The sequence below is a fragment of the Ruegeria sp. BHSC043 genome, assembly GCF_059612985.1.
This window is the reverse complement of sequence record NZ_JBXWRS010000019.1, coordinates 1-40737: the sequence shown is the minus strand read 5'-3', so window position 1 is coordinate 40737 and position 40737 is coordinate 1. Positions and strand designations below refer to the sequence as shown.

General features: G+C 63.7%; 34 protein-coding genes and 3 pseudogenes. 19 read left to right on the top strand and 18 right to left on the bottom strand.

Annotation, left to right across the window (positions count from 1 at the left end; genetic code table 11):
- The 4 genes and pseudogenes from AC2FMM_RS17080 to AC2FMM_RS17065 form a co-directional block, all read left to right on the top strand.
- Positions 1-1319, top strand: a pseudogene (locus AC2FMM_RS17080) (hypothetical protein); the annotation flags it as partial.
- Positions 1320-1429: 110 nt separating this feature from the next.
- The gene (locus AC2FMM_RS17075; protein WP_496711774.1) at positions 1430-3202 is read left to right on the top strand and encodes an adenylate/guanylate cyclase domain-containing protein; all 1773 of its coding nucleotides are present in this window, start codon (positions 1430-1432) and stop codon (positions 3200-3202) included.
- Positions 3203-3367: 165 nt separating this feature from the next.
- Positions 3368-4840 carry a phosphatase PAP2 family protein gene (locus AC2FMM_RS17070; RefSeq protein WP_496797218.1) on the top strand — a complete coding sequence of 491 codons (1473 nt, stop codon included), beginning with the start codon at positions 3368-3370 and terminating at the stop codon, positions 4838-4840.
- 52 nt (positions 4841-4892) lie between these two features.
- A complete protein-coding gene (locus AC2FMM_RS17065; RefSeq protein WP_496797217.1) occupies positions 4893-6230 on the top strand; it encodes a hypothetical protein in 1338 nt (445 codons plus the stop codon).
- Between the two features lie 37 nt (positions 6231-6267).
- On the opposite strand, the gene AC2FMM_RS17060 is transcribed toward AC2FMM_RS17065, so the two are convergent.
- The 11 genes from AC2FMM_RS17060 to AC2FMM_RS17010 form a co-directional block, all read right to left on the bottom strand.
- A complete protein-coding gene (locus AC2FMM_RS17060) occupies positions 6268-7350 on the bottom strand; it encodes a peptidoglycan-binding domain-containing protein (protein WP_496797216.1) in 1083 nt (360 codons plus the stop codon).
- 199 nt (positions 7351-7549) lie between these two features.
- On the bottom strand, positions 7550-9046 hold the full coding sequence (locus AC2FMM_RS17055; protein ID WP_496797220.1) for a mannitol dehydrogenase family protein: 1497 nt from the start codon (positions 9044-9046) through the stop codon (positions 7550-7552).
- Complete coding sequence (locus AC2FMM_RS17050; RefSeq protein WP_496742661.1) at positions 9046-9819, bottom strand: L-iditol 2-dehydrogenase; 774 nt, start codon at positions 9817-9819, stop codon at positions 9046-9048. Before AC2FMM_RS17050 ends, AC2FMM_RS17055 begins: the two co-directional genes overlap by 1 nt.
- Positions 9816-10820 carry an ABC transporter ATP-binding protein gene (locus AC2FMM_RS17045; RefSeq protein ID WP_496797215.1) on the bottom strand — a complete coding sequence of 335 codons (1005 nt, stop codon included), beginning with the start codon at positions 10818-10820 and terminating at the stop codon, positions 9816-9818. The genes AC2FMM_RS17050 and AC2FMM_RS17045 overlap by 4 nt, the downstream gene beginning before the upstream one ends.
- A 10-nt stretch (positions 10821-10830) precedes the next feature.
- Positions 10831-11661, bottom strand: coding sequence for a carbohydrate ABC transporter permease (locus AC2FMM_RS17040; protein WP_093963212.1), 831 nt, complete (start codon positions 11659-11661; stop codon positions 10831-10833).
- Positions 11662-11674: 13 nt separating this feature from the next.
- On the bottom strand, positions 11675-12541 hold the full coding sequence (locus tag AC2FMM_RS17035) for a carbohydrate ABC transporter permease (protein ID WP_149775359.1): 867 nt from the start codon (positions 12539-12541) through the stop codon (positions 11675-11677).
- Between the two features lie 107 nt (positions 12542-12648).
- Entirely contained in the window at positions 12649-13950 is a 1302-nt protein-coding gene (locus AC2FMM_RS17030; protein ID WP_496797214.1) for an ABC transporter substrate-binding protein, read from the bottom strand.
- Positions 13951-14047: 97 nt separating this feature from the next.
- Positions 14048-15079 carry a LacI family DNA-binding transcriptional regulator gene (locus AC2FMM_RS17025; RefSeq protein ID WP_496797213.1) on the bottom strand — a complete coding sequence of 344 codons (1032 nt, stop codon included), beginning with the start codon at positions 15077-15079 and terminating at the stop codon, positions 14048-14050.
- A gap of 112 nt (positions 15080-15191) precedes the next feature.
- Positions 15192-15365 (bottom strand): hypothetical protein, encoded by a 174-nt coding sequence (locus tag AC2FMM_RS17020; RefSeq protein ID WP_496797212.1) that lies wholly within the window; start codon positions 15363-15365, stop codon positions 15192-15194.
- Positions 15331-15495: a hypothetical protein gene (locus AC2FMM_RS17015; RefSeq protein WP_496797211.1), complete on the bottom strand. Its 165-nt coding sequence runs from the start codon at positions 15493-15495 to the stop codon at positions 15331-15333. The genes AC2FMM_RS17020 and AC2FMM_RS17015 overlap by 35 nt, the downstream gene beginning before the upstream one ends.
- A complete protein-coding gene (locus AC2FMM_RS17010; protein ID WP_496797210.1) occupies positions 15496-15906 on the bottom strand; it encodes an FAD:protein FMN transferase in 411 nt (136 codons plus the stop codon).
- Positions 15907-15909: 3 nt separating this feature from the next.
- Between AC2FMM_RS17010 and AC2FMM_RS17005 the strand changes: the two genes are divergently transcribed.
- The 4 genes from AC2FMM_RS17005 to AC2FMM_RS16990 all read left to right on the top strand — a co-directional run bounded on the left by AC2FMM_RS17005 (position 15910) and on the right by AC2FMM_RS16990 (position 20031).
- On the top strand, positions 15910-16059 hold the full coding sequence (locus AC2FMM_RS17005) for a hypothetical protein (protein ID WP_496797209.1): 150 nt from the start codon (positions 15910-15912) through the stop codon (positions 16057-16059).
- 217 nt (positions 16060-16276) lie between these two features.
- The gene (locus AC2FMM_RS17000) at positions 16277-17194 is read left to right on the top strand and encodes a dihydrodipicolinate synthase family protein (protein WP_496797208.1); all 918 of its coding nucleotides are present in this window, start codon (positions 16277-16279) and stop codon (positions 17192-17194) included.
- Between the two features lie 3 nt (positions 17195-17197).
- Entirely contained in the window at positions 17198-18694 is a 1497-nt protein-coding gene (locus AC2FMM_RS16995) for an aldehyde dehydrogenase (protein ID WP_496797207.1), read from the top strand.
- Positions 18691-20031 (top strand): NAD(P)/FAD-dependent oxidoreductase, encoded by a 1341-nt coding sequence (locus tag AC2FMM_RS16990; RefSeq protein WP_496797206.1) that lies wholly within the window; start codon positions 18691-18693, stop codon positions 20029-20031. The genes AC2FMM_RS16995 and AC2FMM_RS16990 overlap by 4 nt, the downstream gene beginning before the upstream one ends.
- Before the next feature lie 42 nt (positions 20032-20073).
- Here AC2FMM_RS16990 and AC2FMM_RS16985 read toward each other — a convergent pair whose 3' ends face one another.
- Positions 20074-21624: a trimethylamine methyltransferase family protein gene (locus AC2FMM_RS16985; RefSeq protein WP_496797205.1), complete on the bottom strand. Its 1551-nt coding sequence runs from the start codon at positions 21622-21624 to the stop codon at positions 20074-20076.
- A 161-nt stretch (positions 21625-21785) separates the two neighbouring features.
- Here AC2FMM_RS16985 and AC2FMM_RS16980 point away from each other — a divergent pair, with 161 nt between their 5' ends.
- Positions 21786-23411, top strand: a complete 1626-nt coding sequence (locus AC2FMM_RS16980; protein WP_496682403.1) for a GMC family oxidoreductase — start codon at positions 21786-21788, stop codon at positions 23409-23411.
- 90 nt (positions 23412-23501) lie between these two features.
- Positions 23502-24011, top strand: coding sequence for a cation efflux transmembrane domain-containing protein (locus AC2FMM_RS16975; protein WP_496797204.1), 510 nt, complete (start codon positions 23502-23504; stop codon positions 24009-24011).
- A gap of 40 nt (positions 24012-24051) precedes the next feature.
- Here AC2FMM_RS16975 and AC2FMM_RS16970 read toward each other — a convergent pair whose 3' ends face one another.
- The 5 genes and pseudogenes from AC2FMM_RS16970 to AC2FMM_RS16950 all read right to left on the bottom strand — a co-directional run bounded on the left by AC2FMM_RS16970 (position 24052) and on the right by AC2FMM_RS16950 (position 29063).
- Complete coding sequence (locus AC2FMM_RS16970) at positions 24052-24717, bottom strand: D-lyxose/D-mannose family sugar isomerase (RefSeq protein WP_496797203.1); 666 nt, start codon at positions 24715-24717, stop codon at positions 24052-24054.
- 18 nt (positions 24718-24735) lie between these two features.
- Entirely contained in the window at positions 24736-25662 is a 927-nt protein-coding gene (locus tag AC2FMM_RS16965) for a carbohydrate kinase family protein (protein WP_496682396.1), read from the bottom strand.
- A gap of 39 nt (positions 25663-25701) precedes the next feature.
- On the bottom strand, positions 25702-26682 hold the full coding sequence (locus AC2FMM_RS16960; protein WP_496797219.1) for a glucokinase: 981 nt from the start codon (positions 26680-26682) through the stop codon (positions 25702-25704).
- A 48-nt stretch (positions 26683-26730) separates the two neighbouring features.
- Positions 26731-28029 (bottom strand): annotated as a pseudogene (locus tag AC2FMM_RS16955) (GH1 family beta-glucosidase); the annotation flags it as partial.
- Positions 28030-28031: 2 nt separating this feature from the next.
- On the bottom strand, positions 28032-29063 hold the full coding sequence (locus AC2FMM_RS16950; protein ID WP_496682393.1) for a LacI family DNA-binding transcriptional regulator: 1032 nt from the start codon (positions 29061-29063) through the stop codon (positions 28032-28034).
- A 225-nt stretch (positions 29064-29288) separates the two neighbouring features.
- Between AC2FMM_RS16950 and AC2FMM_RS16945 the strand changes: the two genes are divergently transcribed.
- From AC2FMM_RS16945 to AC2FMM_RS16905, 9 genes are all read left to right on the top strand, one after another.
- Positions 29289-30557: an ABC transporter substrate-binding protein gene (locus AC2FMM_RS16945; RefSeq protein ID WP_496797202.1), complete on the top strand. Its 1269-nt coding sequence runs from the start codon at positions 29289-29291 to the stop codon at positions 30555-30557.
- A gap of 65 nt (positions 30558-30622) precedes the next feature.
- A complete protein-coding gene (locus tag AC2FMM_RS16940; RefSeq protein ID WP_496682388.1) occupies positions 30623-31630 on the top strand; it encodes a carbohydrate ABC transporter permease in 1008 nt (335 codons plus the stop codon).
- A gap of 10 nt (positions 31631-31640) precedes the next feature.
- Positions 31641-32789, top strand: coding sequence for a carbohydrate ABC transporter permease (locus AC2FMM_RS16935; protein ID WP_496682385.1), 1149 nt, complete (start codon positions 31641-31643; stop codon positions 32787-32789).
- Positions 32790-32798: 9 nt separating this feature from the next.
- On the top strand, positions 32799-34454 hold the full coding sequence (locus AC2FMM_RS16930; protein ID WP_496797201.1) for an alpha-glucosidase: 1656 nt from the start codon (positions 32799-32801) through the stop codon (positions 34452-34454).
- A gap of 3 nt (positions 34455-34457) precedes the next feature.
- Positions 34458-35546 (top strand): ABC transporter ATP-binding protein, encoded by a 1089-nt coding sequence (locus AC2FMM_RS16925; protein WP_496797200.1) that lies wholly within the window; start codon positions 34458-34460, stop codon positions 35544-35546.
- Positions 35547-35886: 340 nt separating this feature from the next.
- Positions 35887-37011, top strand: a complete 1125-nt coding sequence (locus tag AC2FMM_RS16920; RefSeq protein WP_496797199.1) for an extracellular solute-binding protein — start codon at positions 35887-35889, stop codon at positions 37009-37011.
- A gap of 118 nt (positions 37012-37129) precedes the next feature.
- Positions 37130-38242: an ABC transporter ATP-binding protein gene (locus AC2FMM_RS16915; RefSeq protein WP_496797198.1), complete on the top strand. Its 1113-nt coding sequence runs from the start codon at positions 37130-37132 to the stop codon at positions 38240-38242.
- A gap of 13 nt (positions 38243-38255) precedes the next feature.
- Positions 38256-39176: an ABC transporter permease gene (locus AC2FMM_RS16910; protein ID WP_496682376.1), complete on the top strand. Its 921-nt coding sequence runs from the start codon at positions 38256-38258 to the stop codon at positions 39174-39176.
- On the top strand, positions 39173-40435 hold the full coding sequence (locus AC2FMM_RS16905; protein WP_496682373.1) for an ABC transporter permease: 1263 nt from the start codon (positions 39173-39175) through the stop codon (positions 40433-40435). Before AC2FMM_RS16910 ends, AC2FMM_RS16905 begins: the two co-directional genes overlap by 4 nt.
- Positions 40436-40468: 33 nt before the next feature.
- Here the strand turns inward: AC2FMM_RS16905 and AC2FMM_RS16900 are convergent.
- Positions 40469-40737, bottom strand: a pseudogene (locus AC2FMM_RS16900) (beta-galactosidase); the annotation flags it as partial.

Below are 40737 nucleotides of genomic sequence, written 5' to 3'. Positions count from 1 at the left end.
GCAAGCCGGTGATCCACATGAACCTTGCGCTGGCCGAGCTGACGAAATGGGACAGGCCCGACCCTCCAGGCTGGGCGCAACCCTTAAGCATCGCGACCAGCGGACGGTGGATCGGGCATGAATTCGGGCATTATCTGCTGGCGGCCCGGTTGGGTCAGCTGGAATTCGATTTTGCCCACAGCGCCGGCGATGCCATCGCCGCCATCATGTCCGACCCGGGCTCTGCCCTGGCAGCCCCCCCCGGAAACGGAGTCGCCGCCAGTTTCCGCGGCATCACCTATCCGTTCGTCTTTGCGACTCGCCGCCATGACCGCATCGCGGAAATGGGCTGGGCCTGGTACGGCTCTTTGAACCGATCCGTGATCGAAAACCCTGCGGCGGATCCGTGCGACACCAAGGGTTATCTGACTGAACAGATCCTGTCGACGACCCTATTCCGCCTGTACCGCGCGCTGGGGGGCGACACGGTTCAGGCGGATGGCCGGGCCGACATCTATCAGCGTCGACGGGCGGCGCGCATGGCGCTGTTCCTGCTGTTCCGGGCAACGGCCGGATTTGCACAACCACCGTCGCGGGCCGAGATGCTCGAACTGGGCCTGGAAGAGGCCGGGTGGATGACCCTGCCGCCACTGCCGCTGGGGCCTCCGGGCGGCACGCCCGACCCGTGGCAGGGTGGCACGGCGCACAAGGTTGTGCGTTGGGCCTTCGAGGCGCAGGGCATGTTCCCGCCCGATCCGGAACAGATGCACAATGCGCCCGGCGATCCACCACCCGAGGACATCTATGTTTCGGACCGCCGCCCGTTGACCGAGGACACCCTGGCCGGCCCGGTTCAGTATGGGCCGGGCGCCTATGTGCCGGTCTCATTGGACTGGCGGGCCGATGCCCGGTGGTTGTCGGACTCCGCCAACCTGCGGGTCGGCAATCGGGGCACCGCGCAGGCCCAGAATGTCGGGCTGCGGGTCTGGGTCGGATCGGTTCCCGTCGGGCCGGATCCGTGGGACCTGCTGGCCCCGATCACATGGAACGCCGCAGCTATCGACTTGCCCTTGGGCAATCTGGCCGCGGGTGGCTCCATCGACCTGTTGTCGCTGCCCCAGGTCCAGAACCTTGTGACCGGCACGGCGGTCGCGGCAGGGACGCTGGGTCTCATCCTGTTCGAGGTCACCTGCCCGAACGATCGAGCCAACACCGATCCGCTGGCGCAGCTGCCGCCCAGGGCCGAGGACTCGGGCGCCGGACTGCCCGGCACTCCGCGGGCGCTGGCCGATCTGGTGGCCAATGACAACAATCTGGGCCTTGTGGTTGTCCGGCCATAGCCGGAGCTCAATTTAGCGTAGATTTAAACAATATTAAGTCTGGAATGTTTGCCAACGTGGCGTTGGGCCATTAGACTGAGAACGTAACCAGTGGGGGCGGTGGTTTCGCAATGTCCAAAATCAGCGCGAAATCCCTTGATGTGTCCAACCTACGTCTGGCGGCTTTTGCCTTCGCTGATGTCGAAGGCTATACGCGCCATATGGAGGCCGACAGCATCAAGGCCGCCAGAGACTGGGGCAGGTTGCGCGAAGACGTTCTGCTGAACCGGATTTCGGACTATGGCGGGCGGCTGGTCTCGCACTCCGGCGATGCCATCTTGGTTGAGTTCAACAGCGCCACCAATGCGGTTCGGTGGGCCCTGGACAAACAGCACCAGGTTCGGAACCGGCCGGTTGATGAAACCCCCATGCATGTCCGAATCGGCATCAATCTGGACGAGGTCGTCGATGACGGGCGGTCTCTGCAATCCGACGGCGTCGTCATTGCGTCCCGCATTCAGGATCTGGCCGCGGGCGGCGACGTGGTGCTGACCCAGCAAGTGCGCGACATCGTGCGAAACCGGATCTCGGTTCGGTTCCACGAGATCGGGGCGCCGATACTGAAGAATATCGAACGTCCGGTGCGGGTGTTCATCGCCCAGCGGAGTTCCGAGGCGCGCGCGATCCTGCGGCCACACGCGCAATGGGAGGCGCGGCCGTCGCTGGCCGTCCTGCCGTTTCGCGACCTGCAAGGCCGTGACGAAGACAGGTATTTCGGCGAGGGCATGACCGAGGACATCATCACCGGAGTGTCACGCAGCCGCGCGATTTTCGTGGTGGCGCGCACCTCGACCCTGCAGATGTCGAAGGAATCCGTGCCCTCGCGCGAGGTGGCCGCGGCGCTGGGGGTCAAATACCTGTTGACCGGATCGATCCGGCGCAGCGGAAACCTGCTGCGCATCCATGCCGAGCTGGTGGACGTGGTGCGCAACCGGGCCGTCTGGGCCGACAATTTCGATGGCGACGCCTCGGACATCTTCACCTTTCAGGACCGCATCGTGTCCAGCATCGTCGCCACGGTCGAACCCAGCGTTCAGCGGGCCGAGGCGGCAAATCTGGTCACCCGCCCGACCGAAAGCCTCGATGCCTATGACTGCGTGTTGCGGGGCCTGCCCGAACTCTACCGGTTCCAGGGCCAGAGCTATGAGACGGCCATGTCCCTGTTCCGGCGGGCGGTCGAACTGGACCCGGGCTATGCGCAGGCGCATTCCTATCTGGCCTGGTGCCTAAATTTCTGGATCGCCGAGGGCAAAAGCCCGAATGTCGAGCGCGATAGCGCCGCCGCCGTGTTCCATGCCCGCAAGGGTGTCGAGCTGGACCCCGAGGACGCGCTGAACCTGTCGATCCGCGGCCATATCCTCAGCCTGCTGGAACGCCGCCCGCACGAGGCGATAGACATCATGGATCAGGCGCTGTCGCTCAATCCCAATCTGCCGCTGGCCTGGGGGATCAGCGCGACGGCCCATGCCTATCTGGGCAACGGCGCCATCGCGCGCGAGCACATGCTGAACGTCTGGCGGCTGACCCCGTTCGGGCCGCTGAATTTCTTTTTCTGGACGGCGGCGGGGCTGGCCGAGTTCGTGGACGGCAACTATCCCGAAGCGATCCGTGCCCTGCAACGCGCGCGCCGCACCAGGCCGCGATTCATGGCGGCGCTGCGCATTCTGGCGGCTTCCTACGCGCTGGACGGGCAGGTCGAACAGGCCCGCGTGACCGCCGAAAAGCTTCTCGAGAAAGATCCAGGTTTTTCAATTTCGCGTTTTATGGCATGGTACCCCCTGAAGACCCCGGACACGCGGGAACGGCTGGTGCTTGGTCTGAGCACTGCAGGTCTGCCGAACTGACGCGTTTCACCGCCGCTGCGCGCCTTGTGGCCGCAGTGACCCGCACGCAGGCACATGCGGCAATGGCGAAACCGCCGGAACTCATAATGATCTCGAGCATATTTCGATGAAAAGGCGGCGCTGGCGTCTTTTTGAACAAGGTCCATTTCAAACGAGGACATTGACATGACGGATTTCGGAACAAACGCCTCGGCTCGATCGTCCGGGCTTGGCACTGGAAGTCAGGGGCTGGGTCTGGGTCTCGGCGCATCGCGCGGATTGGGGCTTGGACTGGGCCTTGGCAACGGTTTGGGTCTCGGTAACGGTCTGGGACTGGGATTGGGCCTCGGCAATGGTCTTGGGTTGGGGAATGGGCTTGGACTGGGCCTCGGCAATGGCCTTGGATTGGGGAATGGCCTTGGATTGGGGCTTGGCCTCGGTCTCGGCAACGGGCTGGGCCTGGGCAATGGTTTGGGCCTGGGCAACGGGCTGGGGCTTGGAACAGACCCGGTCATTCCCGTCGGTGCGGATGGCGGCATCGGTCTGGTCCGCAGCTATTATGCGACCCCGATCGAGCTGGCGTTGCTGCCTTGGGCGCTTAATTTCACGCCCGACAACGCGGGCGTGTCGCCGTTCCCGCTCGAATATATGATCAATCCCTATCAGGCAGACCCGGCCGGCATCGACTATCCCAAGGTTCTGGAATGGACCACGCAGGACTGGGATCCAGCCCTGCGGTTCTGGGCGCTTCCCTTCGATGAACACCTGACCGAGTGGTTGCGCGCCGCCGACCGCAGCGAACCGGCAACCCTGGCTGCGCTGGAATTCGCCGGCCAATGGCGGGAATGGCTGCCACGGCCCGGGTTCGATCCGGTGGGGCCGTATCTGGAAGCGGGTGACCTTGAATGGCGCTATGTCGTGGATGTCAACAAGACCGTGGCGCAGAACGAAACGGATGCCTCGGACGCGTTCCGATTCATTCAGGGCGAGCTGGAAACCCTAAAGATCTACATGGAGGACGACCGCAGCAGCTATCTGGTGGAATCCGATGTTCAGGCCGACGGTCTGCCCAACTACATCATCCATTTCATCGGTGCCAATTCCTTCGATCACCCTTACACCTTGAAGCTGATCGACGCGGGGCTGGCCTTGGGCAACGTGGCCTACATGTCGTACAAGGCCTATTACAAACGGGTGCGGCCCTCGGTGCTGCGGCCGGGGCTGACAGTTCCGTTCGGCCCGCCTGCGCATCCGGCGTTTCCGTCCGGCCATTCCTTCCTTGCGCATCTGATCGCGCTGCTGCTGCTGGAAATCCCCGGGCTGTACCAGCGGTTCGGCGTGTCGCGCGATGGTGCGCCATCGGGTGGCGGGCTGTTGCAAAAGCCGGTGTCGGCCGACTTGGCCGGGACGGCGCCGATCAAGTCGCCCTTGTTGCAGATCGCCCACCGCATCGCGGTCAACCGCGAGCGCATCGGCGTGCACTATCCGACGGATTCGCAGGCCAGCCGGCACCTGGCCGCAGGTCTTTGGACCCGGATGCTGAAGCCCAGAAACCAGGTCTCGAACGCCGGAGGGCCGGATTACCGCATTCATTGCCCGACGCTTCTGGCGTTGATCGAAAACGCCAAGACCGAGTGGCCGACCCCCTGGCCCGGCTGATCTGCGGGCAGGCGCAAACCACGTGTGACGATTATTAACGAGGATTCAGTTCATGAAGATTTCACGTATTTTCCACAGATTTGGGCGCCTGGCTGGCGCGGTCTTGCTGATGGGTCAACTTGGGGCGCAGCCTGTTTTTGCGCAGGTTCTGTCGTCCGGCGAAGGGCGCGCCAGCAGCGTCGATCTGGTCGAGGCGGCCCGGACCCTGTCGATGCAGGACGCCTATGCGCGGGCTTTGTTCCTGTATGTCCGGTCCAACCCGGCGATGATGAACGATCAGCAATTCTATGTCGGACTGGTGTCCTATCTGGTATCGACACAGATCGGGCAAGACTGCCGAAAAGCCTTTGCCAACGAGTTCGAACGCCGGGACTACTATACCCGTGCCTTTCAGGTTCAACCGCAGGTGCAACAGATCATCGCCGGCAAGACCATCCCGCAGCGCTTCGAGGTGAGCTACCGCGTGACGACAAACGAATACGATTTCCAAGCCAGCTCTTTGCCGTTCGGGAATATACGCAGCATCGGCCAGCGGCTCGATCGCATGATCGGTTCGGACAACGCCCAAAGCTGCGCCCACCAGATGTTGCAGGGAACCAACGTCGATGTCCGGGCCTTTCCCTGGCACTTTACGGTCATCGACGAATCCGGCCAATCGCAGGCACCGCAATTTCCTTTCGTCCAGTCCTTGCAACTCAGCCCCGCCGATGCCCGCACCTTGTTCCAGCAATTCGGCCGGCAGCTCTATTCGATCGTGGCCTATCAGGTGCTGGCGGCCTCTGACGGCTCGCACAGGGTGCAGGTGATCCCAACCGATGCCCAGCTTTTCGGGTTGTCGGACACCGCCGTTGTGCGGGTCCAGACCTATGCGCATCCCACGCTCAGCCAACCGAACTATCTGGATATCGCCAGCCAGTTGACGGTACGGACCGAGCGGCCCCCGCAGCAGCAAGGATACAACGCTTATTCCTACGTTCCGCATCTGGATGTCACGGTGACGCTGCAGCAGGACGGTTTCCGTGCGGTGGCCACGGGCGTCGCGCAGAGCCCGGGAACCGGGGTCACTGCGGGTGGGACCCGGACGCTTACCGGGTCGGCTGCGGTCGGGGCGTCGAGCTTCATCATGCGCATGTCCGCGCCGCAGTTGACCGGGCAGGTGCAGGGCCTGCCGGATGTACCCGGAGCGCAGCGTTTCCTGACGGTGTTTGGTGAAATCGATTTCAACAATGTCACCACCAGCAGCGCCCCCATCCTGGGCCAGGCGATGGTGCTGCAGGTTTCGGCCGACGGAACGCTGTCGGAAACGCAGCCTTTCCCGATAACCGGAGAATTCACGCCGCTTCAGGCTTCGGCTCAGGCCGAGCCGGAAACGCCGTCGGCCAGCGAATGAGCGGGCAGGGGCCGCGTTTCCGCACGGCCCGGCCGTTTCAGTCCAGCGCCGTGGCCTGGTTTGCCACCTCGGTCTGCGGTTGCGGGTTTCCCGAATAGATGTCCAGACTGCTGGGCGCGGACTGTTGCGTCACCTGCTGTGACGCAGGGGCCGTCGGGGTTCCGCTGGCAAACAGGGTGCCGCCCTGCGGAGCCGCGGGTTGCGGGGCCGGCTGTTGTTGCTGCGGGGCCGCCGGTGCGAACAGGTTCTGCTGCTGCGCCTGACCGGGCTGGGTTGGGACCTGCCCGGGTTGGGCGGCCGGGGCTCCGAACAATGTGGTCGTGGCGGGCTGCTGTTGGGTTGGTGCGGCTGTGTATTGACCTTGGTTTGCCGCGGGCTGCTGGCCCTGCGGTGCAAAACCCGATGCCGGTGGCGGAGCTGCCGGGGCGCCAAAAGGCGTCGTGGGTTGCTGACCGGCCGCCCCGAACCCGGCCTGTTGCGTGCCGAAGGGCTGTGTCGGAGCCGTCTGGGCATTGGCTTCGTTCTGCAGATAGAGCGGGGTGGGCAGGCCCGCGGCGGTTCGGGCCATCACCAGCGCCTGGACCGGCGTCACCATGGCCGGGCTGGTCCCGGACTGCGCCAGAAACGCATTGCGCGCGCCGATTGTCCCCGGCCCGTTGGCCCCGTCGATGACGCCACCGTAATAGCCCAGCGATCGCAGCCCTTCCTGCAACATCATGACTTCGGTTGGGTTCAGATCGCGGTGGGCAAGGGCGGGGTTCATGCCCCCGGTCTGGCTCAGCAGCGCAGCATATTGTGGCCGGGTCAACTGGCCGGTCTGGGCCTCGCCGCGCGACGCTTGGAACTGACGGATCACCGCCCGGCTGCGCTTGCCCAGCACGCCGTCGACGGTTCCGATATCGTATCCCAAATCGCGAAAGGCGGTCTGGATCTGGATACGCTCGGCCCGGCTGTACTGGCTGTTCAGGCTGGACGCCGAACCCCCGCTGGATGAATAGCTGCGCTGTGGTTGCGCCTGCTTCTTGGCTTTCTGGTTGTCGGTGATCCCCTTGGTGATCAAGGCCCCGACGATGCCGCCGGCGATGAAGTCACCTGCATCCGCGGCTGCCGTGACGGGCATTGACACCGCCAAGGATGCCGCGACGATTGCGGAAATATGCGTGTTTTTCATGGTCAGGCCCCCAAGCAGCTTTGTGACGAACAGACTTAAATGAATGCCACAATGATACTTGGGATAGGCTTGACGGTCCACTTGTATATCCAAAACGGTGTTCGCCCCCGCGTGGTGCACCGGCCGCAGGCGGGGGAGAATGCCGGGATCAGTGTGCCAGATAGGTTTTCAAGGTCTCGGTGGTGCCTTGGGTCCAGATCATGGTCAGCCACCGCGCAAATGCCTCGCGGAACGCGGTGAAATCGGCCAGATCGCCATAGTACTGGCGCTGCTCCAGCCACGCGGTTGGGGTTTCACGCGCTTGTGTCGCGACGGCCACCAGATCGTCCCAGAACGGGTCGTTGGGGTCAATCGGCGTCCCGTCTTCGCGCGTGCCGGCGCACATCCGGGCCCAGAACGCCTCGACCAGCGCCAGCCCCTCGATCGAGGCGCCGGCTGCCTGGGCGTCACGGATCGAGGGCAGCACGAATCCTACATGTCTGGACGAGCCGTCAAAGGCGACCCGGCGCGTGGTGTCGATGATGGCCGGATTGCGGAACCGGTTTTCGATCAGGTCGATGTACTCGGCCACCGACCGTTCGGGCACCGGACGCACGAAAGGGGCGATTTCCTCGGTTTCGACCTTGCTGAAGAACCCGGACACCAGCGGATGCGCCATGCACTCCGCGATCGTGCCCAGGTTCAGGATCTCGCCGACATTGGCAAGAACCTGATGGCCCGCGTTCAGAATGCGCAGTTTCATGACCTCATAGTCATGAACGCGGTCGGTAAAGGTGGCGCCGACCTTGTCCCAATCCGGCCGCCCGGCGCAGAAGGCATCCTCGATCACCCATTGGCGGAAGCTTTCATGGGTGACTGGCGCGGCGTCGTCGATCCCCAGCGCGCGCACCAGCTCCAGCTCGGTCGGACCCGTGGCGGGCACGATGCAATCGACCATCGAGTTGGGGAAGGTACATTGCGTGTCGATCCAGTCGGCCAGATCCGGGTCCGACAGGCGCGCCAGCCCCACCACCGCCTGACGCAGAACCTGCCCGTTGCCAATCAGGTTGTCACAGCTCAGCCCGGTCAGCGGACCGACGCCCGCATTGCGCCGCCGTCGCAGGCCCGCGACGATTGCGCCGAAGGCGGTGCGTGGCCGGTCGGGATTGGCGGCATCGTGTCGGATGTCGGGGTGGCCGTTGTCCAGCCCCTTGGTAACGGGGTGCAAGAAATAGCCGCCCTCGGTCACGGTCAGCGACACGATGCGGATCGCCGGATCGGCCAGCTGCGCGATCAGCGGGCCGTTGTCCTCTTGCGGGGGCAGGTAGTCGATCATCGCGCCGGTCACCTCGGCGCGGCGCTGGCCTTCGGTCAGCTCGACTAGCGTGGTGAGACAGTCCTGCGCCAGCAGCTTGCGCCGCATCTCGGCGTCATAGGCGCGCACGCCGGCGCCGATGATGGCCCAATCCTGCGCCGCGCCCTGCTGCATCAGCCGGTGCAGGTACCAGGCCTGATGCGCGCGATGAAAATTGCCCACCCCGATATGCACGATCCCCGGCGTCAGCGCGGCGCGGTCGTATTCCGGGCGCAGCACGCTGTTGGGCAACGCGCCCAGATTGGTCTGACACAACCGGACCGGTCGGGTATCTGCGGGGCGCTCCACCATCAGTTCATCCAATTTCCACCATCCACGTTGTATGTCTGGGCCACGATGTAATCGGCCTCGGACGAGGCCAAAAACACCGCCATTCCGGTCAGGTCCTCGGCCCGGCCCATCCGGCCGAAGGGCACCGCTTCGCCCACTTCCTTCTTCTTCTGTCCCGGCGCCTTGCCCTCGTATTTGGCAAAGAAGGCATCGACGCCGTCCCAGTGCTCGCCATCCACCACGCCGGGGGCGATGGCATTCACGTTGATCCCGTGTCGGATCAGGTTCAGCCCGGCCGATTGGGTCAGGCTGATCACTGCCGCCTTGCTGGCGCAATAGACCGCCACGAGCGGCTCGCCTCGGCGGCCGGCCTGGCTGGCCATGTTGATGATCTTGCCGCCGGTGCCCTGGTCGATCATGTGTCGCGCGACCGCCTGCAAGGTGAACAGGGTACCGGCGACGTTGATGTCGAACACGCGCTGGTAATCCGCGCGGGTGATTTCCACGATCGGGGCTGCGGTGAAGATCGCGGCGTTGTTGATCAGGATGTCGATCCCGCCCATCCGCGCCACGGCGTCGGCCACGCCCGCCTCGATGCTATCCTGCTGCGAGACATCCATTTCGACCGCAATCGCCTGAGGCCCGATTTCCCGCGCGGCCTTGCGCGCCTGCGGCACGTCGATATCGGCCAGCGCCACCTGCGCGCCCTCGGCGGCATAGGCGCGGGCAAAGGCCAGCCCTATGCCCCGCGCCGCCCCGGTGATCAGGGCCCGTTTTCCAACCAGCCGGTTCATGCGATCCGTAGCCCCGCCGCGTCGAACCGGTGGATCTTGTCCTCCTCCGGCGTCAGATGGATCGTGTCGCCGTGGCGCAGGCCGACCTCGCCGCCGGCGCGCACGTTCATCGGCTCGGCGAAGCCGTCCACATGCACGTGAAAGAACGTGTCCGAGCCCAAATGTTCGGACACCCCGACCGTGCCCTTCCACAGGCCCTCGCTGGGTGAGGCGGCAATGTGTTCGGGGCGTACGCCGATCGTATGGGCGCCATGCTTTTCGGCCTCGGGGCCTTCGATGAAATTCATCTTGGGCGAGCCGATGAAGCCGGCCACGAACTTGTTGCGCGGCGCGCGGTACAGTTCGAGCGGCGAGCCCACCTGTTCGATCACCCCCGCCTGCAGGACCACGATCTTGTCGGCCATGGTCATGGCCTCGACCTGGTCATGGGTGACGTAGATCATCGTGGTTTCCAGCCGGTTGTGCAGTTCGGATATCTCCAGCCGCATGCCCACGCGCAGCGCTGCGTCCAGGTTCGACAGCGGTTCGTCGAACAGGAACGCCGCCGGTTCGCGCACGATGGCGCGGCCGATGGCGACCCGCTGGCGCTGGCCGCCCGACAACTGGCCGGGGCGGCGGTCCAGATAGTCGGTCAGGTTCAGTACCTCGGCCGCCTGTTCCACGCGGCGGTCCTGCTCGGCCTTGTCCAGCCCAGCCATGCGCAGCGGAAAGGCGATGTTCTTGCGCACGGTCATGTGCGGATACAGCGCATAGGACTGGAACACCATGGCCAGGCCCCGCTTGGCCGGCGGCACCGCGGTGGCGTCCTGATCGTCGATCAGGATGCGGCCGCCGCTGACGTCCTCCAGCCCCGCGATCAGGCGCAGCAGGGTGGATTTCCCGCAGCCCGAGGGGCCCACGAACACCACGAATTCGCCGTCGTTGATTTCCAGATCCAGCGGCGGAATGACTTCCACGTCGCCAAAGCTCTTGCTGACTTTCTCAAGTACGATGCGTCCCATGTGTCTTTCCTTACTTCACGGCGCCGAAGGTCAGGCCGCGGACCAGTTGTTTCTGACTGAACCACCCAAGGATCAGGATCGGAGCGATGGCCATGGTCGATGCCGCGCTGAGCTTGGCGAAGAACAGGCCCTCGGGGCTGGAATAGCTGGCGATGAACGCGGTCAGCGGGGCCGCGTCGACGGCGGTCAGGTTCAGGGTCCAGAACGCTTCGTTCCAGGCCAGGATGAAGTTCAGCAGCACGGTCGAGGCGATGCCCGGCACCGCCATCGGCGTCAGGATGTAAAGGATTTCCTCTTTCAGCGTGGCGCCGTCCATGCGCGCGGCTTCCAGGATGTCGCCGGGGATTTCGCGGAAATAGGTGTATAGCATCCAGACGATGATCGGCAGGTTGATCAGCATCAGCACCACAACCAAGCCGGCGCGGCTGTCCAGCAGGCCCAGTTGGATGAACAGCAGGTAGATCGGGTACAGCACCCCCACCGCCGGCAGCATCTTGGTGGACAGCATCCACAGCAGAATGTCCTTGGTGCGCGCCGAGGGCACGAAGGCCATGGCCCAGGCGGCAGGCACCGCGACGATCACGCCCAGCAGGGTGGACCCGCCCGCGATGATGATCGAGTTCCAAAGAAACCGCGTGTAGTTCGAGCGTTCCTGAACCACCGCGTAGTTTTCCAGCGTCCAGTCGAAGTTCAGAAAGATCGGCGGGCTGGCGATGGCCTGGGCCTCGGTCTTGAAGCTGGTCAGGATCGTCCAGAGGATCGGAAAGAAGATCAGCAGGCCGACAGCCCAGGCAAAGGCGGTGTTGATCAGCTTGCGTTGTGTGGTGACGGTACGGGCCATGTCGTCGTCCTCCTCACGCGTCCAGGTTTTTGCCGACGATGCGCATCAGGAAGATGGCGACGATATTGGCAAGGATGATGGCATAGACCCCGCCGGCCGAGCCCAGCCCGACATTCTGGCTTTCCAGCACACGCTGGTAGATCAGGTAGGTCAGGGTTCGGGTGCCGAAAGCACCGCCGGTGGTCACGAAGATCTCGGCGAAGATCGACAGAAGGAAGATCGTCTGGATGAGGATGACGATCGTGATCGCGCGGCTCAGATGCGGCAGTATGATGAAAAAGAAGCGTTTCAGCGGCGGCGCACCATCCATTTCGGCGGCCTCCAGCTGTTCGCTGTCCAGCGACTGGATCGCGGTCAGCAGGATCAGGGTGGCAAAGGGCAGCCATTGCCAGGACACGATCATGACGATCGATGGCATCGACGCCTCGGACAGCCACGAGATCGGCTCGGCCCCGAAGAACCGCCACAGATGGGCGAACAGGCCGTTGACCGGGTCCATGAACATGTTCTTCCATACCAGCGCCGAAACGGTGGGCATCACGAAAAACGGGGCGATTACCAAAATGCGCACGACGCCCTGACCCCACATCGGCTGATCCAGCAGCAGAGCCAGCAGGATGCCCAGAACTACGGTAATGGCCAGCACGCCACCCACGATCACGAGCGTCGCTTGAACGGCGGGCCAGAATGAACTTGAAGTCACGAAGCGGACGTAGTTGTCGAACCCCACCCAACCCAGGTCGCCGCCGCGCAGCGGCAGGTATTTCTTGAAGGAAAAATACAGCGTCATCGTCAGCGGAACCAGCATCCAGCCCAGCAACAGGACCACGGCGGGGGCCATCATCAGGCGTGCGACGGATCGGGAGTGTTGAGTTGCCATGACGCAAGACCTCTCTGTTCAGGCGGCTTGTTGCCTGCGAGACTAACACGGGTTGTGGAAGGGGGAGAGCGGGGGACAGAAACCTGCCCACCCGCCGGGAGGAGGCCTCAGTACCCTGCGGCTTCCATTTCTTCGGCCGTGAAGGCCTGCGCCTTGGCCAGAGCTTCGTCAACCGACTGCTGTCCGGCATAGACCGCCGAGAATTCCTGGCTCACCTGGGTGGCGATGCCCGCGAATTCGGGGATGGCGACGAACTGGATCCCGGTATACGGCGTCGGCTTGACGCAGCAGTTTTCCGGATCGGCCGCAAGGATCGACTTCAGCGTCATCTGCGCGAAGGGGATGTCCTTGTAGTCGGGGTTCTCGTACAGCGAGGTGCGCGCACCCGGCGGAACGTTGGCCCAGCCCTCGTTCTCGGCGACCAGCTCGATATAGTCTTTCGAGGTGGCCCATTCGATGAACTGCTTGGCGGCGTCCTCTTTCTGGGTGCCGGCGGGGATGGCCAGGGCCCAGGCCCACAACCAGTTGGCGCGTTTGTCAACGCCTTCCGAGTTCGGCGCCAGCGCAAAGCCAACCTTGTCGGCCACGGTCGAGTCGTTGGGGTTGGTCACAAAAGACGCCGCAACGGTGGCGTCGATCCACATGCCGCATTTGCCCTGCTGGAACAACGACAGGTTCTCGTTGAAGCCGTTGGTAGCATACCCGGCGGGGCCGGATTCGCTCATCATGTCGACGAAGAAGGTCAGCGCCTCTTTCCACTCGGGCTGATCGAACTGGGGTTTCCAGTCTTCGTCGAACCAGCGCGCGCCGAACGAGTTCGCGGTCACGGTGATGAAGGCGCCACCCTCACCCCAGCCGGCCTTGCCGCGCAGGCAGATCCCGTTGATGTCGTTCTCGCGGTCGGTCATCTTGGCCGCCGCCTCGCGGATGAACTGCCAAGTCGGCGCCTCGGGCATCTCCAGACCGGCCTTCTCCATCAGGTCGGTGCGGTACATGATCATCGAGCTTTCGCCGTAGAACGGTGCCGCATACAGCGTGCCGTCGTGGCTGAGGCCGCCGCGCATCGCGGGCAGGATGTCGTCCACGTCATATTCTGCCGACATGCCGTCCAGCGGCACAAGCCAGCCGTTCGCGCCCCAGATCGGCGTTTCGTACATGCCGATGGTCGTGATGTCGAACTGGCCGCCCTTGGTCGAGATGTCGGTGGTTACACGCTGGCGCAGAACGTTTTCTTCCAGCGTGACCCATTCCACTTCGTGGCCGGTCGCTTCGGTGAACTTGTCGGTGTATTTCTGCATGCGGATCATGTCGCCGTTGTTGACGGTGGCGATCGTGATCGTTTCGGCAGACGCCACGCCGGCGGTCAACGCCGCGGCACTTGCCGCCCATAGAACGGATTTCAGGTACATTCTTTCCTCCCTGGTGTCGAATTACCTAAAGGAAAGCATCGTGAATTAATTGTCGCGCGTCAACTAAAATTTTACGCGCGTAAAATAGTGTCGAGAATCAGGCAGAACTCCGCAATATCAGGCGCGCGGGAAACAGCGTTTCGGTGCGCGCGCTCAGCCGTCCGCCGCCCTCGACCAGTTGCGTCAGCGTCTCAACGGTGCGATTCGAAACCGCGTTGTAGTCATGCGCCGCGGTGGTCAGCGACGGGCAGGTGAACTTGGAAAACGGATGGTCGTCATGCGACGCGACGCGCAGGTCGCAGTCGTCGCCCAACCCGACCCGCAGGCCCTTTTCATAGCAGGCAGACAGGAACCCGATGGCCAGCCGGTCATTGCTGCACAGAATGGTGCGCGAGGGCAGGCTAGGCTGTTCCAACAGTTTGAATGCGCCTTGGCGTCCGATTTCCTCGAATCCCCAGCCGCGACCGTCGACCTTGATCACCTGCGGCTCGAAGCCCAGGCTCTCCATCTTCTTGACATAGGCGATGCGGCGCTTGTTGGCGTTGGGGTTGGCGGGGTGCCGCATCTCGAAGAACGCGGGCGGCTCGCCGCTGCGGCACAGGTAATCGACGGTCTGTTCGATGAAGCTCGCGTTGTCCGACCCGACAAAGGCGGCGCCCATGCCTTCCATGTTGCTGTCGAACAGGATGGTGGGGATGTCCTTGCAGAATTTCTCGATGAACGACCGGTCGGAGTCGCGCCCCAGCGGCGCCAGCAGCACGCCCGCCGGCTTCAGCGCGCGCAGGCTGTCGAGAATCTCAGTCTCCTGCACTGGGTCGCCATAGGCGCTGTAGAGCGTCGGACGGAACCCGGCCTCGATGCATTTTTCCTCGATGTTGCGGGCGATCTCGGCAAAGAACGGGTCGGCCAGGTAGGGCACCACAATGCCGACATTCTTGGTCAGCTTGCGGTTCTGGTTCATGGCAAAGATGTTGGGGCGATAGTCGAAACGTTCCAGCGCCTGTTCGATCCGTTCCCGGGTCGACCGCCGGACGCTGTCGGGATCGTTGAAATATTTCGAAACCGTCGGGCGCGATATCCCGCTGACCGCCGCAAACTCCTCCATGTTCCGGATTTTTCTGGGTGCCATGCCTTGCCTCTGGCGCGGGGCCAGGCCCGCGCCACTGTGAACTTGTCGGTGTTTTACCTTTTCTTATCGCGCGACAAATTTCAACGGCAGAGTTCCGGGACGGCCATTCGGGTCAGATCAGCATCTCGATTCGGGCGCCGGGGAAGCGTTGCAGAGCCGATGCGATCCGGTCCGCAGACAGCAGGCACAGCGCGGTCGACAGCCCGTCGGTGCGGCTGTCGATGGCGGCGATTTCGCCCATGTCGACCAGCTCATCGGTCAGCCCCTGCGACCTGCGCGACGCCATTCAGCGTCAGCGCCGCGCGGCCCGGATGGGGCAGGCGACTCGCCTCGGCCGAGACCGAAACCCCATGCCAGCCGACCAGCGCCCGCGCCCGTTCCACCTCGGCATCCGGTGCGCCGGCGGCCAGCGCCATTCACAGCGGTTGAACGATCGGGTCGAATGCGCTGCCGGTCGCGTCATACAGGGCGGCGCTTTGGGTCAGCACCTTTAGCAGTTCCGGCGCCGGGGTGGGCAGGGTGCCGTCGCGGTTCAGGCGGCTTAGGTGCGAGTCGGGACGGTACAGGCTGAAGATGTTATCCAGCCGGTCCAGTTCGGCCTCGAGCGCGGCAATGATCGGCGCGGCTTGCGTGTCACTCAGTCCGACCAATTGCAGGCCGGCGGGCGGCTCCAGAGCGGTGCCGCGCCAGCGGGCAAGCGGTGCGGCGCGCGCCACGGTCGGCAAGGCCGCACAGGCGGCCGAGATGGTCAGGAAACAGCGGCGGGACAGGCGGGTCGTGCGCTGGTATCCCAGCTGGAACAGCTCAAGGTCCAGACCGGGGCACAACGGGTGGCCGAGTTCCTTTTGAACCTGTGTGACTGCGACGAGGGCGCCTGCGCCGTGGAATCGCTCTATGACAAGATTCTGATCGCCGGTCGTCTGGGCATGAAGCCCGACAGCCTGGGCCGTGCGTTTTCACGGCTCAAGGCGGTGGGGTGAAGATCAACCGCAACCACGCGGAAATCTCGGATATTCCGCTGCTGCGCGACTATGCCGACAGCGATCCGGCCGAGAACTGGGCGCGCTAGGTCACTGCGTTGCGACCCGGCCCGAAGGCGCGCCGGTTCGGCGCGTCTTTTTTTCTGTAAGATTCTATTGTACACAAATTGTATTCTATTGTAGCGTCCCGGAAAAGCGCCATGCACAAGGGACGACGATGACACCCGTGTTCAGATTTCAGGGGATCTATACCCCGGTGGTGACGCCCTATGCGGATGATTTCAGCGTCGATTGGGATGCGCTGGCCGAGGTGATCGAATACCTGGTCGAGAATGGCGTGCACGGGATGATCTCGGGCGGGTCCACGGGCGAAAACTATGCCCAGACCGTTGATGAAAGGCTGGAACTGGCGCGTTTTACCCACCAGCGTCTGAAGGGTCGTCTGCCTTTGGTGGTCGGGACCGGCGCGATGTTGACGCCGGATTCGATCGCGTTGGCCCAAGGCGCGCGCCAGATCGGGGCCGATGCCATCCTGCTGGCCAGCCCGCCCTATTCGGTGCCGACAGACCGGGAAAACGCTCTGAATGCGCTGGCCATTGACAAGGCGGCCGATTTGCCGGTGATGCTGTATAATTATCCGCATCGCACCGGCACGATGATGGGGGCCGAGTTCCTCGACCGTGTGGGGTGCAGCCGCAATTTTTGCGGCATCAAGGAAAGCTCGGGCGACATCAACCGCGTACATATGCTTGCGCGGGACTATCCGCATATTCAGCTGGGCTGCGGCATGGACGATCAGGCGCTGGAATTTTTCGCCTGGGGTGCGCCCTTCTGGGTCTGTGGCGGGTCGAACTTTCTGCCGCGCGAGCATGTGGCGCTGTATGAGGCCTGCGTGCTGCAGGGCGATTTCGCCAAGGGCCGCCGGATCATGTCGGCGCTGATGCCGTTGATGCGGGTGCTCGAACAGGGCGGCAAGTTCATCCAGACCATCAAGCATGGGGTCACGATGAACGGCATCCCGGCGGGCGCGGTACGGTCGCCTCTGAAGGGGCTGAACAAGGATGACAAGCGCGCGCTGGAACAGGTGACCCGCGTGCTGAAACGCAAGATCGCAGACATCATGGCGGAGGGCTGAGGCATGGGCTTGCTGACACGGGACGAATACGCATCCATCGCCGCCGGGCTGGACCTGCCCACCGGTGCCTTCATCGATGGTGGCTATCGCCCGGCGATCTCGGGCGCGGTGTTTCCGACGGTGAACCCGGCTACCGGCGCGGTGCTGACCGAGGTCGCGGCCTGCGACGCCGCCGATGTGGACCTGGCCGTGGAAAAGGCGCGCGAGTCCTTCGATGACGGCCGCTGGTCGCGCCTGCATCCGTCGGCGCGCAAGGATGTGTTGATCCGCCTGGCCAAGCTGATGACCTGTAATGCCCGCGAACTGGCGGTCATGGAAAGCATCGACAGCGGCAAGACCATCTTTGACTGCGAAACCGTGGATGTGCCCGAGGCGATCCACTGCCTGAAATGGCATGCCGAGGCGATTGACAAGATTTACGATCAAGTCGCGCCTGCCAGCGACGACCACATCGCGATGATCCTGCGCGAACCGATCGGGGTGGTGGGGCTGGTTCTGCCGTGGAACTTCCCCCTGCTGATGCTGGCGTGGAAGATCGGCCCGGCGCTGGCGGCCGGGTGCTCGGTGGTGGTGAAGCCGGCGATGGAAACCCCGCTGACTGCCCTGCGTCTGGCCGAACTGGCCGTCGAGGCCGGGCTGCCGCGCGGTGTTCTGAACGTGGTTCCTGGTGGCGGCGCCGAGGTGGGTGAACCCATCGGGCGGCACATGGATATCGACATGGTGTCCTTCACCGGCTCGACGGTAACGGGCAAGAAATTCCTGTCCTATGCGGCCGAAAGCAACGCCAAGGAGGTGGTGTTGGAAATGGGCGGCAAGAACCCGGCCATCGTCATGGAGGATGCCGAGAACCTCGATCGGGTTGCCGCCCATGTGGTGAACGGGGCGTTCTGGAACATGGGCGAGAATTGCTCGGCCACGTCGCGCCTGATCGTGCACCGCGCGGTCAAGGCCGACCTACTGGAGCGCATCGCCCACCACGCCCGCCAGTGGACTGTGGGCGATCCGCTGGACCCTGCAACCCGGCTGGGCGCGCTGGTCAGCAAAGACCATTTCAACAAGGTCTGCGGCTATCTGGACAAGGCGCCTTCAGTCCTTCTGGGCGGCAAGGCTGAAAATGGGTTCGTCGAGGCAACCGTGGTCGAGCTGCCGGACAATGACGCGCCGCTGGCGCGCGAGGAAATCTTTGGGCCCGTTCTGTCGGTGATCGCGGTCGCGGGGTTCGACGAGGCCATCGCGATGGCCAATGACACGCCATATGGGCTCTGCGCGTCGCTGTTCACCGCCAACGCCAAGCGCGCGCTGCGCGGCGCCCGCGCGATCCGGGCCGGGACCGTGACGGTGAACAGTTTTGGCGAGGGCGACATCTCGACCCCGTTCGGCGGCTACAAGCAGTCGGGTTTTGGCGGTCGGGACAACGGGCTGCACGCGCATGACCAGTACTCGCAGCTGAAGACGCTGTGGATCGACCTGTCGGATGATGCCGACGAGGCGGTGGATTGACGCGGTTCACCGCTTGCCGCCTGCCGGTGCAGCGCGGCCCGGCGGCGTGGAATGCCCTGCTGGGCCCGCAACCTCCCGCGCGGCAGCTTTCGGGCAATATCACCGCAGATTTCACCATCGTAGGCGCAGGCTTTGCCGGCCTGTCTGCGGCGCGGCGTCTGCGGCAGCTGGTGCCCGATGCGCGGATCGTGGTGCTTGAAGCCGGGCGCGTGGCGGAAGGCGCGGCGGGGCGCAACTCGGGCTTCATGATCGATCTGCCGCATGATCTGGCCTCGGACGACTATGCCGGGGCGGGCGATGACCGGGCGATGATCGGGTTGAACCGGCAGGCAATCGCTTTCGCTCACGCGGCGGTCGAGGAGTACGGCATCGACCCCAACTATTTCGATCCAGCGGGCAAAGTGAACGGCGCGGCCAGCCCGGCGGGACATACGCACAACCAAAGCTATGCCCGCCATCTGGACAGCCTCGGCGAGCGGTCCGAGATGCTGGACCGGCATCAGATGCAGGCACTCACCGGGTCCGGGCACTATGTATCGGGGTTGTTTACGCCGGGCGCGGTCATGCTGCAGCCGGCGGGCTATGTGCGCGGTTTGGCGGCGGGGCTGGTGGCCGATGGGGTGCAGATTTTTGAACACGGCGCGGTCACTGGGTTCCAGCGCGACGGGGCGGGCTGGCGCGTGCAGACCGCGCGCGGGCAGGTCTCGACCGGCCGGCTGATCCTGTCGGTGAACGGTCACCTGGAAAGTTTCGGTGTCGAACGTGGTCGTCTGATGCAGCTGTTTCTGTTCGCGGCGATGACGCGAGAACTGGACGCTGATGCACTGGCCCGGCTGGGTGGTCAGCCGCGCTGGGGCGTGACCCCGTCCGATCCGATGGGCACCACCATGCGCCGGATCGACACCGGGCAGGGTGGCAACCGGATCATTGCCCGCACCTGTGCGGTGCTGCGTCCGGGCATGGAGGCGCGGGCATCGGACCTGCGGCGCGCGGCTGCGGTGATGCGGCGCAAATTCGACCGGCGCTTCCCGCCGTTGCGCGGCATCGCGATGGAGTACGAATGGGCCGGCCATCTGTGCCTTAGCCTGAACGGCGTCTCGGTCACCCGCGAGATCGAGACCGGCGTTTATTCCGCCTGCGTCCAGAACGGGTTGGGCACCGCGCGCGGCACATTGACCGGGATCGCCGCGGCCGAAATGGCCTGCGGCGTGCGGTCCGGGATCAGCGACCATTTCGGTACCGAAGAACGGCCCAGACGCCTGCCCCCCCGGCCGTTGTCTGAGATCGGGGCCAACATGGTGCTGCGTTGGAAGGAATGGCGTGCGCGCGACGAATGAAAAAGGCCCGCCTGACAGGCAGGCGGGCACGTGGTGTGTTTCCTAATAATGCTGGTTCAATTCGTCGGCGGCGGGAATTTCCCGCTCGCGCCGGGCAATGTAATCGCGTAGCGCCTCGTCGATGGCCGGGTCCAGCCGGGGCTCTTGATACTCGGCCAGCAGCTTGCGGGCGTGGTTCAGGGCGCGCTCGGTGATCTCGACCTCGCCCTCGGCCACCCATTGCTCGATCGAGTTGTTGTCGAACAGTTCGGGCATGAAGAACGCCTCCTGGAAGTTCTCCTGCGTGTGCGGGTGGCCCAGGTAGTGCCCGCCCGGGCCGATATCCGACACCGCCGCGACGGCCTGATCGAAATCGTCCCATTTCGGCCCCTCGGCCATGCGATGGGCCATGGCGCATTGTTCGGCATCCACTAAGAACTTTGCGACGGAACAATGCATCCCGGCCTCGTTCCAGCCCGCCGAATGCCAGATGTAGTTTGCCCCGGCATGGATCACCGCCGACAGCGTGGTCGCGGATTCGTACCCCGCCTGCGCATCGAATGTCTTGGCCCCGCCCAGCGTGTTCGAGCTGCGCCACGGCACGCCGTAATGCCGCGCCATCTGGCCGATCATGAAGTTCATCAGGCTGATCTCGGGCGTGCCCGCCATCGGCGCGCCGGATTTCATGCTGACGGTCGACAGGTAGTGCCCATAGATCGCGGGACAGCCGCGCCGGATCACCTGCGTATAGGCCAGCGCGCTCAGCGCCTCGGCGTTCAGCTGCGCGACCGTCGCCGGCACGCTGGCCGGCGTGTTCGCCCCGCCCAGCACGAAGGGCGAGCATAGCACCGGCTGATTGCGGCGACAGAAGGCGCGCATCGCCCCCAGCATGGTCTCGTCCCAGACCAGCGGCGAGTTGCCGTTGCAGTTGCCGGTGGTGACCGGGTGATCCTCCATGAACTCCTCGCCGAACAGGATGGCGCACATCTCCATCACGTCTTCGGCGTTCTTGGGCGAGGTGGTCATGCCCATGAAGGTCTTGTCGGAATATTTCATCGACGAATAGGTGATGCGAAGGTGCCGCTGGCTGATCGGGTGGTCATAGGGCTCGACGATGTGGTGGGCCGAGGAATGCAGCGCCGGAAGCATGTGGCTGAGCTTGTGGAACATCGCCAGATCGTCCAGCGTCGGGTTGCGCCGCACGTCATCCAGATCCCGCAGGAAGGGCGCCCCGGTCATCGGCACGAAAATCGCGTGCCGCCCGCCCAGCCGCACATTTTTGCGCGGGTCGCGGGCGTGATAGGTGAAATCCAAGGGGATCGTCGCGATCAATTCGCGGACCAGCCCGCGATCAAGATACACCCGCTCGCCGTCGACTTTGGCACCAGCCGCCTTCCAGTCGGCCAGCGCGATCGGGTCGCGGAACTGCACGCCCACGTTTTCGAGGATATCCATAGAGGCCGCGTCGATCCGCTCGACCTGTGATCCGTCCATCACTTCGCACAGCGGGATGTTGCGGGTCAGGCCCGGCAACATGTCAAAGCTGGGTGCGGTGCGCAGGGCGCGGCGGGCGGCGCGGCCTCCGTTGCGGACGCGGGTTGCGGTCTGGGTCATTCTGGGCCTCCTTTGATACCAGTCTGACCGCCGACCGGGGGCGCGACCTGCAGGATTGCGAAATACTGTTGCGGAATGCGACATCTGACCCGTGCATTGCCTGCAACAGCTGATAAGCTGCGCTCCGCAGGATCAGGAACAATGCACAGAGCAGACCGAGAATGAATTCCGCCACATCTGAAACCGCCCGGCTTGAGGGTGAATACGACTATATCATCATAGGCGCGGGTACCGCGGGCTGCGTGCTGGCCAACCGGCTGACCGAGGACCCCAAAACACGGGTTCTGCTGCTCGAGGCGGGCAAGTCGGACAATTACCATTGGGTCCACATCCCGGTGGGGTATCTGTACTGCATCGGCAATCCGCGCACCGACTGGATGATGAAAACCGCGCCCGAGCCGGGTCTGAACGGACGGTCGCTGGTCTATCCGCGGGGCAAGGTGCTGGGCGGGTGCAGCTCGGTCAACGGGATGATCTACATGCGCGGGCAGGCGGCCGACTATGACCATTGGCGGCAACTGGGCAACGCGGGCTGGGGCTGGGACGACGTGCTGCCCTATTTCCTGAAATCAGAAGATCACCACGCCGGCGACAGCGAAATGCACCGGGCCGGCGGCGAATGGAAGGTTCAGAAACAGCGGCTGAGCTGGGAGATTCTGAAAGCCGTGCAGGATGGCGCGCGCGAGATCGGTATCCAGCCGCGCGCCGATTTCAATGACGGCAACAACGAAGGCTCGGGGTTTTTCGAGGTCAACCAGAAGAACGGCGTGCGCTGGAACACTGCCAAGGGATTTCTGCGCCCCGCGATGAAACGGCCCAACCTGCGAGTCCTGACCGAGGCCGAGACGCTGGGCCTGATCCTCGAGGGCAAGACCGTGCGCGGCGTACGCTTTGCTCGTGGCGGCACCGAATACCGGGCCTTGGCCAGGGCCGAGGTTCTGTTGGCGGCGGGTTCGATCAACTCGCCCAAGCTGCTGGAGCTGTCGGGGATCGGCGACCCCCAGGTGCTGGCGGCCCACGGAATCGCGGTCCAGCATGAAAGCCCGGGCGTGGGGGCGAACCTGCAGGACCATCTGCAGATCCGCACCGTGTTCAAGGTGCAGAACGCCAAAACTCTGAACACCATGGCCAATAGCCTGTGGGGCAAGGCGCGCATCGCAGCGCAATACGCCCTGACCCGGTCGGGTCCGATGGCGATGGCGCCCAGCCAGTTCGGCATGTTCACCAAATCCGACCCGATGCTGGCCACGCCGGATCTGGAATATCACGTGCAGCCGCTGTCTACCGACCGGCTGGGCGATCCGCTGCATCCGTTTCCCGCGATCACCGTCTCGGTCTGCAATCTGCGGCCCGAAAGCCGGGGGCACTGCCACATCACCACGCCCGATCCGAAGGCCCAGCCCGAGATCAGGTTGAATTACCTCTCGGCCGAGCGTGACCGGCAGGTGGCCGTCAAATCCGTGCAGCAGGCACGGCAGGTGATGGCGGCGCGGGCTCTGGCACCCTATAATCCGCAAGAGGTTCTGCCCGGCCCCGAGATCAACGACCAACAGGGTCTGCTCGATGCGGTGGGCGACATCGCCACCACGATCTTTCACCCGGTCGGCACCTGCCGCATGGGCAGTGACGCCGCCGCGGTGGTCGATCCACAGTTGCGCGTTCGGGGGCTGGAGGGGCTGCGGGTGATCGATGCCTCTGTCATGCCGAAGATCGTGTCGGGCAATACCGCCTCGCCCGTGATCATGATCGCGGAAAAGGCTGCCGACATGATCCGCGGACGGGCATGATAAAGGTACATGGGGAATGCGCCACGGCCCGCCGGACATAAATGAGCGCCTGCCTCATCAACCGGAAATGCTGAACCGACGCAGGGCACATTGATTTTTGAACACCGGTCGCTGAACGCGACAAAATGGGCCAGCCTGTTCATGGCGGGCGCAGGGGGTGCGGCCGGGTTGCTGGCAAACTCCGACGCGTTGTTGCTGGACCGGCTGTTCTCGGGGCTCAATTTCGCAACGGCTCTGGTGGCGGGATGGGTCGCCGCCCCGATCCGGCGCGCCCCGGACCAGAACCGCGCCTTCGGATACGAGATCGACGAGTCCGTCTACGTGATGTTCCGCAGCCTGTTGTTATTCGGGATCATCGTGATGGCGGCCGGTTCGGCGGTGAATCGTCTGCTGGCCTATGCCAAGACGGGCGAAGCCGCGCCGGTGGTTCTGGAATGGATCCTGATCTATGCCGGGGCGATGGCGGCGATCTGCCTGGCGTTCTTCGCCTATCAGCGCTGGAACTGGCGCCGCACCGGCAAGACCAGCGATCTGCTGCGGGTCGAGGCCCGGGCCGCGATGGTCGACGGAGTGCTGAGCCTTGGGGCCGGGTTGCGTTGACATTGGCCTCTGACCCGCACCTCGGCCCGGCCCCGCGCGCTCAGTAATCGGCGACCAGCAGGAATTCGGGCGCGGTGTCTTCCTCGATCGTGGCAAAGCGCGGGATCGGCTGTTCGAACACGTTGTCGGTGCGGTCGTCATTGACGGTCGAGACCTCGCCGATCAGACAATCGCCCTTTTCCGCCCAGAAGGCATGCCAGATGCCGGGCATCAGCGTGACGCTTTCGCCCGGCTTCAGGCGCAGATGCTCGCCCGGCTGTATGGTCACCGGACAGGCGTCGCTGGGTACGGTAACAGGGGTGTCGCGGTCGATGCTGCCATCGGGGGCCGAGGCGTAGATCTCCATCACCAGATTGCCGCCGCCGCGGTTGATGATGTCTTCGGCCTTGACGATGTGGCGATGCATCGGCGACAGCTGTTTGTCACGCGAAATCAAAAGCTTCTCGGCATAGAGCATGCCCCGTCCTGCGCTCAGGTCCTTTTCGTCGCCATTGCGCAGGGTGAACAGGAACAGGCCCAGCTCGTCGAACTTGCCCTGGCCGTAATCGGTGATGTCCCAGCCAAGGCCGCGGGCGCGGATGCCGGCGGCCTGCGGGCTGCGCATCTGCTCGGGCGTCCAGTCGGCAAAGGGCGGTAGGGCAAAGCCGAACGAATTGATGAAGTCCTGTGCCTCTGCCTTGATGCGGTTGATCTCGGATCGTTTCATATCGGTGCTTTCGATGACTTACAGCTCGTGCGCCCAGGGCGGGTTGGCCCCGGCGCGGGATACGGTGACGGCGGCGACCTTGCCGCCCAGTTCCAGCGCGGCGCGCAGGTCGTCGGGCGAGATCGCGCGGAGCGCCTGTTTGGTCAGCAGCCCGGCGCGGTGCAGTTGCGCCAACACCCCGGCGTTGAACGTGTCGCCCGCGCCCACCGTATCGACGACCTGAACCGGCGTGACCGGCGCCGTAACCGTGCGGCCATCGGCCAGATACCCGGTCGCGCCCTGGCTGCCGCGCGTGACGATCACCACGGCGGGGCCGGCCTGCAGCAGCAGCGGCACCTTTTCTTCCAGCGTTTCGGGGCCTGGGACGATCCAGTCCAGATCTTCGTCCGAGACCTTGACGATATCGGCCTGCGCGATCATCCGGTTCAGCCGGGTGCGATAGCGGGTCTGGTCTTGGATGAAGCCGGGGCGGATGTTGGGGTCGATCATCACTGCGCGCTCGGCCCCGTGGCGGTCCAGCAGGGCGGCATAGGCATCGGCGCAGGGCTCGCAGGCTAGGCTGATGCCGCCGAAATACAGCGCCGAGGTCGCGGTCAACTGGTCCGGCATATCCTCGGGGCGCAGCATCCGCCCGGCCGAGTTTTCATCGACGAAGGAATAGGTGGCGTGCCCGTCCTGCAGTTGCACGAAGGCCAGCGTGGTCGGACGATCCGAAAGAACAACCTGCGAGCCATCCACATGACTGTCTTTCAGAGCCTGCGCCAATTGCTGGCCGAACATGTCGCTCGACAGCCCGGTCAGCATTCCGGCAGGCGCACCCAGCCGGCCCAGGGCGATGGCCGTGTTGAACACCGCGCCGCCCGAATGTGGCACGAAACCTTGCGCGCCCGAAACCGTCGGTTCCGCGATCATGTCGATCAGGGCTTCGCCACAGCACAGGATCATGTCCCGGCTCCTTCCTTCTGCAAAGATCAGGCGGTGAATTTACCGCGCGAGCGCATTTTTGCAGAAGTTGTTAGCGCCAACAATGCCAAATTCGGCCTGTTTCGAGACATAAACGCCAAAGCCCTGCCGCAGCGCGTCGAACCGGCCTCCGGCGTTGAAGGTCGTCAGGAAGTCGTCACCGAACAGCCAGCGGTTCTTGTCGGCCACGCCGCCCACCAGGAAGACGCCGCCCGTGGGCATCACGGTCACGGCCATGTCGCCCATCACGGCGCCCAGATGGGTGGTGAAGATCTGCGCGGCGCGCATGGCGAGCGGATCGGACCCGTCGCGCGCGGCCTGCAGGATGTCCTTGGCGGGCAGGACGGGCGTTTCGGGCTGGTCTGCGGCCATGCCCACAGCGCGATACAGGATCGGCAGGCCGGTGCCGCTGAGGAACATCTCGGCCTCGAGCGTCAGGCTGTCGCCAAAGAAACACTCGGGCGCGATCCGGCGGGCGGCTTCGAACACGTCCACTTCATCGCGGGTGCGGGGCGACAGCCCGACATGGCCACCCTCGCCCGAGACGGTGTGATAGTGGCCTTCGGAATACAAAAGTGCGCCGACGCCCAGCCCGGTGCCGGGGCCGACCACTAATCGGGTGCCCTTGGGCGGGGTCGGTTCGCCCTGCAGGGCCTGCACGTCATCGCCCGTGATCTCGGCCACCGACCACGCGGCGGCAGTAAAGTCGTTGATGACAAAGGTGTGGTCCGCGCCGGTGGCCGTGGCGATGTCGGCCTCGGACAGGTCCAGATTGGCATTGGTCAGACGGATCGTGCCATTGCGCACCGGGCCCGCGCCCGCGGCGACCACGGCGCGCGGCGGCGTTCCGATCTCGGCGCACAGGTCGTGCAGGGCGGCCAGAAACTCGGGCAGGGTGCCGGTGGGCGATTTGCGCAGATCGGTGAGCGTGCCATTGGTGACGACCCCCAGCCGCGTGTTGGTGCCGCCGATATCGGCCACGAGGTTCCAGTGGTCGTGCATTGCGCCCCTGGGCTGCGCCATCGGAACCGAGACCGGATCGCCCTGGGCCAAAGCGGCCTGCATCGCCCGGAACGACGCCTTGGGGCGCCGTTCCAGCGTTTCGAAATCGACATCGACCAGGCCGAACCGCTTTTCGTATCCTAGCGCCCATTCGTAGTTGTCCAGCAGTGACCAGATGAAATAGCCCTTGACCGGAACGCCCTGATCCAGCGCGTCCTGCACCGCAGCCAGATGCTGATTCAGATAGTCGATGCGGTCGTCATCCTGCTGCCGCTCGGGGCTGGCCATGCCGTTTTCGGTGACATAGATCGGCAGATCGCCTGTGTAGTCCCGGGCCGTACGGGTCAGGAACCGGGTCAGCGCGCTTGGCTCAATCTCCCACCCCATCTGGGTCTTGGGCAGGGGGCCGGGCACTTCTTTCAGGCTGGGCCAGGGCGTGTCGGCGGGTGCGATCAGCTTGCGGGTATAGTAGTTCAACCCGCACCAGTCGACCGGCGTGCCGATCGTGTCGAAATCATCCTGCCACCCGTCGGGCAGGTGGGCCTGCAGCCCCTGCACGACGTTCTCGGGGTAGGCCTTGTTGAACACGCCGCCCAGGAAGAACCGGTTGTAGATGCTGTCATACAGATCGGCGGCTTCTCGGGCCTCGGGGGTTTCATCGGCGGGTTCGGCCCATTCCAGGTTGAACACCGCGCCCAGGTTCGACATGCCAAGGCCCCGCATGGCCTGAATCGCGCGGCCATGGGCCAGAAGGACGTGATGCATGGCGCGGGCCGTGGCGCGGATGTCGCGCAGGCCGGGGGCGTGGTGGCCTTCGAAATGGCTCAGCCAACTGACGCACCAGGGCTCGTTGATCGGCGCGACGCTGTACATGCGGTCGCCGATGCGGCCCATGATGATCTCGGTGAAATCGGCGAACCAGTTGGCGATGTCGCGGTTGCGCCAGCCGCCCAGGTCGGCCAGGGCTGAGGGCAGCTCCCAATGATACAGCGTGGCGCAGGGGCGGATGCCGCGTTCCAGCAGGGCGTCGGCCAGCCGGTCATAATAGTCCAGCCCGGCCTGGTTCACCGGCCCGCGCCCTTCGGGCAGCACGCGCGCCCAGCTGGTGGAAAAGCGATAGCAGTCGAACCCGGCCTCGCGGATCAGGTCGAAATCCTGTTCGAACCGGTGCAGGTGGTCGCAGGCCAGATCGCCGTTTTCGGCGCGCACCACGTTGCCGGGCGTGGCCGCGAAACTGTCCCAATGGGTCGGGCCGGCGCCGCCCTGTGCGTGGCCTTCGATCTGATAGGCCGAGGTTGCGACACCAAAGAGGAAGTCTTTGGGGAAATCAGCGCGGGTGTATTTCATGTTCAGAACCTGTTGGGGGCGGGACCAGTCGAGCCGCCGACTACCAGTTCGGCCTCGAGCAATCTAGTCTTGGTCGGGTCGTGGGGCGCGCGGATGCGCTCGATCAGCATCTCGGCGGCCAGTTCGCCAGCGTGGCGCACCGAAGACCGGGTGGCGGTAAAGATCGGAACGTCCTGCCCGTTCTTCAGATAGGACAGGTCGTCGTCATGGGCGATCACCGATACGTCGCGGCCCATCTTCAGCCCGGCCTCGTCCAGCGCGCGCCGCACCCCGATCGCCGAAATCATCGATGAGGTCAGGATCGCGGTCGGCGGATCGTCCAGCCGCAGCATGTCTCGGGTTTCGTGGTGGCCATAGACTTCGGTCATCTCGGCGCTGCGCATCAGGGCCGGGTCGGGCGACAGGCCGGCCTGTTTCAGCGCCTCGAGATACCCGTCGCGGCGCCTTTGGGCAAAATCCATGTCCTCCAGCCCGTTGATCAGCGCGATCCGCCGGTGGCCCAGGTCGATCAGAAAGCGGGTCGCGCGCTGGAACGAACTTTTGTTGTTCACGTCGATCCAGTCATAGGGCAGGCTGACGCCGGTCGAGCGGCCATGCACGATGAACGGCACCTGCATCCGGGTCAGAACCTCGATCCGCGGTTCGTCCACTTTGGGGCCCTGCAGCACCACGCCATCGACCGCGCCGCGCTGGAAGAGGCTGCGATAGGCGTCCTCGATCGAGGTGTCGTCGGCATTTGTGAACATCATGTCATAGCCGTGCTCGGCATACTTCTTGACCGCGCCGGCGACGAAATCGCCGAAGATCGGGTTTACCATCTCGTGCCGGGCCGAGCTGGGAATCACGTGGCCGATCACCATCGACCGACCCGTCGCCAGCCCCTTGGCGCGCGCGTTCGGACGATAGCCGTGCCTGGCCGCCGCCGCCTGAACCCGCAGGCGTGTTGCCTCGCTCACCTCTGGGTAGCCGTTCAGCGCGCGGCTGACCGTCGTCTGTGACAGGCCCAGGATCTGAGAGAGCTGTTTGAGGTTCATAGCGGCTGTCAAAGCGCCTTAAATCTGCGGTTCAGTCCCTGTTGTGTGGCCAATTTTTGCTTGCGTCAAGCTGTTTCATTTTTTCTGCGACTGCATCAATAAAACATGGGGCTTACAAAAAACAGACGATTGACAGCCGCATTCCGTTAGCGGATAACAGCGGGCATCCAAAGCGCTTTGAAAACCGAGTCTCATATGCGCCAGATACAGTTGGGAGGAAAATCAATGCAACACTCGCTTTTGGCAGGTGCGGCCACGTTTGCCCTGATGGCGGGCGCGGCCCAGGCCGAAAAGGTCACCGTGTTCGGCCCTTGGCTTGGCCCGGACCAGGAAAATGTCGAAAAGGTGCTGGACGGCTTTGCCGCTGCCACCGGGCATGAATATGCCTATGTCGGCTCGGACAGCTTCGAACAGCAGATCCGCATCGACGCCGAGGCCGGTTCGGCACCGAACATCGCCGTGTTCCCTCAGCCGGGACTGGCGGCCGACATGGCCAAGGCCGGGTTCCTGACGCCGCTGGCGGACGGAACGGCGGATTGGGTGCGCGACAACTATGCCGCGGGCCAGTCCTGGGTCGATCTGGGCACCTATGCCGGCCCGGACGGTCAGGAGCATCTCTACGGCTTCTTCTACAAGGTCGATGTGAAATCGCTGGTCTGGTACGTGCCCGAGAATTTCGAGGACGCGGGTTATGAGGTCCCGACCACGATGGAAGAGCTCAAGGCCCTGACCGACCAGATCGTCGCCGATGGCGGCACGCCTTGGTGCATCGGTCTGGGGTCGGGCGGCGCGACCGGATGGCCGGCGACCGACTGGGTTGAGGACATGATGCTGCGCACCCTGTCCCCGGCGGACTACGACGCCTGGGTTACCAACGACCTGAAGTTCAACGACCCCAAGGTCGTGGCCGCAATCGAGGAATTCGGTGCATTCGCCCGCAATGACGACTATGTGGCCGGTGGGGCCGGGGCGGTTGCAACCACCGATTTCCGCGACAGCCCCAAGGGTCTGTTCAGCTCACCGCCGCAGTGCTACATGCACCGTCAGGCCTCGTTCATCCCGGCCTTCTTCCCCGAAGGCACGGTCGTGGGTGAAGATGCCGATTTCTTCTACTTCCCGGCCTATGAAAGCAAGGATCTGGGCAGCCCGGTTCTGGGCGCGGGCACTTTGTGGGCGATCACCAACGACAGCCCCGCCGCGCACGACCTGATCGCGTATCTGCAGACCCCCGAGGCGCATGAGACCTGGATGGCGCTCAGCGGCTTTTTGACCCCACACAAGGGTGTCGATACCTCGGCCTTCTCGGACCCGACGCTGAAGAAGATGAACGACATTCTTCTGGGCGCGACCACCTTCCGCTTTGACGGGTCCGACTTGATGCCGGGCGCGGTGGGCGCTGGTACGTTCTGGACCGGCATGGTCGATTATGTCGGTGGCAAATCCGCGCAAGAGGTCGGCGGCGAGATCCAAGCGTCCTGGGACGCGATCCAGTAAACCCGTGAACCAGGGGCAACCCGTGCATGCGGGTTGCCCGACCCATCGTCGCCACGGAGGGTGACATGCATCCCGCAATCCAAGGTTTGTTGACGATCGCCATCGGCGTATCCGCCTGCGTCGGCTATTTCTACCTGTCCAACCAGTTTCTGGACAAGGTTCTGTTCCCGCCGCGCGGCCCGAATGCCGGGCGCAACATCAACAGGGCCAACATGATCCGGCCCTGGCTGTTTCTGCTCCCCGCCCTGGCCGCGCTGGGGCTGTACCTCGCCTATCCGGTGGTGGAAACGCTGCGCCTGTCCCTGACCGACCGCGTGCCCGGCGGCGGGTACGAGTGGGTTGGTCTGGACAACTATGCCCAGATGGTCGCCGAGCCGAAATTCTGGGAAGCGATGCGCAACAACATGCTGTGGCTGATCGTGGTGCCGGCGCTGTCGACGGCATTCGGCCTGTTGGTGGCCCAGCTGACCGACCGCATCCGCTGGGGCAATATTGCCAAGTCGTTGATCTTCATGCCGATGGCGATCTCGTTCGTGGGCGCTTCGGTGATCTGGAAGCTGGTTTATGACACCCGCCCGATCGAGCAGGACCAGATCGGCATGCTAAATGCCCTGTACATCTTCTTTGGCGGAACCGAGCCGCAGACCTGGTTGACCATTCCGTTCTGGAACAATTTCTTCCTGATGATCGTTCTGATCTGGATCCAAACGGGCTTTGCCATGGTGATCCTGTCGGCGGCCCTTCGTGGAATTCCCGAAGAAACGGTCGAGGCCGCCATTCTGGATGGCGCCAGCCCGCTCCAGATCTTCTTCAAGATCAAGGTGCCGCAAATCAAGACGACGATCCTAGTGGTGTGGACAACGATCACCATCGTCGTGCTGAAGGTCTTCGACATCGTGTTCGCCATGACCAACGGCCAGTGGGAGACACAGGTGCTGGCCAACTACATGTTCGACAAGCTGTTCCGCGCCAACGACTGGGGCGTGGGCTCGGCCTCGGCCATGGTGATCATGCTGCTGGTGACGCCGATCCTCGTCTGGAACGTCCGCAACGCGCGCAAGGAAATGGAATAGGGGGTCCGCCATGAGTGAGATCGCAGGAACCCGCCCGGCGCTCAGATGGGCCGTACATGCCTCGGTTCTGTTTCTGGTGGTGCTATGGGTGGTGCCCACGCTGGGCCTGTTCATCTCGTCGTTTCGCACGGCGGACCAGATCGCAACCAGCGGCTGGTGGCGGGCGATTTTCCCGTCCGAGCAGAACCTGACGCTGCGCAGCGCCGCGCCCGATACCCAGGTGCAGGAAAATGGCCTGTATGTGATCGAGGGCAATCTGTTCGACGCCGGCACCAACGCGCGCATCTCGAAATGGGGCATCAGCTCGCGCGAGATCGATGCATTTGAGCCGGGCCAGACGGCCGAACTGCGCAAGGGCGGAACGATCACCGTTCAGGTCAATGGCGATTACCGGATGGAGAACACCGAGGAATTCACCGGCAGCAGGGGGTCGCGCGTCTTCGTGACCGCCGAACTGCCGCCCGAGTTCACTTTGGACAATTACCACAAGGTCCTGCTGGCCGAGGACAGCACCGACAGCATGGCCAAGGCGTTCTTCAACACGTTGACGGTCACGATTCCGGCCACGATCATCCCGATCCTGGTGGCGGCTTTTGCGGCCTATGCGCTGGCCTGGATGGACTTTCCGGGCCGTGCGCTGTTGATCGCCGCGGTGGTCGGTCTGCTGGTTGTGCCTTTGCAGTTGGCGCTGATCCCGCTGCTGAAATTCCACCTGAACATCGGCATCGGCAAAGGGTATTTGGGCGTCTGGCTGGCCCATACCGGCTTTGGCATGCCGCTGGCGATCTATCTTTTGCGCAATTACATGGCCGGTCTGCCCCGCGACCTGATCGAGAATGCGCGGGTCGACGGCGCCACCGAGTTTCAAATCTTCACCAAGCTGATCCTCCCGCTGAGCTTTCCGGCGCTGGCCTCGTTCGCGATCTTCCAGTTCCTGTGGACATGGAACGACCTGTTGGTGGCCAAGGTGTTCCTGATCGACGCATCCGGAGAAACCACCGTGATGACCAACAGTATCGTCGAGCTTCTGGGCACCCGTGGCGGCAATTGGGAAATCCTGGCGACGGCGGCATTCGTGTCGATCGCGGTGCCGCTGGTCGTTTTCTTTGCAATGCAGAAATACCTGGTCCGCGGATTGCTGGCCGGTTCAGTCAAATAAGGGCGTGTGATGAACGTGCAGAACAACGTGGACCTCAAGCACTCAACCAAGACGGAGTCCGACTGGTGGCGCGGCGGGGTGATCTATCAGATCTATCCGCGCAGCTTTCAGGACAGCAACGGCGACGGCATCGGAGACCTGCGGGGCATCACCCAGCGGCTGGATTACATCGCCGGTCTGGGGGTCGATGCGATCTGGATCTCGCCCTTCTTCAAGTCGCCGATGAAGGATTTCGGGTACGATGTCAGCGACTATCGCGCCATCGATCCGATGTTCGGCACGATGGAGGATTTCCAGACGTTGCTGGACCGCGCCCATGGTCTGGGTCTGCGAGTGATGATCGACCTGGTGCTGTCGCATACCTCGGACCAGCATCCGTGGTTCGTCGAAAGCCGCAGCAACCGCGAGAACCCCAAAGCCGACTGGTATGTCTGGGCCGATCCCAAGCCTGACGGGACCCCGCCCAACAACTGGCTGTCGATCTTCGGCGGCTCGGCCTGGCAGTGGGATACGCGCCGGCAGCAGTATTATCTGCACAATTTCCTGACCTCGCAGCCGGACTTGAATTTCCACAACCCCGATGTGCAGGACGCGCTGCTGGACGTCGCGCGGTTCTGGCTGGACATGGGCGTTGACGGGTTCCGGCTGGACACGATCAACTTCTACTTCCACGACGCGCAACTGCGCGACAACCCGGCGCTGCCTCTGGATCAGCGCAACGCCACCATCGCGCCGATGGTCAACCCCTACAACCATCAGGACCACCTGTATTCCAAGAGCCAACCAGAAAACATCGCCTTTCTGGAACGGCTGCGCGCCCTGACCGATCAATATGACGGTCGCGCCTGTCTGGGTGAGGTGGGCGACGCACAGCGCGGGCTTGAGATCATGGGCGAATACACCCGTGGCGACAAGCGCATGCACATGTGCTATGCCTTTGAATTTCTGGAGAAACGCCGCCTGACGGCAGAATACACCAAGCATGTGTTCGACCAGCTTCTGTCCAAGGCTGGCGACGCTTGGCCGTGCTGGGCGTTCTCCAACCACGACGTGCAGCGTCACGCCTCGCGCTGGGATCTGGACGAGGCCGGCATCCGGCAGCACGCGGTTCTGATGATGTGCCTGCGCGGCTCGGCCTGCCTGTATCAGGGCGAAGAGCTGGGCCTGCCCGAGGCAGACGTGGCCTTTGAGCACCTGCAGGACCCCTATGGCATCGAATTCTGGCCTGAATACAAGGGCCGCGACGGCTGCCGCACGCCCATGGTCTGGGCCGCACAGGCCGAACAGTCGGGCTTTACCACAGGTGCGCCCTGGCTGCCCGTCAGTACCGCGCAGGCTGAACGCGCCGTGGACCGGATGGAAGCCGACACGCAGTCGGTGCTGAACCACTATCGCCGCGCCATCGCTCTGCGCCATGAGTATCCGGCGCTGATGTCGGGCACCCAGTCGCACATGCGCGAAACCGGCCCGATCCTGAGCTTCCTGCGTGAGGATGATACCCAGCAGGTGTTCTGTGCCTTCAACCTGGGCGATGACACCGCGGAAATCGACCTGCCCGAGGGCAACTGGCGCTGCATCGGTCAGGATCTTGGCGCAGTCGACGCGCAGGAAAGCGCCACGCTGGCGCCGTCGCAATTCTGCCTGATGGTCCGAGAGAAAGGGTAACCCATGTCCGAACTCAAGCTGACCGATGTCGCCAAGACCTATGGCAATGTCGATGTCCTGAAGGATATCAACCTTGAGATCGAGCGCGGCGAGTTGATCGTGTTCGTCGGCCCCTCGGGCTGCGGCAAGTCCACCCTGCTGCGGATGATCGCGGGTCTGGAACGCATTTCGGGCGGGACGCTGGAGATTGAGGGGCAGGTGATGAACGACGTGCCCCCGGCACAGCGCGGCATCGCCATGGTGTTCCAAAGCTACGCGCTGTATCCGCACATGACCGTGCGCGAGAACATGGCCTTTGCCCTGAAAATCGCCAAGATGCCCGCCGATCAGATCGACGCGGCGGTGAACCGCGCGGCGCAGATCCTGCAGCTGGAACCGTTTCTGGACCGGCTGCCCAAGGCTCTGTCGGGCGGTCAGCGTCAGCGGGTCGCCATCGGACGTGCCATCGTGCGCGACCCCAAGGTCTATCTGTTCGACGAGCCGCTGTCGAACCTGGATGCTGCGCTGCGGGTGGCCACGCGGATCGAGATCGCGCGACTGAAAGAGGCGATGCCCGACAGCACGATGATCTATGTCACCCACGACCAGGTCGAGGCAATGACCCTGGCCAGCCGGATCGTGGTTCTGGCCAACAAGGGCATCGCACAGGTTGGCACGCCGCTGGAACTGTACGAGACGCCCGACAACGAATTCGTGGCCCAGTTCATCGGCTCGCCCGCCATGAACCTGCTGCCCGGAACGATCACCGGCACCGGTGCCACCACGACCGTCGCGCTGGATTCCGGCGGCACGGCGGTTTCGGCCATCCCGACCCAAGACGCGGACGTCGGCAAGAAAGTCAATGTGGGCGTCCGGCCCGAGGACCTGGTGGTTGCCGATGGCGCGCCCCTGCTGACCGGTGTCGTGGATTTCACCGAAGCCTTGGGCGAGGTGACGCTGCTCTATTTCGCCAAGGCCCCGGGGGCCGAGTCGGTGATCGGCAAATTGCCGGGCATTCATCGCGGTTTGCGTGGGCAGACGGTCTCGGTCACGGCGGCGCCCGAAAAAGTGCACCTGTTCCATGACGGGCTGTCGATGCGCCCGCGCGCCTGACGCTTCTGATTCTGCACAAAAAGGCTGCATCCGGCCCCATGGCGGGGCAGGTGCGGCCTTTTTCTTGTAAACTATTCACGCGGGTCGAGACACAGGGGTTCGCTGATCCGGGTTGGGCCGGCGCAGCTGATGTCTGCGGGGAAGTATGATCTGAAGCCTGATTTGCGGGCGAATGAAGAGAAATTTCCGACTGCGGTGAGCCGCCGTCGCCTATCGAGGTCGTCAATCTGGACCTATGAATTTCGCAATCTGTCGCTTTTTGGACTGACGCAGCGGCCGCAAAACTCTAACGTGACGCACATACAACAACAAAACTCAGTCCAAACACGGGAGAAAACCAATGGCGAAATCGTCGAATGTGAACCGTCGTACGGTGTTGAAAGGGGCCGGTGCGGCCGCTCTGGCAGCGCCGCTCTACAGCAAAAGCGCGCTGGCATCCTCGGGTGAGGTCAACATCCTGATGTGGTCGGATTACCTGCCGCCCAGCTTCCTTGAGGCATTTGAGGCCGAGACCGGCATCAAGGTGAACTATACCGGCATCGGCTCGAACGAGGAAATCATCAACAAGATGAAGGCGACCAAAGGCCAGGGCTTCGACATCGTGTCGCCCACCAACAACCGCTCGCTGCAGTGGGAGCCGCTGGAACTTCTGCAACCGTTTGACATGAGCCGCGTGCCGATTGACAAGGTGAACCCGGCTATGGCCAAGATCGGCACCGATGCCTGGAACTTCGGCGGCAAAGGCGTGCACTGGCTGCCGCATATCTGGGGCACCGAGGGCATCGCCTATCGCACCGACCTGTGGCTGCCGGATGGCGACGCGCCGTCCTATGGCGATGTCTGGTCCGAGGAGAACGCCGGCAAGACCATGGGCCGCGCGCATTCGATGATGCTGGGCGCGGGCCTGTACATGGAGCGTGTGGGCGAGATGGAGCCCGGCTCGGTCTGGTCGGCCTACAATGACGAAGAAACGATGCGCAAGGTCTGGGGCCAGATCACCGATTGGTGCATCGCCCGCAAGGACCGCATCAAGCTGCTGTGGAACGATGCCGACACCCAAAAGAATGGCCTGCTGAACGAAGGTGTGGTCGTCGGCCAGACCTGGGACGGTCCGCCGCTGGCGCTAAAATCTGCCGGCGAGCCGGTGCACTATCAGGCGCCGGTCGAAGGCGCGATGGCCTGGGTCGATGGCATGTCGGTGCCCGTGGGCGCCCAGAACATCGACCAGATCTATGCGTTCATCGAATTCGCCTATCAACCCGAGCCCGCCGGCGTGGCGATCGACAGCCACGGCTACAACTCGCCGGTACTGGGCGCCGACCAATATTCCGGCGATACCTACAAGAAGAACTTTGCCGAGGCCTATCCGGGCGACTCGCTTGCCAACCTGAACCCCTGGCCGGCCGAGGCCCCCTGGTACGCCGAAACCCGGACCGAGTTCGTCAACAAGTTCAAGAGCGCCTGATCGCAACTCGATCGCGCCCCCCGCAACGCAGCGGGGGGCCACAGGACTCCGCACGCGCTCCGCGTGACGGACAAAGATGCGGTGCGGCCAAAGGCTGTGTCACAGGGAGATACTAAACATGAGTGCAGGGATCGGAGTTGATCTGGAAAACCTGTGGATTCGCTTCGGCGATTTCGTCGCCGTACGCGATGCGAACGTTCACATAAACGGCGGCGACTTCTTTTCGTTCCTTGGGCCTTCGGGCTGCGGCAAGACCACGATCCTGCGGGCGGTCTCTGGGTTCCTCGAGCCCAGCGAAGGCAATGTCCTGATCGGCGGCAAGAACATGAAGGGCATCGGGCCGAACAAGCGTCCGACCGCGCTGATCTTTCAGAACCTCGCGCTGTTTCCGCTCATGAAGGTGTGGGAGAACATCACCTTTTCGATGGAGATAAAAGGCGCCACCGCCGCCGAACGGCGCAAACGCGCGGACGAACTGCTGGACATGATTGCGCTGCCGGGTCAGGGCGACAAGCTGCCCAGCGAATTGTCGGGAGGCCAGCGCCAGCGGGTGGCCATCGCGCGCGCCTTGTGCGCCGAGCCGGACGTGCTGCTGCTGGACGAACCGCTGTCGGCGCTGGACCTCAAGCTGCGCCAGCACATGCGCACCGAGCTGCGCGAAATTCAGCAGCGGGTGGGCATCACCTTCATCTACATCACCCATGACCAGGGCGAGGCTTTGACCATGTCGGACAACATCGCCGTGATGCGCGCCGGGGTGATCGACCAGATCGCCGACGGCAAGACCATCTACAACGATCCAGCCACGGCGTTTGCCGCCTCTTTCGTGGGCGAAAACAACGTGTTCCGCGGCAAGGTCAAGCGGGTGATGGGGGATGAGGCGCTGATCGCAACCAACCGTTCGGGTGAGCTGGTGGCGCGTATTTCCACGGCCAACCGGGGCAAGTTGGCCGAGGGCGACGACGCCATGATGTTCATCCGGCCCGAGGCGTTCTCGATCGCGCCCGAGGGCGCCAGCGGCGATCACTTCGTGACCGCGCGCGTGACCCATGAGGAATTCGAGGGCAACGTCTTCAACATCTTCACCGAAGGCGATGGCGGGAAAGAGATCAAGGTCTCGATCCCGAACCACGGCCAGTCGTTCAAGGATCACACGGGACAGAACATCACGCTGGAATACGACACCCGCAACGCGGTCGTGGTTCCGGCCGGTGAACTGGCCGCGGAATAGGGAGGCCCGAGACATGCCCTCCTTTCTGAAGGATTTCTTCAACCGCAACGGCACCGGCATGGGGCTGACGATCCTGGGTCTGGTCCTGTTCTGGACGATCGGCCTGATCATCCTGCCGCAGCTGTCGATGCTGGACTTCTCCTTCCGTCCCAACCTGCCGCCCCCGGAAATCGGCGGCCCCAAGGACGTGTACACGCTGGAGAACTACAAATACCTGATCTACGGCCCCGAGGGCGGCAGTCAGGACTACAACACCGTCGATCTACGGGTGTTCTTCCGCACACTGGTGGCGGCGGTCTGCGTGACGATCTTCAACCTGATCCTCTGCTATCCGATCGCCTATTACCTGGGCCAGTCCAAGGGCAGTCACATTCGCATCTTCGCAGTCATGTTGATCATCCCCTATTGGATCAACGAGATCCTGCGCGCCTTTGCGTTGCGTATCATCTTTGGCGAAACTGGCGTTCTGAACACGCTGTTCGTAGGCCTGGGCATCTGGGACACGCCCTTCGATTTCATCCGCAACGACATCGCGCTCTATGCCGGTCTGGGCTATGCCTACATCCTGCTGATGATCTTTCCGATCTACAACGTGATCGAAAGCCTCGACCGGAACCAGATCGAGGCGGCGCGGGATCTGGGGGCGCCCTGGTGGCGGATCCACTGGCGGGTGGTCATCCCATACGCCAAGCCGGGGATCAGCTCGGGCTGTACCATGGTGTTCATGCTGTCAGCCGGTGCGCTGGCCGCGCCGCAGATCCTGGGAGGGCCGTCAAGCCTGTGGTTCACGCAGCTGATCTATCAGCAGTTCAACGACAACAATGACTGGCCCCAGGGCGCAGCCTATGCGGTGGTGCTGCTGGTGACCTGCATCCTGTTCGTGCTGGCGATGATGCGCCTGTTCAAGGTGAACATGGGGGATATCGGGAAATGAACAATTCCTTCCTCCGCATAAGCATCTGGGTCTATCTGGCGATCTTCTTCGCCTATCTGCTGGGCCCGCTGGTGATCATGTCGATCACCGCCTTCAACTCGTCCAGCTTCCCGCGGATGAGCCCGTGGGAATGCCTGACCTTCCAGTGGTTCACCGAACTGTTCCAAGATCAGCGCATCCTGAACGGGATCAAGAACTCGTTGATCATCGGGGCGGGAACGGTGGTTCTGTCGGTGGCGATGGGGCTGGCCGGCGCGCTGATGCTGACCCAGATCTGGCCCCGGCTGCGCGCCACCTACTATACGATCATCATCGCGCCGATCCTGATCCCGGGCGTGGTGCTGGGCATCTCGACCCTGGTGTTCTGGGACCGGATCAACCGGATGCTGGGGCTGGGCGCGGACAGCGTCCTGTCGAACGGGGTGTTCCTGACGGTGATCGGCCAATCGACCTTCATCGCCAGCTATTGCATGCTGGTGCTGGTGGCGCGGTTGCAGCGCTATGACACGGCGCTGACCGAGGCCGCGCTGGATCTGGGTGCGACCCATGCGCAGGCGTTTCGCAAGATCCTGCTGCCGTTCATGCGCCCGGCGATCGCGTCGGCGGCGGTGCTGGCGTTTCTGGCCTCGTTCGAGAACTACAACACCACCACCTTCACCTTCGGTGAGTATCCGACGCTGACCATCGAGCTGGCGCAGAAGGTGCGGTACGGCATCACGCCCTCGATCTCGGCGTTGGCCTTCATCATCGTGGCGCTGACGGTGTTCTTTGCCCTTCTGAACGAGGCCAAGCTGCGCCGGCAGGAGCTGGTCGCCGCCGCCCGCCGCAACGCGACGGTGCAGGACCTGGGCGGCAAGATCCGTCTGCCCAGCTTCTTTGCCGGGAACATGGCGGCGGTGTTGCTGGTGGTCTTTGCGGTGGCGACGATCACGGTGGTGGGCACGGCGGCGGTCTACAGCCCCGACCAGTGCATCGCCAACGTGAAAGAGCAGAAACGCCTGGAGGCCGAACGCCGTATCCAGGAGCTGCGCAAGCAGCGCGAGGAGCAGCGCAAGCAGCGCGAAGCCCAGGAGGCCGAGCAGGGCGGAGCCACGCAATCGGCGCCCAAACCCTCGAACAACAGCGGCTTTGGCGGTGTGTTCGCGCCCGGCACTCTGGGTGGCGGCAGCGACGCCGAGCCCGAAGCCGAAGCACCGCCCAAGGGCAATAGCGGCTTTGGGAACGTGTTCGATCCCAACAGCCTGAGCGGCGACCAATAGGCGCGCCGGTCAAGGCTTCCGCCCGGCCTGAGGTCAGCCCCAGCCGGGCGGATTGCGTTTCAGAATGGCCACGTCGCAGGCCGCGATCGTGTGGCCGTTCCATTCGACGGAATGAGCGTTGTAGTTGATCAGGAACTGATGGGTCGCGGTCTCGCGCTGCCGCAGGCCGGGCAGCATCGGATGCAGGGTCAGCCCGACCTTCTGCGCGGCCATTTCAACGATCCGGTCCCACAGGTCTTCGTCCGGGAATCCGGCCAGATACCAAAGCTGGTCGCCCCCTTTCAGTGCCGGGGTTCCGTCCG

Excerpts from the sequence above, each read along its gene's own strand:
- AC2FMM_RS17075 (WP_496711774.1), top strand. The coding sequence starts at position 1,430 with ATGTCCAAAATCAGCGCGAAATCCCTTGATGTGTCCAACCTACGTCTG.
- AC2FMM_RS17070 (WP_496797218.1), top strand. The coding sequence starts at position 3,368 with ATGACGGATTTCGGAACAAACGCCTCGGCTCGATCGTCCGGGCTTGGC.
- AC2FMM_RS17065 (WP_496797217.1), top strand. The coding sequence starts at position 4,893 with ATGAAGATTTCACGTATTTTCCACAGATTTGGGCGCCTGGCTGGCGCG.
- AC2FMM_RS17060 (WP_496797216.1), bottom strand. The coding sequence starts at position 7,350 with ATGCCCGTCACGGCAGCCGCGGATGCAGGTGACTTCATCGCCGGCGGC.
- AC2FMM_RS17055 (WP_496797220.1), bottom strand. The coding sequence starts at position 9,046 with ATGGTGGAGCGCCCCGCAGATACCCGACCGGTCCGGTTGTGTCAGACC.
- AC2FMM_RS17050 (WP_496742661.1), bottom strand. The coding sequence starts at position 9,819 with ATGAACCGGCTGGTTGGAAAACGGGCCCTGATCACCGGGGCGGCGCGG.
- AC2FMM_RS17045 (WP_496797215.1), bottom strand. The coding sequence starts at position 10,820 with ATGGGACGCATCGTACTTGAGAAAGTCAGCAAGAGCTTTGGCGACGTG.
- AC2FMM_RS17040 (WP_093963212.1), bottom strand. The coding sequence starts at position 11,661 with ATGGCCCGTACCGTCACCACACAACGCAAGCTGATCAACACCGCCTTT.
- AC2FMM_RS17035 (WP_149775359.1), bottom strand. The coding sequence starts at position 12,541 with ATGGCAACTCAACACTCCCGATCCGTCGCACGCCTGATGATGGCCCCC.
- AC2FMM_RS17030 (WP_496797214.1), bottom strand. The coding sequence starts at position 13,950 with ATGTACCTGAAATCCGTTCTATGGGCGGCAAGTGCCGCGGCGTTGACC.
- AC2FMM_RS17025 (WP_496797213.1), bottom strand. The coding sequence starts at position 15,079 with ATGGCACCCAGAAAAATCCGGAACATGGAGGAGTTTGCGGCGGTCAGC.
- AC2FMM_RS17020 (WP_496797212.1), bottom strand. The coding sequence starts at position 15,365 with ATGGCGTCGCGCAGGTCGCAGGGGCTGACCGATGAGCTGGTCGACATG.
- AC2FMM_RS17015 (WP_496797211.1), bottom strand. The coding sequence starts at position 15,495 with ATGGCGCTGGCCGCCGGCGCACCGGATGCCGAGGTGGAACGGGCGCGG.
- AC2FMM_RS17000 (WP_496797208.1), top strand. The coding sequence starts at position 16,277 with ATGACACCCGTGTTCAGATTTCAGGGGATCTATACCCCGGTGGTGACG.
- AC2FMM_RS16995 (WP_496797207.1), top strand. The coding sequence starts at position 17,198 with ATGGGCTTGCTGACACGGGACGAATACGCATCCATCGCCGCCGGGCTG.
- AC2FMM_RS16985 (WP_496797205.1), bottom strand. The coding sequence starts at position 21,624 with ATGACCCAGACCGCAACCCGCGTCCGCAACGGAGGCCGCGCCGCCCGC.
- AC2FMM_RS16980 (WP_496682403.1), top strand. The coding sequence starts at position 21,786 with ATGAATTCCGCCACATCTGAAACCGCCCGGCTTGAGGGTGAATACGAC.
- AC2FMM_RS16970 (WP_496797203.1), bottom strand. The coding sequence starts at position 24,717 with ATGAAACGATCCGAGATCAACCGCATCAAGGCAGAGGCACAGGACTTC.
- AC2FMM_RS16965 (WP_496682396.1), bottom strand. The coding sequence starts at position 25,662 with ATGATCCTGTGCTGTGGCGAAGCCCTGATCGACATGATCGCGGAACCG.
- AC2FMM_RS16960 (WP_496797219.1), bottom strand. The coding sequence starts at position 26,682 with ATGCACGACCACTGGAACCTCGTGGCCGATATCGGCGGCACCAACACG.
- AC2FMM_RS16950 (WP_496682393.1), bottom strand. The coding sequence starts at position 29,063 with ATGAACCTCAAACAGCTCTCTCAGATCCTGGGCCTGTCACAGACGACG.
- AC2FMM_RS16945 (WP_496797202.1), top strand. The coding sequence starts at position 29,289 with ATGCAACACTCGCTTTTGGCAGGTGCGGCCACGTTTGCCCTGATGGCG.
- AC2FMM_RS16940 (WP_496682388.1), top strand. The coding sequence starts at position 30,623 with ATGCATCCCGCAATCCAAGGTTTGTTGACGATCGCCATCGGCGTATCC.
- AC2FMM_RS16935 (WP_496682385.1), top strand. The coding sequence starts at position 31,641 with ATGAGTGAGATCGCAGGAACCCGCCCGGCGCTCAGATGGGCCGTACAT.
- AC2FMM_RS16930 (WP_496797201.1), top strand. The coding sequence starts at position 32,799 with ATGAACGTGCAGAACAACGTGGACCTCAAGCACTCAACCAAGACGGAG.
- AC2FMM_RS16925 (WP_496797200.1), top strand. The coding sequence starts at position 34,458 with ATGTCCGAACTCAAGCTGACCGATGTCGCCAAGACCTATGGCAATGTC.
- AC2FMM_RS16920 (WP_496797199.1), top strand. The coding sequence starts at position 35,887 with ATGGCGAAATCGTCGAATGTGAACCGTCGTACGGTGTTGAAAGGGGCC.
- AC2FMM_RS16915 (WP_496797198.1), top strand. The coding sequence starts at position 37,130 with ATGAGTGCAGGGATCGGAGTTGATCTGGAAAACCTGTGGATTCGCTTC.
- AC2FMM_RS16910 (WP_496682376.1), top strand. The coding sequence starts at position 38,256 with ATGCCCTCCTTTCTGAAGGATTTCTTCAACCGCAACGGCACCGGCATG.
- AC2FMM_RS16905 (WP_496682373.1), top strand. The coding sequence starts at position 39,173 with ATGAACAATTCCTTCCTCCGCATAAGCATCTGGGTCTATCTGGCGATC.